Raw genomic sequence first — 43926 nt, 5'->3', positions numbered from 1 at the left:
CGCACGTCAAAATCGTAGCGATAGTAGTCTTTGTGTGAAACGCTGTTGTTCTCGTCATTTTCCAAATACAAGGAGTGAAAATGGAAATTGCCAGATGGATTTCGGTAGGGCCATACACGCTCTTGGTTGAGTGCGGTCTGTGCCGCCTCCACCAAATAGCGGAACTCATCCGCACTCTTGATGTGTCCCCACTCGTCAACGTGTGCGCCCTCAATTCGGACGGAGACAATCGCCTCAAGGCGATAGTCGAACTCCGTCCCGATTGGATCTCTGGCGACGTTTGCCGACCCTATCGTAATCGCATTGTTGTCGGTGAGGTCGTATGAAACACGGCGGTCGTTAAACTCTGATACCGACGCATCGTCTTGGTTAATGAGTTGCGGGAGAGAGGCATCATAGTCGCCGGGATATATATCCGTACTCCAGTTCCGTTCAAAGGCCTCTATCACCCACTTTGTTAACCGATAATTCATTTCTGTAACTCCCTACGTAGCCATTCCAACCCGAATCGGGTGTACCGAATCTCGTCGATGCCACTCACATGCACATTGCTGAAAAACACACGCCACCCAGACGAGAACTGCCCGCCCGAACTTCTCGCTTGGTCGAACTCCTCACGAACCCAACTCGGCGGGTCTTCCCACACGAACGAGAGAACGGGGTCACCGTCGATTCTGTGAAACGATGTACCGCGCTCGAAGTAGTCCGCGGCTTCGTGTGTCCAGCCCCATGTGATGGTGACTCGGTTGCCCTTTTCTTCGACAATCGGCTCAACGAGTGAGTCTTTGACCGAGTCGGTGTTGTAGTCCGACGCATCTAATTTTTCGTGGGACTGCTCGATGGCTTTGAGTACCGGGCCATTCGGCCCCATGAGTTCGGAAACGGCTTGCTCGCGGACTGCCGTCTCTAACTTGTCCTTAAAATCGGGTTCGAGAATGACCATTCGTCGTTACTCGTAGATTTCGAGGAGTTCATCGGCTTTCTCGCGCATTACTTCGGCCTTGGTGTCGATATTCGAGAGTCGGGAGTTGTCGGGGATTTGGATGGCCGCCTCTTCGACCATATCCGACCCGGCGCGGTTGGCAATTGCCCGCCGAACGTTGTGCGGGATGCCCTCTTTACCAAAGTCGAAATCGACGTAGACAGCGTCGGAAAATGAAGCGAGGTCATCGTCCATCGAATGCACGTTGAGGTACATATCGGACACACCGAGCGAGTTGATTCGCACCCAGTAGTCTTTGCCCCGGTGTTCGATTCCGACTCCACCCTCGTAGTCGTCGCTTGCGACCCAGTCATCAAACCCGCCGTCTTCGTTGACGACAAGCAGTTGATTTAGCGAATCGACATACGCCCGCGCCAGCGTAATCCGGCAGTAGGCCGGGACGCTGTCGTCAGTCGGGTAGTGGAGGTCGCCAAACGAGAGGCGAATCTCCTCTTTTTTGTGGCGGTCATGGCGTCGGCGGCGGTCATGGAGTGGCCCCGATTCGAGGAGGGCATCGCTATTTCGTCGGTAGCGATAGCGGTCGAACTCGCTGGCACCGTGGACGAACCCGCCATGGGTTGGGATGTCCTCTTCGTCGTCACGGGTGTTCGGCCCCGTGGGGATGATGCCCTCATCGTCCTCTGCTAACCCACCGGATTCGTACCAGTGATAGCCATATGTCTCATCAAACCATTCGGTCTGTGAGACAATCGCGTCAGTGAGGATTTGGGGGTCTTGTTGAGCGTCACCGGGGAGTGATGCCTCACGCAGTGCTCTGCGAACGTCGTCGTGGGTGCAGTAACCTGTGGCCATGTGTTATCGCTCCGATTCCGATTGGAAGACGACTTTCAGGCCCCCCGAATCGGGGGCGTTTTTCGGGCTTGCTTCAACGCGGAGAAATGACCACGGGTGTTCGGTACCCAACACAGCCGATTCACCAGCCGGGACAGAGACGCTTGTCGTCGATGGGTCGTTTTTCACGTCCTGTTCCATCCCGGCATCGTCGTATGTACTGCCGAAGAGCGTCACGGTAACGGCTTTATTCAGCGTGTTGACGACTTTTGCAATCGCACTCCGCTGTTTTGTCTGGAAGCCACCGCTGACTGCCGGGTCGGGAAAGCTATACGTACTGGTATCGCGCAGTTGTCCCGAAAAAACCCTATCAGAAGTCATTAGCTACCTCGGATTGTTCCGCGCTTCGGCGCTAATCGTCGTCCCGTTTGCGCTTGTTATCTGTACTGTCGGAGCTTGAGGTACGTTGACGACGTAACTCCCTGTTGCGGAGAGAGTTCGTGAATCGACTTCGTATGTGCCAGCATCGCCGACAATTTCAACGGAGAGGGTATCGTCTGCGTTTCCGCCCAAGTCTTCGAGTGCAACACAGATTGCGGGAGAATGGTAGTCACGGACTGCGGCAGTAACTGTCTGTCCCGCGGTCAATGCTTGCGAATCGGCGATGATGGCCGAATCATTCCATGCAGGCATGATTAGTTCTCCTCGCTATCGTGATACGGACACTCATCGGCGGGACGTGTGCATGTCTCGCCGTCGGACTTCTCGACACCGCAAATGTCTTCGCCGTCGTCCGACTTCGTTCCGCTCGTTTCGTTCGTGTCGAGCGTTCCATCGTCTTCAACAACCTCGAAATCCCCCCGCTCGTCGCAGAGGTACGTGGCCAGCCCGTCGCTGACATCGGCACGGTCGCCTTTCGAGAAATCTTGTTCAAGGGCAGGGAAGTAAACCTCGCCACCCCGTATTTTCTCGACGGTTGGCATGGTTATGCGTCCGCCGTGAATCCGATGGTGCCGAAGCTTGTGCCATCGTAACCACGCCACTCGCTGGTATCGCTTCGGAACCAGATTTCGCCGCCGTCGAGTTCGGATGCGTCGGGGTCGGCGCTAAGCACGCGGACGGCACGGTACTCCTTGAACGCGCTTCGCATTTCTGCGTTAGTTGTCGTCATTCAGAATCACCTTACGCCGTTGGGTCGGCAAGGCCGGTGACGAGTGCGCCAGCCTGCATTTCCTTGATTTGGAAGTCGAACTGTCCTTCCATCCAGTTCCGCGAGTGGAGGCGCTCTTCGTGAACCTTGTCCGTGTCCGTCGTCTGGTCGAGTTCCATGTTCTCAAACAGGCCGTAGGCGAGGTTGTCCGGGTCAACGAACATGGCGTACTCGGTCGGCCAGCCGTTGACGCCGACGATGTCGTAGCTGAATGGCGTCAAGTCGCTGTCGCCGAAGATGACAGCCGACCCGAGTGGGTCTTCGCGCTGGGTGAGATTCATCGCGTACTGCTGGACTTGGTCGGGGTTCATCAGGAACTTCGTCCGGTCGGTGTCACGGTACCGGCTGTCGAGTTTCGTGATGGTGTCGTTGAACACCGTGGTCGAAAGCGCCTGTGGGTTGCCACTGCCGTCGGTGTTATCGACGGTCGGCATGGTGTCCACTTCGCCCGCGTCCGTGTCTTCAAGGCCGATGCGGTCGCTGGCCGTGTCTGCACCTTCTGCGAGGGCGACCCAGCCGTTCCACGTCGAATCAAGGGACGCCGCGCCACCGATGGACTGGAGATTGCCGGACGCCGCGCCCGCGCGCATTCCGATGAGGGCGATGTCGTTGGCCCATCGCTGCACGAACTCGTCAACGATGTAGTTACCGAACTGGTCGGGGCCGTAGTGCGTGTTCTTGAGTGCGTCACGCTTCGGCTCGACCAAGATGTAGTAACTCTTGTCCGTCGCGTTGAATTTGACGTACCCGGATTCTGCCGCGGAGTTGTTGGTACGGGTTCCTTCTTCGGCGCGCGTGCTACCGGAGAGCTGTGGGACACCGAACTTTGGCACCTCTTGCTCAAGGCGCTCCATCGTCATCGTGTCAACCTGTCCGAGGAGGTTGATTTCCTTCTGCATTCGCGTCAGGAACTCTTGGGTAACGTCACTCGGAAGCTGGAAGCCGTCGAGTTCGGTTAGCCCGATGTCCTTCTGCGAGAGGCTGGCCTGCTGATTCTGCTGTCGAACTGCGTCGATAGTGTTAGAACTCATTGTGTATGAACCTCGTTAGGAGAGTGCCTTACCCAGACCGGAGAGTGGGTCATCTTCTTCGTCGCCGTCGCCAGTCGATTTGAGTTGGTCGCTGCCGAGTCCACTCTGCTGGCTGATGGTGTTGAGGCGGTCGTTCAGTGCTTTTACGTCAGACTGGAGGGATTCGAGGTCGGCGTCCGCCGCCTTCCCCTCATCCTCATCGTCGTCTTCGTCGTCCTCGTCTTCGTCGTCTTCTTTCGCTGCGAGTGCGTCCTCAACTTGGCTTTTGGGGACTTCTCGCGTTCCGTCTGCGAACTCAAGTTCCACCGTCTCCTCGCCACTACTGGCGGCAACGGTGTCGGTGAGGTTTTTCACCGCATCGGTGAGTTCACTAATCTGTGCTTGGTTTTCTTCGGCGAGTTCTTTCAACTCGCTCTTGTCACTTTCGCTCATGGTTGTCGTGTCATCCGACGTATCGCCGTCGGAGGCGTTTTTTCCGCTCTCTCCATCTTCTCCCTCGCCATCGCTGCTGCCGGTGATGGCATCCATGACGGCCTTCCCGACGCGAGTGAACATCGACGACTGCTTGCCGGGTTCTGACGACCCCTCAACATCAAGGGCGGCGTTAAGAACGTTCCACAGTCGTTCGGCTTCCTCTTCGGAGTGGCCGCGTTGGACGGCTTCCTCCATGAAGCCATCGCGGTTGCCAAGGTGGTCGCCGAGTCGCTTGTCGGCGTTCGCCTTGGTTTCGAGAATCATTGCATCAGGCACCGCGGGGATGTCCACCGCCGAGACTTCTTGAATTAGCCCCGAAGTGAGTTCCCAGATTTGGGCATCGTCGCCGAGTTTATCGGGGACAGTGACGTTGTCTACCTCGCCTTGCTCATATGGGCCGTTCCAATCGACTTGGATGGCACCGATAGAGTAGCCCTCAATAATGCTATCTTGGACTAACTCCCAGAGGTCGGCGTTGTTGACACGCCACTCTTGCACCCACGCGCCTGCGGGGGCTTCCGTCCCCCCGATTTCCTGTGCGGACTCAAGCACTTCGTTCCGTTCGAGTTCCATCCAGCCATCGGGCCAGACGGCGTGCATGATGCCTCCGCTGGCTTCGCCCGCCGCTTCGAACGTCTCGAATTGGTCGGCGAACTGCTTGATGGTGTCTTCGCGGACAAAGTCGTTTTGAAGGTCGGCCTTGTCCGGCACCATCACGATGCCAGCGGCAATCTGTTCGTCGTCGTCCTTGGTGACGAACTCTATATCCTTGCGGAACTGGGTACCGCCTGCTTTCGTTACCGGTGGCATGTATCAGCCCTCTTCATCATCGTCTTCGGTTTCGTCGGCGGCGTCAGCGTCGGCGTCCTTGGTCTTCCCGAGTTTGTCGGCTCGACCGGTCGAAAGGACGCCACGCTTTTCGCCGCGCTCTTGGTCTTTAGTTGGCATGGTCGAATTGCTGTAGCCCGGTCGAGCCTCGACGGGGGAGCCGGGTCGCTTCCCGCGTCATTGGCACCCAGACTTAGAGCGGCACGTCGCTTGGCATGTCCTCGCCCGACGGCATCGGGCCACTTGGCAGTCTGCTGTGGAAATTCGTGATTTCGACGTAGGGATACTCGAGTCGTATATTGGCGTAATGATATGACCCGTGCGAAGATGCGTTGGCGAGTGCCGACCACGTCGAAGTCGGGACGTTCACATACGCATACAACGAGGACGGCCCGTTCTCCCGCCGGAATGAGATATAGAGTTCGTTTGTCTCGAAGTCAAATAGCCCCTCTTTGAGATTCGACGAGGAAAACGTCATTTGCTCAAGCGGGTCTTTGGCGATTAGGTCTGGTTCGACATCGGCCCAGTCTCGCTCTCCGATTTTGTTGCCTTCGGGTGGAAAGTGATCCGGGCGTGATTGCTCCGTTTCATCACCCCCTTCGTTTCCTTCGTTCTGTTCGTTTCCTTCGTTTCCAGCACCGAACGGTGGTGCTCCGGGCGGTTGTCCCGGCGGGCCACCCCCACTATTGCCGATGTCTGCCACGAGCGTATCGCCATCTATCTCGTGGTCATCAGGCAGTGGGTCTTCGCCAATCATTTCGAGGGCGCGATTAATCGGGATGGCACCATTCACGGCTTGTATCTTCCGGCGAGCGACCTCCGCATCCTCCTTGGGCTGTTCGGCCCCTCGGAGTTCGTACTCTATTGTCCAATCCGTCACACCGAGCGCCTGCTGATGGATAATCTGGTAGAAGCGTCCGGCGAACTTGTTTTGCTCCGGAGCGATAACGTCAGTCGCAAACTCACGGACTTGTTCTTGTGAATTGGCCCGATTCGACGTTTCGGTAACGCCAATCAGGATGGGTGGGACTTCGTGGACTTTGGCGATTTCGTGTTCGTTCTTCTCGCGGAACTCCCGAAAGTCCATCTCCTCGCTGATGCCCTGTCCCAGTGGTTCCAATTCGATGTCTACGTCCTCGTCGAGTTGGGTCTGGAACTTCTCGACCTCAAGAACGACGGTTCGGTGGGACTCTTCGCGCAGGCCGTTAAGCATCTGGCGCAGGTCGCGCTTCGATTCCTCCGTTAGCTCGCCACCAAGCACCTTGATGACAAAGCGCGGGATGGTATCGTTATCGAAGAACTCGCGATTGTAGTCCTTCGCCGCTTCATCCGCGCTAATGGTGCGAATGGCAGACACCCAGTCCGGAACGCCGTAGTCTTGTTCAAGTGGCGATGGGTTGCGTATGAAAATGAGTTCGTTTGCAGGGCCATTCGGGAGATTCCCGGCGCTCCCTCCGACTACGTCGCCCGTCTCTTTATCAACGAAGAGCGGTTCCTCGTCGCCCGTCTGTGTGTAGGTGATGGTTGGTGCAGTGTCCTCGCCTCCGCCCGTGATGGTGGCCTCCATGCCACGGTAGCGGTCGCCTGCAACGCCGAAGAATCGTTTTCTACCATTTCGCTTTTGCACATAGCCACGGAAGTCCTTGGGGTCGCCGTCCTCCGAGGGCTTGCGAACACGTACCGTATTCGCCGGGACGTGTGCTAAGCCGACTGGCACACCCTCCGCGTTGGTGAGGATTTCGAGCGTACACCACCCGATACTGTGATAGTCCTGTCGAGCGAGTTCTTTGACCTCTTCTGGCGTGGTTGGTTCGGCTGATTCGTGGGGGCCTGTCTGCCAGTTCGAATCGCGTCCGTGCCAGAAGTTCTCGACAACCTGCTTTTCTGTTTCGTCGGCGTCGTCGGGGTCTACGTCGTCGTTCGGGACGATGTCGAAGCCGAAACCAACCTCATAGCGGGCTTTCTTCCGGACGGCAGTGGCGTGTGTCTCGTTGAGTTCGAGGAAGGCAGCCAGCCGGTCGGGATTGTATGGTGGTTGAACACCGAGATTGAGCGACCGGATTCGGCGCTCGGGGAGCTGGCCGCTTGTCTCTGCTTTTGAAAGGGCGTTACTCTTGCCGATGCCCGATACGTGGACTTTCGCGGCGGTGTCGTCGTTGTCACTCATATGTAGCTAACTCCGGAACCGCTGGAGGTGTTCGATTTCGGCATGTGTGTGAAAAGGGCGTAGCGGAGTGCGTCGAGTGCGTGGTCTTGGGCCATCGACTTCCCGACGTGTTCCTCTTTATAGCTCATGAACTCTTGAATGACCTCGGTGCAGGCGTCCGAAACGAGAAGTCCCGGCTTGCCGTCCTCGTCGCGTTCTAAGCGGGCGCGGACTGCGGGGATGCCTTCGTCTAAGTCCTTCTCTGCTTTGTTGGCGCTCCACCCCGCTTGGCGGAACTTGACGATGTGGCCCGGTTCATGCTCGCAGTACATGAGTCCCTGCGGTCGGCCTTCCAACCACTCGATAGCATCCGATGGCTGGGATTCGGACTGGTAGAAGCAATCGAGGACGACGTATTGGCCGTAATCAGTGCGTGCGATTTCGACAACAACGCGCGGGTCGTCCCAACCAGCGTCGTAGCCGTACATCCGCCACTTGTCGGTGAGTGCGTCGGCGCGTTCCTCGCTGATAACGTGGCGGTCGCGGGAGAACGACGAATAGACGAGTCCTTCGGCGGCGGCGAAACCACCTTCTAACCCCTGCTCTTCTTTCGATGTGCCTTCGAACTGCCGAATCAGCTTCTCTTTCTCCGGCAGGAATGGGTTATTCCGACTGTCTGCAACGACGTTCTCTATTCGCGTCGGGAGTGGTTCACCATCGGGTGTCTCTTGGCGCTCGACGAAGTCGTAAAACTGGTTGTAACCGTTGCCGGTGGATGTCCATAGCGTGACGTTCGGCCCCTGTTGGGTACGCTGTCGAGACAACAGCATCCGATTGAGGTCGTATAGATTGGTGTATTCGTAGTGAGCGACTTCGTCGCCCCATATGAAATTGAACTCGGAACCTGCATACCGATTCCATACGTCAGCGGAACCAAGGCGGATGACCGACCCGTTCGTAAGCGTGAGTCGTCGCTTTGTCCCGTGGTACTCTTGAACTATCGGGGAATTTTCGGGGTCGCCACCTTCGTCGGGGACGGTGTTCTCGCCGGGTAACTGCTTAAAGAATCCTTTGTACGTGGACGGGCCACCCTTCTGTGCGTCGGGTGCGAGAATGAGGTTGTCGCTCTTCGGTATCTTGAGCGCAAACTTCAGCGTGGCGCGTGCCCCGAGAACTGTCTTCCCCGACCCGTAGCCTGCGCGGAAGACGACAACGTCGTACTCTCCCGATTCGAGTTTGTTGAGGGTTTCAAGTTGCTTATCCCAAAAGCCCCAATTCAGTTGGAGGGTGTCGTCTGATGGGTTACTCGCCGACGAACTCATCTACATTCTCCTCCGTGACGCGAGTGGGTTTGATTTCAACAGTCAAATCGCTCAATGCGTCGGCCTTCTGACTCTCCGGGTCGTCGAGTAGGCCGTGTTTTTGCATTCGGCGGTAGATGGACTCGTTGTACTGCCGAATCTCACTCGCCCAAACGTTGACTTCATCACCCATCGGGACGCGACCCTCCATCGTACTCGCCCACTGGGTTTGTACCTCTCCTTTCTCGCGGAAGTAGCCGTTCGCGTGTGCAACCCGGTGGAAGTCGATGGCGATGTTTTTCAGCGCCTCTTTGTCGAACATGTCCGGCTCTTTGCCGTGGGACTTCCGAAGCCGGTCAAGGAGCGAGTTCGTGAAATCGAACACCCATTCCTGCTCGTCTTCGTCGAGATCGTGATAGTAGCCATCATGTTTCGAGAACAGGCCGTGGGTCTGTGCGTTCTGGTTGTTCTCGTGACTCTCGCCGTCGGGTGATGTCCCTCGGTGGTTTCGACATTTGCCAGATTCGAAGTCGGTTCCCCATCCGGCAGACCGACCGCAGGGGTTACCCTCTCGGTTTGACCCGCCGTGGTCGCCACATGTCTCGTTTGGTGTTCCACTCGGCATTATTCCTCCATGAAGTGTTTTCGTTTATCGGAGTCTTGCGCTACTATTCGGGTGACCGCACCGCACAGCACAGTGAATGAGTATGCATTCACCGTCTCGTCATGCGATTCTGGACTTCATTGGCCGCTTGATTCGGTATCGTCGTCTCCAAATCGTCCAATCGGGCCATCAAATCCTCGTTGGTAATGAGTTCTGTATCGGAAATCAGGCCAGACAGAAACGCACCGTATGAGAGATTGTCGGGTTTCTTGGCGTCTATCTCCTCTTTGACGGGCTGTGGGAGCGAAATGGTGGTTCTATCGGGCATGAATTCAAATGTATTCAGGTTAGTATGGTATGCTAACGATCGTTGTCGCAAACGTGGCAGTGGCCAGTCTGTTTTGCTCGAATACCGCGGAGCATTCGCCAGCAACTCATACAGCGGAGTCGGTCGTGTGTTGTGCTCATGAGTAGAGGTAGCGGAGAAGGGCGGCACCTGCGAGAAGCATCGCACCGAAGGTGATGAGGAACGCGGCGGGCTCAGCCATCAATAGCCCTCCCTAACGCGAGTGGGATGTCGTCCGGTGTTTCAAGGTATTCAAAAAACGTCTCGTCGTCTATCGTCTTGTCGTGGGTGCCTTCTCTCCGCTTCTCTCGAAGGGACGCAAGGATACCCCGAGCGCATTCACGCAGGAAAATAGACTGTGCTTCGGGGAAGGGTTTCGACAGCGTACAATTGCCACATGAGCCACAGACGGTTGGGAGTTCTTCGGCGTCTGCGAGTGGGGTTTTGTATTGATAGCCCCCGCCGTCTTCGAGGGATTTGGTGCTGTGGTAGCCCTGTATCTTAACGAGTTGGGCCTGTGTTGGTGGTTCGACGACTTTCAGTTTACTCCCACAATTGGCACACAGGCGATGGTCGTTCTCAAGATACGTGAGTAGGTTTTCGCCTCGGTGTTTGTCGTGGCATTCCTCCGAACAGAAGGAACCATTCACGCCCTCCTTTGTTCGCGGCCCGTTGCAGTATTCACAACTGTACGTGTGGCTATTGGATTGGTTTCGTATGCTCATGAATGAGAAGGGGCAGGCTGGTCGAATGTACCCGTGCTGTGAACACGGTTACAAGAACACTACGGAAAAGATGGCCTATAGGTCGCTTTGTTGGCCTATAGGTTGTTCTGTGGCTTTATAACTATTGCCCTTGTGAGACGTATAGATAATAAACCATGGGAAACTACCATTCAGTGGTATAGCAAAATGGTTGGGTGAAAGTAAAGTAATGAATGACTGTTGTGCTCTGAATGTGGCTCTGTGAACGCTGTTTTCACTTCCATTCCGGTGACGCAAAGACTTTACTACGTGAATATAATCTATTAAGACATGCACGGCGACAAAAAGACGGCCGAGTGTGGTAAAACCGGGAAGAGGGCGTGCGTGGCGTCTCCTAACGGCGCGACCTTGACACTATCGGACGAAGGTCTTGAACAGTTTTTACAAAACCATAATATCGTTCGGTCGTCTGGTGACGTATAGGTCGCTCCTACTGACGTATAGGTGTTTCATACCGGCATATAGATTGATTGTAGCGCCATGGACTAACTACCAGTTTTTTATTAGCCGCCAGAGTGGCCTATAGCATGGTACGAGACAGAAGGCCAAGCGAAATCGAACTGCTTGAGGATCTTATAGATGAAGATACGACCGACCCACAAAAGGAAGCCATAAGAGTAATTGACGAAAACCCGGAGATGGCATTCTCGAAGATGCCAGAGGTTGGGGCAAAAGAATACGGTACGAAAACATACACTGATAGCCACTACTCCGATGTTTACTACAAATTCTTTGGGCCTGTCGATGACCGTATGGGTCGGTCATTCCGTGAGATAAAAAACCGCTACGGGACGCTCAAGAACTACTATGAAAACAGGTACGACCTTGATGATATAGTAGAACAGAACTCGGAGGGAGAGAAGACCGAACAACTCTCTCTGGATGCGTCTGCATTGCTCTCGGGAGAGCGGACAGAACTCTCTGACAAAGAGTATGACCTTCTCAAAATGGGGATTAAAATCGGGTTTGAGCAAGGCGTCGAAAGAGGCGTCGAGCTGGAACGCGACCGGGCACGGAAAAACCGGAATTAGAGGCCGAAGAAGTTGAGAAGGCGGCGAAGGAGGCTCTCTTTCTCGCGCTCCAAGCCAGCGAACTCAAACAATTCCTCGGCATTCGTGCCTAACGAGATCGTCGAATCACTTCCATCGCCAAGCTGGAGGATGTCTGCCGCTTCGAAGGCAGGCAGGTGGGTTTGGACGAGTGCGGCATTCGTTCGCTTGCGTTGGGTGGTCGTCACGTCATCGTCGTCAACGTCATGCTCAAGTGCAGAGATGCGCGTGACGAACTCTGTCTTTGGCATGGGTGCTTCGTCGCATAGAACGCGGAGAATAATCATCCGTCGTTCTGTAGACTGCTCGGTGTTGCAGCCAAGGAGATGATTGGCTTCTGTGGCCGACAGTGCGCCTGCGCCGCGTGGTTCATCAACTAAACAACCGAAATCGTTAACCGGGTTTGCGTCTTGGATACTCATGCGGATTCACTTGTTCAGACCGTCTCGGTGCTGAAGACACCGGGACACTGTTTTCGTGTCCTTTACGGTCTTACTTAGGTATACAACCGGCCTATAGATAAATGTTATCCAAATGGAGTTGCCTATAAGACCATCCTATGTTCTATAGGTCGGTCTAAGCGTAATCTATAAGTCGCCGACACACAATAGTCATTAGCAAGGCAGACAACACGCGGAAAAGAACCGCATTCCCTACTGGTTCCTTCGCGTTCCGGCGGCATAAACGTACCGTTCGATGAGCCGCGGGACTGCCTATAGAGCAAGTCTATGAGCAAAGAACAGACCCAAACGCCGACCGTTGCACCGAACCCGACAATTGACTGTCGAAAGGCTATCTTCAACCGACTCGACGTGACGAATCTCCCGCGGGAGGTCTTGATTGAGTCAGTTGTCGGTGGCGAGAACTACGGACAGGACTTCGTCGAGCGGCAACTCAACGAACTCCGGAAAGTCGGTGAGATATACACCGTCCCGATGGATGGCGGCGAGTGGTTGGAGGTGCGCCGGACATGAGCACCGACAAAGAGGAGTACTGGGGTTGTGACGCATCGGAGAAAGAACTCGACGCGGTCTGGAGTGTCCTGAAAGACCACGTCGGAGAAGAGAACGCGATTACCTCGGGCGAAATATCGGACATCCTCGGAGGGATGGATGAACTGGATTCCACGCCACAAACGCGCAAGTGCGTGCGTGCGTTGATTCACAAGCGAAACATCCCGATTGGGTCGGGACATAACGGCTACTGGGTAATGGAATCGGAAGACGAGTTAGAGGATACCATTGCGCAGCTCACCCGACGAAAGCAGGGTATCACGGCGCGGCAGGAAAAACTCGTTGAGGGGTTTGCCTATTGGCAGGAGGGTGATGCCTGATGGCGGCGCATGTGACGATACAGACGTTTGACCCGTGTGACGGAGAGTATTGCTATCAGTGGGTTGGCGGACATTACGATGAGTGTCGCCACTGCCGTGAGGGAATCTAATGAGCCTCTCGACGAATCGGGATAATGGACGGCAGGACGTTGGACGTGACACGGGTAACTTTCTCACCAAGAATTGGCGGTCGCTGGTTGGAATTGTCGAGCAAGAGAATCCCGTCGAGTTGACGGACTTCGATAGCATAGATCGGGCGCTCTGGCTGAAAATGAGTCGGCACGGTATCATCAAGAAAACCGACGACTACGACCCTAAATCCCGGACGTGGAACGTATCGGAAAATGCCCGAAGTCGGTTGGAACACTACCGTGACGTGGAATCAAAGGAACCAGAGGGGACGCTCGTGTGTCCCTATTGCCACCAACGCGCGTTTGTCAACCTGCGTGGAGCCGGGTATCAATGCCAAAACCCCCAGTGTGAACGGGAGTTTGAGGAGTTCCACGAGGTAGGGTCGGATGACGTTCGGTAGTCAATCACGTAAGTTTAAGGCGCGCGGTTTCGAAGACGCAGAACAGAATACAAACGAAAACCCATCGCTGGTCGATTCGACGGCACCGGGATGTGGGGACATCCCGAACAGAAGGCCACTCACTTTCTGTTTCTGTGCCCGAGATAATATAGCTTGCCCTCTCCATGAGCGGCAAGTCTCGCCAGTGATGTCAAACCCAGACATCACCATGAACTCAAATGCATTCACGTCGGACGACAGTATTGGAATCGGAAACAACACCCTCGGAAACAACACTCGCGCGTGGGAGGTGGGACTATGAACGGCGAATTTGAGTTTCCGGACTTCGAGGAATATATCCACGGTGAATTTAACAAGCAGTACGCCGTTCGGGTGAACGAACGTGTTCACGACCGAGCCATGAGTAATACCAAACGTGGTGAGTTAGCCCGCGAAATCCGGAAAATAGAGTGGAAAGCAGCATTCGGTGATGCACGAGGCGAAGCCGAACAGATAGACCACGAAATAGAAACGCTGGAAGACGAGAAAGACGATCTCGATGCGAAGATACGAGAGTTGCAAGCAGAGCGCGAAGGTGTCGAGCGTCGTCTGACACGGCTTCGAGAGCGTCGTAAGAACGTCGATACATCCGAACAGAAGTTAGAAACGATAATGGAAACACTCGAAGACGATGTCTGGGACGGTCGCCCTGTCAACACCGAGCTGTCGAGTGTGAAGAAAGCCGCTCGTCTTGCACAAGTCGAACCGGACGACATTATCGACCGGCTTAAAGAACGGACGGGTGCGCCAGACCACGCCTTTGTACGCCCCGGAGAATCGCGGTTCAAGTGGTCGCCTGCCGAAGCTGCACGGATCAAAGCCGAACTCGACAACTAACTACCACGGCTTCTTTTGTTTCCGCTGTTTCGTACTACTACTACTACTGTAATAGAGTATAGTAGTAGTAGTTGTATAACGTTATAATCGAAATATAACGTTATAATGAGGGGGTGTCCACCCCCTCTTTCAGCTGTTCGTTTAATCCACCACCGAGATACAGCCCCGCTACCCGCGAAAATCAGTACATCACTGAATATAACGTCCGTGGTAATAAGCGTTGTTACCTTCGTATAACATCCGAGTTCCCCGCCCCTTCGAGCTTGTGTAACATTCGAACCCCGCCTTTCTGGTTAGTATGTCGTACTAACGAGAGACACCACTTTTCGAGTGAAACCCGCGTTCACTTTCACTCCGGTCGGTTCTTTTATCGACCTATAGAACGACCTAATAGCCATGTCTTCGACCGACGCACCGACTCGTATGCCACCCTCTCTCGAAGCGGCTCACGTCTTAGAGAGACTGCCCGAATACCTCCGTAACGCCCGGATTACGGGGATTAAAGACATAGATAGGGTACGGGCGCATGTCGCACACGAAAACCAGCGAGAGAACCCACGGGAAGATGTTTTAGAACGCTTGGCGGGTCAAGCCTCGGCTATCCGCGATAGAACAGAACATCCGACCTATAGGTAACGTATCACTGTTCTATAGATAGATTTATGGGCCTATAGAACCATGGTCTAACTGTAGATGAAACAAACAACGACGATTCACGTTTCAAAAGAATTCGCGGACACCATCCACGGCTACAAATGCCGCGGAGAGGACTACGAGGACGTTCTCCGACGCGAATTGCCTGACGATCTATTCACCGAGGAAGGACAATGAGCACCACAGAAACCACCCTGACCGACCTATTCGACGCACAGACTGACGACGAAGACGACGACTGCGACTGTGACGACCTCGGCGAACTGCCCTGCTGGAATTGCGTTCACACGGGCAAGAAGACGCTGGAGGCCTAAGACAATGGCAGAGTACCCAACCGTCATCCGACTGCCGAAACCCGGCCACGACGAAATCGGACGACCCGACGCCACCACATCCCGACGACCGCGTTTGAGTTCCAGAACGACGTGCGTTGATTGTCCGAACCGATCCGCAGGAAGTACCATGCGTGACGGCGAGCGCGTTCCAATCTGCGAGGGCTGTTCGGAGGGGTGGCGATGAACCCTGACCTACTGCAAACGCTGATCGGCCTGCCCGTGGCGTGGATTGGCCTCACGGTCGCTATCCACTTTTACCGACTGCTCGACGAGAAAGCCCCCGACACTGACGAAGTCGCCGAGAACGTGCGAGGGTTCGTGGCATGAGCGCAACGGACTACACGACGATGGACAGACAGCTCCCCGGTGGTCGGTTCCAAGTGTTCCTGAAGGGCATTGAGTTCTATTTCGAGAAGATAGACGGGAGCCGCGCCCGGCTGTTCGAAGCCGTCGATTCGGAAACGGGCGATGCAATCCCACTCGACGCTGTCGAAGTCCCCGACCGCGTTATTTCAACGCTCGAAATGTGGGGCTATGACTACGTCGAATTAGACGATGTCGAAAGCCTTGAGGAGGCGATGTAAATGTCGGGCCTTGAGATTGCACTCGTCGGTCTTGTCCTCGTGGCAATCGGCAATATCGGAGTCGAGAACATCGTGGGGTGGTTGGCATGAGCGCAACCAAATCACTCGCGCAGGCAGACCTCCGTGACGACTGCCTCGACGTGCGATACGACGCCGAACAGTCGGCGATGGTCGTTCAACCCGAGTTCGTTACATGGATGCAAGAGGCGGGCTACCCAGTCGAAAGCCTCGAAATGGAAGAGTCGGTATCGGTCAAACCCGGCGAAGACAACAGCGGCAATCTGCTGTTCGTCGTCGAAACCCTCTCCCGACCAGTCGATGAGGCCGACGCGGTCGCGGACAGCTTTACCTTCCTCGGATGTTCGTGTCCGGGCTTTGGGTATCATCGGTTCCCTGCACTCGACGACGGTGAGCCAATCACGGCAGTCGGGGAGTGCTCGCACGTCGAAGCATGGCGCAAGCGTCGGCGTGATGAACGTGACGACGGCCAGCAACCGCTACTCAAGGAGGTGCCACAACCATGAGTCTATCAGACCGATTCCGAGGTGACGACGACGAAGAAACGTACTTAGAAACTCCCGGTCGGGTCGAAGTGCCCGATAACCGACCGCCGATTTACGGCCACCAAACGAAGATTGACGGTCGCTGGATGTACTACCTCGAAGGGGAAAACTGCACCGAGCAGTGGCTTCGGATGCCTGCGCGGAATCTCGTTGAGGTGCGAGAATGAGCGTTGCGTGCCCGCCCGAAGGCCACTGTCGCAACTGCAACGAACCGCTCCGTATCGACGGGTTTCGGTGCTACAACTGCGGTGTGGAGCGTGTTGAGCCATGAGTAGTTCGAGTAAAAAAGGGAGCCGAGACGAGCGCGAACTCTCGGACTTGCTCGAAGACGAATACGGCTTTGCCGCCTACCGAGCGCCGGCAAGTGGTGGAGCGACCCAACGCGCCCGCCCGGACATCATCGCCACGCGAGACTGTGGCGAGTTTTCGATACTGTTGGCAGAGGGCTTCGCTATTGAGCACAAATCGCGCAAAGACGGGACGGTAACGTTCACGCGCGACGAGATTGATGCGCTTGTCGAGTTTGCAGACCGTGGTGGGTTGACGCCGCTCGTCACTGTCAAACCGGATATGCGAAGCCACGACCAGTGGTATTGTTTCGATGCGCGGTTGCTCAATCGGACGGCAAAGGGCTACTCGGTGCGCAAGCAAGACCACGAGCGCGCGAAGACGCTTGGTGAGGTGTTCGGGCAATGACGATAGAAGCACACACTCGGCATGGCACCCCTCGCTCGACAAGCATCGTGCTAACCGAGTGTCCGTGCGGATTCCGATTCGACGGCTCACGCTCGCGAGAAGCACATTTCGTTAACGACCACACACCAGACGACTTCGGGCTGTCGCCACTGGGGGGTGCTGACGAATGACTGTTCTCACGCTCCCGACGCGATTGAGTCAGTCCTACGTCTATCACACGCCAGACGCAGAGAACCCCGACGAACCACAGTGCTACACCACGTCGTGCTCGGATGGGCCATGGCACCGCAAGGAACTCGACGAGTTGGATAGCCGCTGGCGTCCGTGTAAGCGGTGTTCGGGTGAGGCAGAGGTTGTCCGTGCGACAGGGACGAAGTTAGCCTATCAGCTTGCGTCGAAGAACGTGTCTCCGGAGGACTGTGGCTTGTCGCCACTCGGCGAACGGAGGAAAGCATGAGCGTCACTGCCGAGCACTTCAACCCGACTCACGAGGAGAAATACCACGAGTTCCTGATTCCCGACCCGGACTATGGGTTTGACCCGATAGAGAAGATGATTGAGTTTCGGGAGACAATCGCAGAGTTTCCCCAGACGAAAGCGACGTTTAAGCAAAAGCACATTAGGGGTGATGGGTCGGTGAATATCCCGAATTACTTCTGGTGTCGTGCGGTTATCTTCGCGCGGTCGTGGCGTGTGTCGGACACGTTTACCAACGTCACGGGTGGCGCGACGAAGTACGTTAATCCAAACTATCCTCATAGACGCCGGTACGCTGACACGGCTGTTCTGTGTGATTGTGGCGAAATCATTACGAAATTCGACCAAAAGAATCCGGAAACGAAGGCGTGGGAGATTATCAGCAACAGCCATACTGATGAGTGCCGCAAGGAGTGGGAAATTCAGTCTCGTGCAACTTTGTGGAAAAACCGGCGGCAGATAATCAACCAAGGGGCGTGGTTTGGTCACTCATTCCGGGAGATGACTAACCGGATGGATATGTCTGAAATATCGTCTGCCAATGGCGTTACCGTAGAATTGGAGATGGATATGCAGTTATTGAAAGCCAAAGCGCTGGCGCGGATTGGACGGACGGTTGCTCTTCTCCGTGACCGATACACCGTTAAAAAAATAGCACGGGCGTATGGCATTTCCCGGCCATATGCATCCGAGCTATACAGAAAACACCCGACAGACGACACCTTAGAGGATGTAATCACCGCCCATCCATCGACGAAGTTCACGATTCCGGAGGCAAAGGCATGATTCTGCGCCGGTATTTCGTCCACTTCGGAACTCTGTGTATGGTCATGCTCCTCGTGGCCTACTTCGTCGGGGTGCTGATATGAGCGACTATTCGGCGCACTGCCAGCAGTGCATGTGGCACGTCGATGGCGAGGAGTCGGATGTTCGGGACATGGCGAAGAGCCACCGGCAAGGCGTCGGGCATGTGGTCGGTGTCTTCAACGGCCAACCGGGGAGTGGGAACTAATGTGCGCGTCCGGAAGGCCGGGAAAAGAGTTCGACTCTCTTTGCGCGCGTTTGGGACTCGTCCGCTCGTCCGTGGCGAGTTCCTGCGGTCGCTCTTACGAGCACTGTCCATACTTCCATCTTGTACGCAGTACGTCATCCGCCGAAAGACGAGTTACAGGTTACCATTGTGGATTCTTCAAAACCAGCGAGCGACCGGGCAAGGCCGGACACGGCCCTCTGTCCCCACGAAAAACGGACGACAAACAACAGGGACGGGCTACCGAATTGGTGGCCTGTCCCTGTCGATGCGGTCGTCAGTCGGTTCGAGTCCGACGGCGACTTTGTTACAATACAATACTAACCATGAGTTCAAAATCAGAATCAACAGAGAGACTGGTCTACCGAGCAGGGAGTTCGGGCGGTGCAAGCCGTCAACGGATTCACTCCCGAATGGATTGTCCCCGGCTTTCCTCGGCGAAGAGCGTGCTCGAAAAGCCGTTAGCGGTGTTCCCCAATCCGGAGTGGTGCAAGGAGTGTTCCCGTGATGAGTGAGCAGAAAATCCTCTGGGTTAAGGTCGAAGACGCAACCGACGAAGACCTCGAACACGTCCGGAACGAGTTGCAGAACGCGGAACTCGACGATTACGAGGCCCTCATCTCGGGCGAGCGACTCGACATCCCGACGAAAAAGGAAATCCGTGAAATGCTACTGGAGGACGGCGATGAGTGAGCAGTCCGTGGAACACACCAAGCAGTGTCAGAAATGCGGCGAGACAGAATGGGGCAAAGACCCGAGATTCGACAATTACGCCTGTGACGGTTGCGGGTGGATGCCCCGAGAAATACGCCAACAAGAACTCATAGAGGTACTCGGAGAATGAGTGACGACGAAGACCTACAACGAACGGTAGACGAAGCGGTCGGGGAGATGAACGAACGGGAGAATGTTATCGTCGGAGAGCCGATGACCGTCTCCGACTTCGCAGAGATGCTAAAGGAGGCAAAAGAGGACTACGATAACGGAGATTTGGAGTTCGAAGGTGATGGCGATGACTAAGGCAAGTAACACCGAGAAAACTTGCGAAGTATGCGGAGACCTCCGAGATGTGGCCTCTCGGCTGAACCTGTGCCGGAGTTGCCTTCGGCAGTGGCTCGTTCAGGCGAACGAGAAGCTACAGGAGGCGGTTAAAGTTGACCGCTGAATACGAGGCGGAGACTGTGCGTTACGCCTATCTTGGCGATGGAATCGTAGTTCGGGACTTCGAGACGATGCCCCGGAATCGAACACGCGAAGACGCGGCGTTAGAGCGTTTGGCCTACGGCGAGAGATAAGTGAGATCATCCACTGAAACCAGTACCATGAGTCAAAAACAGAAAACAACGACAGTCCACGGAGACGTGGAGTATGAAACGGTTGAATGCAGTTCCTGCGGTAACGAAGTAGCGAAATCGCAAGCGTGTTACTTCGTTATCGGCGAGAAAACGAACCACCTCCGAAGCAGGAACCGAGTGAACTTCAAGAACGGGTACATCACTGGATGGGCGTGTCAGTATTGTGCTGATGGGCCAGTCGGGTTCCCCGAAGCAGGATCGGTTCGGGAGCGAGTCATGAAGTGGTTTTACTCGCTGGATAACGACGAGAGGGGATTCATCCTCATGTTTGCAACAATGTCGCTATCCGTGCCGATTGCTGTAATATTAGAGAACATTTAGAGACCCATACACCAAGCTAAACCACCTTATCACTGAGATTAGTACCATGACAGAACTTACTCACGACCATTACGGCGACTACGATGAACAGCCTCACACCGAAATAGAGATGTATTTCAGCGAATGGCATAGTGGTGCTCAAGAAGCACTTGAGTACAAACTTGGGCCTGCAATTGCGTGGAAATATGACGATGGGAGTCTCTACCTTTGGGGAGAGAACTTAGACGAGAATACGCTCCGAAATATCTCCGACGCCTGCCATGAAGTTGAAGCAGACCACCGTGACATGGCAATTTATGATTCAGCGCAAGACGCTCGGAATGCGTCTTCGAAGATAATTGGGGCCGACATAGAACGATAAGAAGACTTATACACTGAAATTATGACGATAACCGCATTCGAACACGAACACGACTTAGAAGAGATAGACGGATACGAGCTTGAGGGGGTACTGTACTCCCCATTGAAATGCTCGTTCCTCTCACCGTCACACAAAGAGACGTATCCCGTCGTCTGTAAATCATGCGACTGGGAAACGACGGTCGGTGAACTTCCAAGAGACGGGAGAGCCTACGTACAGCCTCCACAGTGCCCTGCTTGTGAGAAACGCGGCGACTTGGGCTTTGTCCGAACGAAAGTGACAGATGCCAAACCAGCGCATTATGGTGGTGGTAGGAAGTAGGTTGTATTGAATACTACCAACTATGATTAGTAACACTTAAGTTGATGGCTAACCATGGTTAGTATGTAGAAGGAAAATGATAGCGAACATCACAGCAATCCACAGCGGCAATGAAGTCGAGAACCACAACGACGTTCCAGGTACCGACCTTGCAAGCCTCTTGCATTTCGGTGACAAAATCACGATTCACGAAGTTCACGACGAAGAACAACTCAACGGCTTCAAACGCCGATACCCTACCGAATGGGACGAGAAAGTCACGGAGGAAACAGCATGAGCAACGAAGAATGGCTTACCTACGGGCAACCCGCTGATGCCATCGGAGAATCCGACATGGTTTTCGCACGTCGTGGGGACGAGTTTGTTCTCATGCCCATCGAACTCCTCGGGGTTGACATCGTAGAAGAACACGAACACGTCCCTGGCGAGATATTCCTATCGGGTATCTCCGCCGACGAGGGATATTTCGAAATCACCGACGCTCTCGAATCCATCGACATTGACAAATTGTTTGACCAAGTTGAGGATGAATCAGTCTACTCCCGTCGAGAGGCGGAGGTTGCGGTACTCGGTGGACTGTTCGACCTTTCCCAAGACGAGATAGCGGCGATATTGGATTTGTCAAAGAACACCGTTCGGAATCATATCCAAGCAGCTCGTGACCGATGGGAGAAGGCACAGAAGACGAACAACTACACGAAACCATGACTTCCCCTTTCAACACTAAGCAGAAGTGATACGATGGAAAAACTCACCACCGACAACGTACAGCTCTGGGTTGACGATACGCTTTTTCAGTGCGACGAGTGCGAGACGTGGATCGACTTGGGACGTATCGTTAAAGACGGAGAGTGTTGGGAGTGTGGCGAGTCATACACCCTCTACATATCCAAAGACTAATAGAAACACTTAATACAGTAGCAACCTATGGTTTACATGTAGAAGAACAATGTCTGTTACCACCCAATCCAAGACCCAGAACAACACGATGAAAGCCGCTGGCGAGTGCCTGATTGTTGCAGGGAAGAACCTTGAACGCGCGGAAGGTGCAGAAGCTCACGCGAGCCGTAGCCTCCACCGTATGGCATTCGGTGCGGCCATTGATTACGCCATCGACGAACTCCAAGTTAGCGACCTCGATGCCGTCGAAGCCATCTTCGCGGAAGTCATCAACAACGTCACGATGGACGAAGACAAGAAGGGACAGGACGCGGCAGACGAAATCCGAACCCGTGGGGAAAATCTCGTCAAAATCGCATAGATGGACGAACTTGAGACGTTACTCCGTAGCGGTTTATCGGCGTCAGAAGCTCTCGACTATTGGGCCACGACCAAGAAAGGTTATTCCCAGTCGGAATGGGCCGATATTCGCGGGAAGAGTCGGCAGGCAGTGAATAAGAACGTGAAAAACGCGGAGAGGAAACTGTTAGAATGACAACGTTCTATTACGGCGATATGGAGAAGTAGAAAATGAGACTGGCAAAATGGGTAAGAGAAGGAATTGACGCTTCGTTTCTTACTGCCTTGGTAGTGATTACAGTTCTGATTTTCTACCCACCAAGCAGAACAAAAGATTGGCTCGCAATACTCCCGTTTGTCGTTGGGTGTATCGTTGCCACTGCCGCTTTTAGCCCAAAGGAGAAGTGAAATCATGGAAAGAGATCTTCGTGGTGAACCAGAACGACAAATATTGAAGGTAGCTATCCCAGGTAGTGGTGTTATCACTATGTCTGGAAAGGATATTGACGGAATAAAGGAGAAGTAGAACAATGCCACTCGGATACACAACAATCGAAATCCCGCTGTCGAGAAAGCAAGCAATCAGACAGTATGAACGCGATCCAGTGTTCAAACTGGTTGTTGAAAGAGCCGCGCAAGCAGCCGATGTTCCAGAGATGGATATAGTCGAAGGACGATACGCCCGAGAGATCCACGTTCCTGATAGGGCTGTAGGTATCGGTGAACGATGGGGGCGCCAAGGTTAGTATGCTGTACTAACCTGCGAGGTACACAATCGCTACTCAACAATGCTTGAACCAAGAACGACGATGGAGTGGAATTGGCTCGTACTAAAGGCGCTACTGGTACTGTATTGCATCTACGCCGTGACAGCCGTCATTGCGGTCTCGACGTGAAGTCTCTAACCCGCACTTCACGGAGAGATAAAAGATGTTATACCGCCCGATGGCACCCGCAGGTTAGTATGAGATACTAACACATGTATCCCAGTGTATTCTATAGCAAAATAGAAACCTTTAATACAGTGTATCCCTATGTATCACATGTAGAAGAACGATGACCCAGAACAACAACATCCCGACGGACGAAATCGAATCGACCTTCCAAGAAATCAAAAACATCGACGACGACACCCGTTTCCCGAGTCAGGTTACAGAAGGCTACGAGGGCACGCACGTCCACGACCCGCACTACGCCGTTACCAGCACGTACACGGTCGAACGGCACGACCATGGCGAAGAGTTCCTTAGCGTCTACAAGCGATACGACGTTGACGGCGAAGAAGTCCACGCCCACCATGACACCTTCGAACTTACCGACGATGGTGACCACGTCGAACACTCGGGCGAGTCCATCGAAGATTTCTCCCGGAGTAACCACTTCGCAGACCCACAGATCGAAATGGAACTCTGCGCAGACAACGCCAACTAAACAACCCTCTTAGAAAATCCATTTCGGAATCCATGCCACGACGAAACATCAAACTCCCCGCTGACGACTACGCGAAGCACAACGAACGACGCCAAGAGATGGGCCGAACATGGGCCGAATACATCGACGGCCAAGCTCCGGAGTTGGAGAACGTGCTTCGGGAGATCGTTCGGGAAGAGATAGAACGCGCGAACGAAGAACAGGTGCGAGAGATTGCTAACGAACTGCAATCCCGCTTCTGAATATCACAGAAATAGGAAGTAACCAACAATGACGACAACAATCCGCAACTACGAAGGAAATTACGAATCGGCTGACGGTGTTGAGTTCGAAGCGCGTTACTCGGAAGAACTTGAGTTGTTCTTCCTCTCGCGTAACGACAACCCTGGAGACATGAAGACGATAGACTCGGCTGCATTCGTCGAGACAGTCGAGACGGGGAGAGTGACGGCGCTGAACTAACCATGACGGAATACACCACTTGCCCGAGCTGCGAATCAGATGACACGGAAGTAGGCTTTATCGCAGACTTCGATGTCCGATGTAACGACTGTAAACGACTGTTCGACGTGAGAGACGGGGAGTTGATTATCTTGCCTGAATACGAGAACCGATACGACCACCCGCTACTCCACGGTTGCACGTCGAAAGACCACGATGTCCTGCTACTCGACGATCCAATTGACGGAGCACCATGCCCTATCGACGGGTGTGATGGTGAACTGGATGATCACACTGACGATTATGCGCCTAAAGAGAAGTAACCAACAATGACTGAAAACTCGACAAACCACTTCAGCGGATACGAGTGGGGAATGCAGTGTGGAGAGTGCGGCGATTACAACAACATGAGTGGGATGTTTGCAGCAGATCCCATCGTCAACGGAGAGGAAGTACTCAAAAGTGCACCACCAATCACTGACGATACTACGATAGAGTGCGGGAACTGTGGACACACAGTCACTGTCCGAATTGAAGACGTTGCTTGATACGCAGATGAGACTCAACATGAAACTACGATGCCTAATACTCGGACACAAATACGACTGCGAATATGAAAACCCCGACGGTTACGGGCCAGCATTCGTTGAACGGAAAACAGAGGAGTTCCTCGCTGACGACCTCTCAAATATGACCCCAGAACAAGCACGTAAGGCGGCAGAAATGACGGCGTCGATGGAAAGGCGGTTCGGTACTCGACGGATGACGTGGGACTGCCAGCGGTGTGGCCATGACACGACACTCCCGGTTGGAGTTCTCCCGTGAAATACGGAAGTGTGACTTACCGATGACTTGGATACACTTAGACGAGTTCGAAGCGACACTAACGAAAGAACAAATCGACGTAATCGGAGGGGCGAAAGTAATCGACGAACTGGACGATGATACCGAGATTAGATTGGAACTCGGTTGGGATTATGACGACGGTCGGGTTCTAATCGCCAAGTTCGACCGCTGAATACGCAGATGGTACTACGCGAGTCGATAAAATGAGATCAAAAACGTGGCCCGAGACAAGGAAGAAGCGGATTGAATTGGATGGTGGCGTGTGTATAAACTGTGGAGAGTCTGACCGCCTCCACGTTCATCACGTAGTCCCTCTTTCAAAAGGAGGAAAAGACGCTATGTCCAACTTGAGAACACTGTGCGATGGGTGTCACAACAATGCCCACACTGGAGTCCCAGTCCCCGACAAACTAACCGAGTCGGATACAAGGTGGTTGCCGACTATATCCGAAGTCCAAAGAACGTTAGACTCCACCGGACACCCACTGAAGCGTGCTGTGTTCATGCTGTTCGCAAAGATTGGTGTCGGAGTGAATGATTTACCCGACCTCAAAGTCACCGACCTCCGGATTAAGAAGAACCCTTTCCACGACGAAGACGCCCTCACATTAGATCCGAGGGATGGAGTCCCTGAGCATATCATCATTAGTGGACACGAATCGCCTGCACCACAAGGTGGTGGGAGGCTGTCGACGGCAAAAGTCCCCCTCGATAGAGAAACAGTTCATGAACTTAGGAGATGGCTGGCTATCCGCCCCGACTCACGAGGATGCGAATCGCTATTCCTTTCCACAAACAAATGGGGGGAACCACTGACTACAAAGGCGGCCCGAAGCATCGTGATTGGCATGGCCAAAGATGTAGGCCTATACGAGGAGGGCGGTGGGAAATACAATTTGACACCTTCTGTCCTCCGGATGTTCTTCGAGGACAGGTTCCAAGGACAACCAGCCGTCCGTGAGTACATCGTTGGGAAAAAGAAGTCACCACCGTTTTCATTCGACAGAATCGCAACCGACTACCGAGAAGGAATATACAAACTCGTACCATGAACGGCACACCAATCACCCCCGAGATACGCAACAACACAGAATATAGGACTACACAACAATGACAGACGCCTGCCCAAATTGTGGAGAATCGTTGGAAGACACCACCGTCTATGGCCCGGGCGGTGAACGAGCAACCCAAGGAATTTACGAACATCTAACTGTACGCAATGGGGCACTCATGCTGGAGTTCGGTATCAAGTGTGACTATTGTGATTGGGAAAATACCTATCTATTCGCTCCATACGAGAGACGTTGAATACTATATAAACCATATATCGCTGCATAAACTGATTCCTACACGAGAATAGACGACAACGTTAGTATAGCATACTAACCCACACCAAGCTATTTACCCAACCCTACTTAAACACATACCCATGGAATACCGAGATTGCACTATCGAAATAGACGATGAGGAAGTGAGAGCCATTCTGCACCCGAAATCAACGGGTGTTGGAATCTCACCACCCGAACGAGTGCCACTGACAGTGATCCCTCTGGGCGAGAATAGCGAACAAGAAGCAATCGAACAGGCGAAACAAGTAATCGACGACCGCAAAGATTAGCGGTGTCTCAATCGGAGGGTTCGGAACTGTTCTTCGAACTCGTGGAGAATGAAGAGCACCACGCTTAACGCCAGCAGAGCCGCTACGATGAACGCACTATAGCCGATAACCGCCGTAATCCCCGGTGGGATAAGGTTCGGGATGAGTCGCCCGTACTCGCTCACAAGACCGAATGAGAGCATGGTAAAGATGAGTATCACCCCATCTGGACATGGTTCGGGTGTGTCGGCAAACCAGTCCAAATAGAGTGCCACTGCAAGCCACGCAATCCCGGCGAGTAGCGACATTTCGGGCGGGGAGATTTGGAACAAGACCGAGATAAATGACAGCCCGAACGTGAGTCCTAACACGATTGCAACGAAGTACCCGGAACTAAACACCGACCGGTACAGAACCCAGTCGATGTATTCCTGAAGATAGTGTTTCACTTGCCGTCACCCTCCTCGTTTCGACTGGTCTTGCCACCAAGGGGGGATAATCCGACCATCCGGGCCATGACCTCCCCGCCATAGAGTAGCGCGCCGGTTCGGATAATAACGCGAAGTGTCGAGTCTGCTAAGACGACGTGGCCGGTTGCTTCGGCCACAGCCAGCGATACGCCAACGGCAAGCATTGCGCCACCCATTTTTTGGTTGTCCGTTAGGCTCATTTCTCCTCGCGTCTGTCTGTATCATAATTGTCATTCCGCGCCACGCGCCTGTCCTCCGACATTTCGGTTTTGGTTGCGACAATTCATCATATGATCAAAAGGACTATAACATGGCTCTGTGTTTTGCGGGGTGCTGTCTCGATTGAGGCAGCGAAAGCTCGGAGTGAGGGGGCACTTTCGCCCCCTGCTTCTGGGACTCTTTCGGGTAATCCTGTCCATGAGTGGGTTCTATTTCCGCAGGCGTCCAAGAGCCACGTCAACACCACCTGCCGCCAGCAACGCGAGTGCGACTGCCGGGAGCACTGTCTGGGGCATCCCAGCGAGTGATTGATACTCGAATGACCACACGCCGAGAAGCGCCACCCCGAGGATGACAAACAAAAACTTCGTTCCTAATTTTTCGATTTCGTCGTAGTCGTCGCGCTTTACTTTGACTTCTTGTTCTGATTTGTCACTCATAGGTTCCTCGTTGTCTTCGTTCCGTTCGTTCTGCTCGTTCCGTTCGGTACTATCGGCCCAATACGTGGTTTCGCTCATCGGTTGATTGCACCACGAAGATACTCGTTCCAGTCGTCAACGACCGTGTTCTCACAATCCTTGAAATTCAACGCGACTTCGTGAACGTCGAAGTGTGAATCTTCGACCTTGATTTTCTTCGAATCCTCGAAGTGAATCCCCCGACGTTTGTCCCCCTGCGTGGAGTATTCGACGTTTTTCAAGACGACGTTGTCGCGCTTAATCCGACTCGTGAAATAGTCGTTCTGGTCGCCGGGGTCGTCGTTGGTATCACGAACGGTGAGGCCATCGCACACCCACTTCCCACCGGGGAAATGCAGGTTGAGGATGTCGCCATCGCCTGCGTTGTCGATGGTGATGTTCTTGAACGATTCCGTGATGTTCCCCTGCGTGTCTCGAATCAGCTTGTTCTGGCCCGACTCACGTTTGATGTGGATGTTTTCGAACTTGCCCCCACCCTGCGACCAGAGGCCACAGGCACCGTCATAGGGCAAGTCATCCATGTCGATGAGGACATTCGAATCCTTGCACGTATCACCCGCGTCGATTCGGAAGGCCGTGAGGCCGTTGTTTCGGGAGATACAATTGCGGACGTGGACGTTCCCGCCGGTCGAATGTCTGTAAACGTAAAAACCGTTATTCGCGTGTTCGGCGATATACGAGTTCTTGATTCGAAGCAGGCCGTTGTGCTTTCCTTTGACGATATTCAGCCCGATTGCCTCATGGGTTTGGTCTTTCTTTCCCCGGTGTTCGGCACCAAACGGCATATCAAGCCGATTGATTTCTCCGCGTCCGGTTTCTCGGAGGATGCCGAAGATCGTACTCGACAGCGGAGAACCGTCGGCACTCCGTTCGCCGAAGACTCGGACGTTATGCACGTCGAGTCCGTATTTGGCGAGCGCCCAAAGTGGGGGTTGGCCGACGCCATCCTCCGTAATGTCGATATTAAAGCCTTCAAAGCGAAGGTGATTCCCCGGCTTTCGATTGCCAGAGGAGTATCCAAAGTTGAAGATTGGCTTATCGAATTGGTCTTCAATCACGAAGGTCGGTCTGCCCTCACCGACGAACTCTAACGACTCGCCCCAATCAAAGGCTTCGAAGGGTTCGGCGAGTCGGTAGCGTCCGGGTGGAAAGACGTACCGAGTCCTATCTCTGTGTTCGTGGTCGGTAAGCAGGTCATCTATTGGTTCGTGACCGCTCGTGTCCGCGCCTTTTGCACGGACATCTACTGTGGTTATGTTTTCTGGCATAATGTGTTAGCTCGGATGCTTCTGGGTGGTTGGATGTGCTCGCCGCTCTCGCGGGTCACTGCCTGCGGAAAAACAGCGGTTAGTATGCTATACTAACGAACTCAATAGACGTTTCGGAACTCGCCGCGCGTATTCAGATGCCACAGGGTGCCGTCGTCTGTGTTCTCGACAAAGCCACCCGTGAAATGTGGGTGCCACACATCAATCGACGGCTTGTTACCGACGCCTGCGGCCTCACGCCCGGTCGAGTTGACCATATTGACGTTCGCGCTCACCTGAATGCCGGAGTCTGCGACAATATTGCCCTGCGCCCATGCATAATCAGTTTCTTCGGCAACTAACAACCCATCCCGCTGGTTGTACTCAGGACTGCCGTGGTGTCTAACCACGTTGCCCTGCATCGTCACGAACCGGCAGCCCTTCTGTGAATCAAGCGGGCCGAAATAAAGGCCGTACTCGTCAGTGTGCTCGACAGTATTGCCGAGACACGTTATCTTGTCTGCTAACTCACCGACGATGCCACCGCGAGCGCCGTCGATGACATTGCCGATAAAGACGGCGTTAGTCGTATCCTCAAATCCGCCAGTCTGTTCAAGGATAATCGCGTGTTGGGATGTGTCGATGATGGTATTCCCAATCGCGTAGGTAGGGGTGCGTGCTGTCTCACCCGCTTCGCCGACGCCAATTCCCAAGCCGTTCGACCCGGTTTCTTCGCCCGGCGTCCCGCACTTCTCTAAGCGATTATGCAAATACCGATCGTTAGCGACCGAATCAAGGCCGATGCCTGTCGCTCGCGTATCGTAAATATAGCAGTTTTCTATCGTCCAATGTGCGCCCTTCTTGGTTCGAATCGCCTTGTGTGCCGCTCGGTAGGCGTGGTCTGTCCACCCATCCTCGCCATTGAAGACGAGGTCTTTGACGATAACGTGCGAGGCATTCGTCGATTTCCCACCTTTCCCAAGGCCGTCAACCATCGACTGATTGAGCTTCGGGCCAGCTTTGAGTATCGACCCCCACGCAGGCGAGCCTTTGAGCGTGACGTTTCCGGCAGTCACCTCTATCGGGTTGTTGAGGAAATACTCACCCGGCGACGGCGGGAAGTAGACCGTGCCACCGACTTCGCTGGCCGCGTCAACGGCTTTCTGGATGGCCGTGCTATCGTCCTGTGTTCCATCGCCCTGTGCGCCAAAGTCGTCGTGCGTGATGTCGAAATAGGGGTTTGTGTGGGTGTTTGTCCCGACCGTTGTTTCACACTCGGCTTGCGTTTGTGCCGGTGTGTCGAATCCGGACGTGGCGAGGAATGGCGTTCCCAATAATGCGCCAAGAACGCTTCGTCGAGAGGCATGTGTTGTCGATGAGTCTGTCACATGTCTCTTACTTCGTGGAGAGTGTATAAACCCATCATATCGTCGTTTCAACTAAAGAGGGTGTAGGGTGACCATATACCGTCTTAGAGGTTATCCGCAACAACGCCACCGCTTCCACTGTCGTAGAACGTGCCATCGGTATGATTACCGACAACGACTGCATTCGCAGAGTTGTTGGCAACGCCATTGCCCGAAAAGCTAATCGACAGATTCGAAGACACGTTACAGAGAACGCCAGTGCCGATGACGATCCCATTGATAGACGCGCCACCGGGCTGGGTTGCATTCGAATCACCACGGAGGGTATTGCCCGTCACGGTGATAGTCCCGGTGCCACCTGCGCCGGTTTGTGAGTTGAGGTATATCCCACCGCCAGAGCCATCGCCGCTTTCTGCACGGAGTGAGTTCTCCGAGATAACGCCCGACTGGCCACCCTCTTCGACGAGAATGCCCCAAAAGACACCAGATTCACTTGATGTGCGAGTCGCCCACGAGCCTTCAAACGTATTGTTGCTTATAACGAATCGCCGAACCTTATGGCCGCTATTTGTTATGGAGTCGATGAAAATGCAATCGCCCGAAAGCGTGCTGTGGAGTGGCTTGATGGTATTATCGGTGATATGAAAATTCGTTATATCGCCGTTCCGTGCTTCGACAGCGACCGCGCCCGTATCGAACTGTGCCCCACCACCAAAGGTGCAGTTCGTCACCCAGACATCGGAACTAAACCCGAACTCGACAGGTTTGCGCTCGCCGCAGTTCTGAATCGTGACGTTTTGCACGCGGATGTTTGCATACGGGCCAGACCCTTGCACGTCGCCAAGACCACGATAGCCAACCCCCGACTGCCCATCTACATTCGCGTCTATCGTCCCCCCACCATCAACGAGAATGTTAGTACCGTGTGTTCGAACGACAGTTCGGAACTCGGTGAGGTTCGACCCATCGGCCTGCCGGAGCGTGGCACCCGACTCAATCTGCAAGTGGTCATTATCACCCAACACCACGGGGTCGGAGACGTTGATTGTCGTCCCTGCGGGGATAATGAGGGTATTCCCCGCCCCAACCATCGCCTGCAATTGGCTTTCAGTCGTGACGTATTTGATGGTGCTATTCAGCGAAGGCGTCGAAACTGCCCCCGCATCAACCGAGTTCGGCGCAATATCTAAGCCATCTAACCACGTCGGGAGCGCCCCCGAATAGGTATTGCTCTGTGGGTCGGTAAACGAACTCCCGGCAGTGAGATTTGCAATCGACGCGGACGAACTCGAAATGGAGTTGGTCGACAGAGTATCAAAGGACTCGCTCTTTTCGACGTTGAACATCACCGCCTCTTGGTCGTTGAGTGTATCGACCTCGGCAATCTTCAACGCAGGCGTTCGGTTGGGTGAATCCGATGAATTGATTTCGACTGTGACATCATTATCGACGGTCGGGTCAATCGTCAGGAAAATGTAGTTCATCCCCGACTGGTTAGCGACCGAGGCACCCGTCAGACCGGGGTGTTCGATGGCATAGGCCCCTTCGCCCGTGTCGTCGGTGATGACTGCCGCGCCCTCATCAACGTCGATGTTATCATTGACGTGGTCGGCAGTGACTGTCAACCCCCGATGAATAAACCCATCGCCGTCGTGTTGGGTGAGTATTCGAAGGAGTTTCCTGAGGTTGTCCTCGTTGAGATCGTCGCCACTCTGGAACGTAACGTTCTTATCAGTAATTGTCATTGGTGTGAGTTATTGTTTTTCAACTGCGGTTTGCCACTCGCCACTGTCGAGATACTTCATGGCCCCCGTCCCCATGCCCGCCTTGCCGTGAACGGTTCCATCGGCAAGTGGGTTCCATTCGCCATTTTCGAGTAGCAGTGCCGGATTCGCTGTACTTGCCGTCTCTCCATCGACAGTGAGCGTGGCATTTCCAGTTTGTGAGAACGAACTCCCTTTGAGCGCACCGTCATGGATGTAATAGCGATGTGTGTCACCCGGTTCGACCGTCCCGCTGGCGGTGTGGATACGCCGCGCCGCCGATGAGCCACCCCATGCGATATTGATGTCTCGACCACCGACGCCCGAGGGGTGGATGGTTCCCGAATCAGGGCTGCTGGTACTCCCGACACCTTCGAATGAGTATTCAGAAGACTCACCACCGCCAGTATTATCCACCGTGACGATAGTGGCATTCGACATCGGTTGGCCCGACGGTGGTTCTGGCAGTGGTGGAGTGGTGTTGACGTTGTCGGGGTTGCCGGTTGTCATCCGACTGCGGACATAGGAGGAGTTCGAATACCGCCCGTTTTGCGCACTCCACACACCCGACACTTCGCCCCATTCGTTCGGCGTATCACCGACGAAAATACAGTATTGGTCACCCGGACAGTCGTTGTCGATATGCGTATTCTGGATTCGCCAGAACTCCGGTGGCCCTTCGACACTACCTCCGTTATAGACTGCGTTATGACTGCGGTCGCTTCGGTAATAGATTCGGCAGTTGATTATGGATGCCCGTTCTGGGGCTGACGTGCCGCCAATCGGCGCGCCACACGAATCAGGCTCACCAATCGGCGAGATGTAGTTATGATAAAAGTCGCAGCCTTGGACGACGTTCGTCCCGTTATATTGGTCGTAATCCGCGCCATCGACACCATCGGCTTCGTAGCCAACGCCGCGCTGGAGGGCGCTATCCGCCCAATTTTTAGGGTGTGGAGCGTCCTTAATCGACACACAGTTTCGAACCGTCGTATCACCGCCTGTTCGCGCACCGTTCTGCGTGTTCTTCCAATAGCTGTTGTAGATATTCAGGTGCCCGGCGATATTCTTGGCGTAAATCGTGTTCTCGCCCCACTGTTCGAACCAACAGCGATTAATCGTAATATCGCCCTGCCCGCCGTCGATGAGGATGGCCCGACGATTCGACCCCTGTGAGACGGATTGATTACTGCCGTCGTGGAAATAGCAGTCTTCGATGAGGCCATGCGCGCCGGACGTTGGCACCCACAGCGAAAACCATGACCGCGCAACATCCGAATTACTGGGCGCTTGGCCGTCCGTCTCGCAGTGTACCTGACCATTCGTGACGAGTCGGGTTAGCTCCCAGTTGTCGCCCTCTATGTCAACGACGCCCGGATTGCGTCCGTTAACGTCAATCTCGAACTGGTGCCATTCAAAGCCACTGCCCGCAACGAACACGAAGGGGTCGGTCGGATTCGACCCGCCCCAGTCTTTGGGGATGAGGGTTGCGCCGGGTTGGCCCTGTAGCGTGAAATTCGAGACAGTCGAGCCAACCGACAGCGAATTAAGGAGGTAATCACCGGGTGGGAAGACGAGTGTATTGCCTGACGCCACTTCGGGTTCGATGTCCGAATCAATCGCGGTACTACCCGTATCGTCCGCTCCGAGGTCGGTGACAACGTTATACGTGGCCATGATTAGTTTCCAGAGGTGTCAATCCACACGTCGCCATCATTCGCGCCAGCGGGTTCCGTATCACCGACATAGACCGTTGCCGCAGTCGTCCCTTCCTTAATCGTCTGCACCTCCTCGCCCAAAATCCGAGGACGAGTGGTGCCGTCAATCGGGAGGGCCATGATTTCCGTCCCCGTTGTTTGGTTTTCAACGACGATTTCGTTCGGATTCGTCCGAAAGCCGAGAAACCCGAAGTCCTCGCCCTCGTTATTCGCAAAGATGAATCCGTGCGGGCCGCCCTGACCCTCCTCACCGAGTTGGAGCTGCGAAGCAACGCCTGTGACGAGTGGGGTGCCGGTGAATATCGGTTGGCCGGAAATCGTCGGGGAATCGGATTCGGCATAATAGCCCGGTAGATTCCCGCCGAGGGTGGCCGCATCCAGCCCCTCCATGTCGAGCGGCGCGCCCCGATTGAGTTCGGTTGACGTATCGCCCGCCGTATCGACTTCGCCGACTTTCAGGGCGGGTTCTGTCGTGGGTGCATCACTGCTGTTTGCTTCGAATGACACCGCTGTTTCCGTTGTATCGGTGAAATCCGCGAGTAAGTAAATGTAGTTCACCCCTGACGTAACCGGGAGTGGCAGGCCTGTCTCGCCATCGGGATAGACGTGGCGGGCTTCGGTACTACTCCGGACAATCGCATGGCCGTTTCCTATGTCGAGTGTGTTGGCCTGAAAATCGGCATTGAAGCCGACGCCGCTCTCGACGTAGTCGCTTTGGTGCGCGAGTGCAAGGGCTTCCCCGAGGGTTGTTTCTGTAATGTCGTCACTGTCTTGTGGCCAGATTCTACCTGTCATAATTGAGTGGTTTAGCTATTTCTCGACACGCTACTGACGCGCGTTTCAATGTCCGAAATTATCTCGCCGATATTCCGACCGATTCCGAGCGTGAGGACAGTCTCACCGGGTCGTTGCTCAACATTGCGGATTTTGAGCGCCTGCCCGCCCGTCTCTAAGCCCTCAACGTGGAGGGCATCCGCCAGACTCCACGGAATGGTTTCCTGCGGAATCGTCATCTCGGCTTCGAACTGCGGGGTTTGCAGGTCATTGATGATGATACGCGCCGCTTGCGCACAGGCCGCATTTGACGCTAAGGACGCGATGTCCTGCGGTGGGTGCTGGCGCGGGTTCTGCACCCCAGAAACAGCGTAGTCGCCGTAGGTCTGGTATTGGTATTCGACTTCATACCAGCCATCGTCGTCCATCAGACCATCTGAAAGGGCGGTTATCCGCCCGTTTTCATAGTCGATTTCGTAATCTTCGTTGCGCTCATATCGCACGCCAGACCGTGGGTTGCGGACAGTATCGGAGAGTTCCTGTATCCGTGTATTTGGCAGGCCGACGGAGTTGCCGATGTCTGCCTGAAAGCGTGCGATATAGGACTGTGAGCCGCCATACACCGACACCGAATCAGCGACTTGGCTACTATCCTTCTCGACGGTGTAACTCACTTCGTCAACGTCGATTTCTGTCTCACGCTGGCCTGCTTGCGTCCATTCGATGGATTGCTCGCCGGTCTTCGGGTCGCGTCGGTATTCCCAGACGAAATCCCCGCGATTGGCTAAGTCTTTGAGGACGTTCCGCAGGCTGTCGTTGTACGACTGGTTGACGATAATCGGGAGTGTCGAGAGGTCTGCGGTGAGTTGATAGTCCTGCACTCGGTGGGGGCGAAAGCCCTCTGCCGGGATTTTCTGCCGGTCGGCATCATCACCCCAGCGTGAGAGTGCAAACCCGACTTTGAGACTACCGCCGGGGGTGTCGAGATTATCCCAGTCACCCGTTGATTCGGCATTCTCGTCGGCATTTGACGTGAGGTAAAAGCGCCCTTGGGTTTGGGAAAAGCCGATATGTGGAGTGCTATTATCGGTGGTTGTCGTCGTCGAATTGAGCGATGCATCAAGTCGTCCGCCGACAACTGCCTTCGTCAGTGGGATTTCACGCGAACTCACCCAGACACGATCGGGGTATTCTTCCGGGCCGTTAAGATACTGCCCCGTGCCGCCTGCGTAATTGTCCCACGTATAGTTGTATCGTGTGTCGTAAACAGCAATGCTATCGACGATATAGCTTGAACTCCCTTCGGCGACAATGCCGAGGAAGTGCGAGCGGTCGGGGTCGATGTCCTCGCCGATAACCGTCTGGTAGCCACCGCCCTGTGAATAGAGTGAGGATTTGCCGAGTTCGTGCCACGAAATCGTGACTTGGTCGGACGAGTTATGTGCGAATTCGGTCTGATTCCAGCGAAACGAAATATCCGAACTGCCTTGTGTTCGGTCACGGATTTTAACACCGACGTATTCGTTCGGAATCCGGTAGGGAAAGTCAATCTGGAACACAACGCGGTCGCCCTGTGACGTGAGTTCAACTGCATTCCCACCCGAATAGACATTTGAGGAAATGGTCGTGCCATCGTTCGCTATCGAATCATCGACGGCGTCACTCACCGCACAGGATTTGTGTAGCCCGATATAGCCATTGCCGATGTCAATCGGGTCAGTATCACGAATCTCGAACTCGTTAATGAAGTCCTCTTTTGTCGTGACAGACGTGATTTGAACATCCTCCTCGACATCGACGTTCGGCGCATCGACGTTGGCCGCATAGGGCGTGTGCTCTTCAATGAGGTCACGAGCGGCTTCGTGAATGGCGTCTTGGTCGTACTGCACTTCCACCGGGTCGAGGAGTTCAACACCGCCACGCCCGCGGAGCACCGTCTTGCCGTCCTGTATCTCGACCTTTTCGAGTCGGTCGATGGGTTGACGCTGGCCGCCACACCACACGCGCATGTCCGCTCGCTCGAATTGCGGGTCTAACCACTTCTCCGTTCGGCGGACAGGGATGGTGATTTCGGGCAGGTCGTTCGTTTTCGGCACTCGTTGGGGGTCGTCCAAGAGGTCGGGGGTGTGGGTATGCCCGTTCTCGCCGTCGATTTCAACGTGCCACCCCGACGATGGAACGTCTTGGCGACTGGTAGACATCTACCGCGACACCTCTCTGCGTGCCATGAGTGTCTGACTCTCTTGTGCCGACGTGGTCTGATAGCGTGCGATGGGTGCAACCCGCTGGGCTAACTCACTCGGAATATCGTAGTCGTCGTTTTTCGGAACGAGGAAGCGAGCGCGTTGGAAGCCCCGCTGGAGCACCATCTTGAGCGTCTGGAACTCGTTGCCGGATGTATCCTGAAACGTCACATCGGCCTTGAGTGTCGCCGGGCCAATCTCGGTTAAATCAAAGTCGAACAGTCGCCACGGAGAGGCACCGAGTTGCATGAGCGTATAGCGTTTGTCGGCGTAATCCCACCGATAGGCGCGCATGATGCCATTCGTCTCGTCGGGGATAATCCGCAGGCCACCACTCTCTACGACTGGTTTGCCGTAGAACTCATGGTCTGTCCGGAAGACGCGTTGCCACTGGGGCATTTTGACAGTCTTGCCTGCCCCAACCGTGGCCGTTCCGACGGTTGCACTCCCGACTTTCGACCCATCGCCGGGTGCCTCCTCGACGAGTTCTTTCGGCCTATCGAAGTCGTCCCACACCCGGCAGTCATATTTAAATTCGTGGTGATACGGCACATCATAGAGGAGTGTGGGTGCTTCGCCGGGTGCTTGTTTGGCGTCGAACACTTCCATCGTGCCGTTCTCGGCTTTGATTTGACGCTTTGGCGTGGCGGTTTCGAGCGTTCCTGTGGGTTCGTCGTACCACCGGGTCTTGGTTGCTATCTCGGGGATAGCGAACTCGGCACCCTGATTCCCGCCGTAGGGACTTCGGACGCCTGTGGGAGTGGTCTTAATCGCTCGCCAGTGGGAGGTTCGTGTCCCCTCTTTGGTCATCGACGCATTGATGCGAAACCCGTCGTTGGTCTGGGAGGCTAACGGTTCGATATTGATGCTTCCAAGGCCGTAATAGCCGTCTTCCTTGGTTGCATTCTCGGGGTTCGTTGCCGCGAAGGGGACGCTTTCGAATCCTGATGCATTGAATAGCTCCTCTAACGCGGCAACGGGAAGCTCGACCAGTACACCCGAGAAAATTGCATTTAGGCTATATTCGCCGGGTTGTGTCGAGACAGACGCGACTTGTCCCGAGTCTTGGCCCATCACCCCTTGGGTCATGAGATTCCGACGGCGGTCGGCACTGGTATCGCGTTGGGTCTGACTCGGGATGGCAACGCTGTATAGGTATTTGTTGGTCATGATTAGAAGGGTTGGCTGATGGCGTCCGAGAAGTCGATGTCTGTCAGGTCTGCGGCCTTGAGACAGGTGAGTGAGAACTCTGCGATTTGCCCTCGTTCGGCGTCCAATTGAACGGTCGGCTCTTCGATGACCACCGGAATTGGCCCATACTTTCCACCGCTCGAATATTCGCCGTACTCAAGGGTTGCTGTCCCTCGTGAGTCTATCTGTGTGGTTTCAATGGCGTGAACCAACTCGTCGGCTTGTGTCCACGGGTCGGCACCACCACTCCCGCCAAACGGGTTCGCATTACCCTCATACGAATGGGCTTCAATCTGCACCATCCTGACACCCCCGCCGAGGTCGATGAACATGCCCGACCGTTGTTCTCCACTCGCGTTGAGTGGGTTCCCGTCGTCCAAGAAACTCGTAACGACGGACATGAGCGTTGAACCAGAGCCACCGACGAGGAAGCCTGTCCTGACGCCTGTGGAAATGCTGATATTCTTTTCCAGATGGAACTCTTTCCCACCAATTGTCAGGACTGCCTTATGAAGCACCATTAGAATCCAACACTCCGTTCGATCTGCTTGCGAACGCGCTTGGCAATCCGGCCCATATTGTTGCTAATCGCGTTCCACACCGCTCGCTGGATGTTTTTCGCGTTAATGCCGAGCTTGATATTCAGGTCTGTGCCGAACTTGATGCGCCCATTCGTCAGGCGCTTGAGCCAGTTCGGAGCCTGAAGTTTCAGCGAAGGCATCTTGGGCCATTTGAATTTCGGCATTTTCGGCCACGAGAAGTTTGGCAGGGAGGGCCACGAGAACCGACTCATCATGCCCTTAACGGTCTTGCCGATAGGTCGGCCGACGTTCTTCGAAATCGACTTGAAGGCATTGCCGAAGGTTCGACCGAGGCCTTTCGTCGTACTCTTGAACGCCTTGCCTATCTTCCGACCGACTGGTCGGCCATCAGGCCACTTGATGTTAAAGTGCTTCGTGGCCATCTCACCGATTTTCCGGCCAATCTGGTCGCCTGCAATGCCACCGACGATTGCACCACCAAGACCACCGATAGCGGCACCGGCGGCAGTACCCGCGCCGGGGACGATACTGCCGATGGCACCACCTGCGACCGCGCCTGCTTTCGCACCGGCCCATGCGCCACCGACGCCGCCGAGGAAGCCGCCAGCAGTCCGGCCACGCTTTTTATTCGTGTCTTGGCCGAGATACTCGCCAGTATAAAGAGCGCCTTCGATGAACGGTATTTTCCGCCCAATAGAGCGGAGTCGCCCGCCCTTCGGTGCTAATTTCCCGATGGCGCTTTTTCCGCTCTTGAATAGGTCTTTCCCTCTCGACCCAAGCCTACCAATACCGGATTTTGTATTGTCGATAATCGACCGCGGACGGAAGCGGTTAGCCCGTTTGGCGACCTCATCGAACGAGGATTTGATGCTTTTAAACATCCCGCCCGCCGACTTGCGAAGGTTGGCGTTGTTCGCCCGCTTGACTACGTCGTCGAATACTGATTTCGACCGAGAGAATGCCCGGCCAGCGGCTCGACCAACGCGCGTGTTTTTGGCGCGTTTGAGTGCATCGTCATAGAGCGATTTGCCACGGTTGAAGGCACGCCCTGCGGCCCGTCCAATCCGCGACTTTTTCGCTCGTTTGACGACATCGTCCCAGACGCTTTTCGCTCGCTTGAAGGCATTCCGTGCTCCCTTGCGGAATCGTCCGCCGAGGTTCCGCATGCGCTTCCAGATTTTCCCGGCGGCACTTTTGAGCCGCTTTCCGGCGTTTTTCATCCGCTTCCACAGGCCACGGAGGGCTTTGCGAAGCCGTCCGGCAAGGGATTTGAGTGCCTTCGTCAGTCCGGCACCCAACCCTGCACCACCAAGACCGCCGAGCATCCCCAACGGGAGTAGCGGCAAGCCTCCTTGGTCGGAGGCCATCTTTTTGATGGTCTTGTGAATGTCGTTGAGTTGCTCAATCTGGATGGTGAGGAGCTTGTTCGTGGTGTTCGCTAAGCCACCTAATCGGGAGTTGCCGAAGCTACCACCGGCACGCATTCGACCGCCGTCTGTGCGGGTGCGTGAGCGACGTGAGCCACCACTTCCACCGATAGAGAGATTGCTCTCTATCTTGTTCTGTGCTTGTTTAAGACTCTTATCGCTGACACTAACGTCGAGAAGAGCCTTTGTCTTGAAATCGGGCATTAATTATGGTATGAATGAAAGTGAGTTCAGTCGTCCACGCCACCCGCGAACGGGTTCGTCAACGCCTGTATTGTCGGGAAGCAGTCCATGAACAGCCACACGTCCTTGATGGGATACTCGTCTATTGCACGGGGGTCATGGCCATGTGACATAAGGAGCATCCGAGCAAACTGGAGTTGTAAGAGGCCGTCGTCTAACTCTCCAGCTTCGCCTGCGCCCTTTCCAACCGCTCGCTGAAGTTTCCCGTATCCACGTTGGGAGTGGTGAGGTCGTCAACACGGGCCGAAAGCCACTCCTTGAACTGCGGTGCGGAGTTGCTGACGAGTTGCTGTTTCTCGAAAAACTCGGGGTCGTCTGAAAGGAAATCCGCGTCAACAAGGCCCTTCGCGGCTTGGAATATCGACCCGGCGGCTTCGACGGAAGGGTCGGAACCCCACCCAACCTTTTCGTTTCGCGCCGTATTGGTTCGGTCTTGTACGTCCGCGAACTCACCCGTCGTCAGACCACCGATGGTTAGCTCGACCGTGCCACCCACGGAGTCGTGATGCGGGCATGAGTCGGCAGGATTCTGGCAGGTGCCGCCGTCGTCTTTCTCGGCACCACAGCGGTTATCTCCCCATTCGTCGAGCGCCCAGTGGACGCCGACGAGTTCGCGCTCCAGTTGGTCTACTTTCTCGAAGCTTTCTTCTATTTCACCGACGAGTTCGGCGTTGGCGTCGTCCTCGTCGTCTTCGTCCGCCTCATCGTTGAGTCGGGCGACTTTCTCTGCAATCTCATCAAGCTCGGAGTCGATTCTGTCGGCCTCTTCGCGGAGGTCGATCGTTTCAGTATTACGTGGCATGGTATAGGAAAGCGTATTAGAAGGTCTATGCGGCGTCAGAAGCGGACGCAGTCACGGATGGTACGCGGAAGGTGACCGAGTCGGTAACGTCCGTCTCGGGGTCGGCCAGCGCACCCCACGAGTATTCCTCGGGGGTGACGTCCGAACAATTGAAGGTGAGGGTATTGCCACCCGGTGATTGGAAGTCGAGTGTAGCCGCTTGGCCGCCGATGTCCTGCTGTGGTGCGGAACTCCCACCGTATGCGGCTTCAAGCAGGCTGGTATCGGTGATTATCTTCTCGACCTCCAACGTCGATTCGACGCCACCGACAACGGCGTCCTGTCCGTGTCTGTCCCATCCTCGCTGGAGTCTCGCACCCGACGAGATTGAGAGGGTTCCAGATTGCATTTTCATCTGATTCGTGCCACCAACGGAGAAGTTCCCCGAGTGGAAAATCAGGGGTTCTTGGTCTGCGGCAGGGCTACCCGTGAGACTCGTGTTCTTTTGCTCATCGCCGTAGAAGCCCGTGGCACTGATTTCGACGGCTTCGCCTTGGTTGCACGTCACGGAGAGTTCACCGAAGACGACGCCTTTGAGTTCGCGCTCTGCGGTGCCGTCGAGATAATCGACGCCAGCGTAGACTCGACCGCTGTTCATCCGACCCTTGGTGAAATTGTAGGAACCGGAACCGCCACCGTTGAAGATGTATTGGAGGTATTCGTGATTCGTCGCTGTCCAAGAGGCGGAGAATGCACCCTCGAAGTTACCGGCGACCGTGTCTACCATCTCGGGGTCATCGGCCACCCGCATGTCGATGAGTGCATTCTGGATGCTGATGTCGTCGACACTGGGGTTTTTGCCGAATCGGTGATACGTGGGTGTTCCGGGATCGCCCATGTAGTCGCCTGCGGGTTCTGGAGTGTGCAGAAAGTGCCCTGCGCCACCGCCTGTCATTGCTGTTCACCGTGGTTGTGACTCTGTATTGTCATTGGTCTGTATGAATGGAAAACGGAGTGCTCGCCCGTGCGGGGTCACTGCCTGCTGGTTAGTATGCTATCCTAACGTCAGTATTACTGGTCAGTATTACTGGCCAGTGGTACTGATTGGTCTGACTGGTCAGTCTGACTGGTGGGACTGCTCAATTCGTCTCGCGTATCTAACGGATGTCTTCGTAGATCGTGAATGTCACATCTGCACCGCCAGCACCACTTGTTTCTTTGAAGAAGACTCGCGTGTCACCGCCTCCATAGCGGACTGAATACTCAATATCAACACCTGCATTTGGTGTGTTTGCAAATCCATAGTTAACCTCAAGCGGACGGGTTGCCCCCGTTGCGACAGTCACTAATTGCTCACCGCCAGACGGGACGGTTAGCGACCCATCTTTAATCAACTTCTTACCCCCTTCGAGCCACGCACCCTCGTTTGCCGCATAAAATTTCGGCTTCTCTATATCAAGGTCAAAACTTAGCCATCCATTCGCAGGCCCTCCTAAATCCCAAAGTGATGGGTCGCCATTTTGCTTCGGAATCCCCCACGCAGACGAATCTGATGTCTCGTCATGCACGTGACTTCCACGAGAGACGTTAAACGCTCGATTGACGTTCTCTAAGGTTATTGTCGAGAAGTCGGGCGTTTTTGTCGTGCATCCACGTTCCGCCCGACACGCAACCGACGCATTCGCATACGTCGTATTCAGACCCATCTTGCAGTCGGTCGAATCCACAACAAAAATGCAATTTGCAGACCCATTACCGTCAACTCTGCCACCATCAACGATGATAATATAACTGTTCTGTTTACCATAGACGGGGTCTTGTCCCCCACCAGTCCCGACGACTTCACCCTCAACTTTGCATGATGCACACCCCACCACAGTAAGGTTCCCAGCGGCATCCGACCGCATGGTGTTGTCGAGAAGAGAATTTGAATCAATGACGGCGCTACTTGTGTTCGTTATTTCTGCGACGAAGCGGCTCGAATCCGAGAGTTTGCTATTGACAAATTTATAAAATGTACCACCACGAGCGTATGCACACACTTGCGCCCCCGTGATATGACAATTCTCGACTGTGATACGACGCGGGCCTTCCGAAACGACTCCATACGTCTGACCAGATGCATCAAGGACGGTCGCAGGGTTGTTACTCCCATCAACCTCTCCTCGGAGATGGAGGTGTGGGATGGATGAGTCGCGGACTTCGACAATGTTCTCGTCGTCCGTGAACGTCCCTGCCTCTATATCAATGACAAGAGGAAGGCCAGCGTCTCCGTTGATTGGTGCGTTTCGGATGGCACTGTTGACAGTTGCCTTCGCGGAAGATGGTGATAGACCGTCATTGCTGTCACTGCCGTCTGTCCGAACATACATCGTGACAGCGTTGCTAAATACACGCTCCGTATCTACCGACTGCGTAGTGAGTGATTCGGCACTTACAACGTCCGTGTTGATTGGCTGTTTTACCCACTCGCCAGTGCTTGCATCGTATCGCCACTGCGCGCCGGGGTCGCCCGACGATGTTTCATCTTCGACGAAAACAGCCGTGTCCGGTGCCTCACTCGGTCGCTCCGAAATATCACCGAACTTGATGAGCCGCCGGTCGATATGATCCATATCGTTGCGGTAGTTGTCGCCTGTGCCATCCTCACCATCCACGGGTTTGTACAACTCGTGGTAGTCAGTCCTGTTGCCGGGTTCGTTTGCCATTATTGAATCACCTCAATGTCAGTCGTCAGTAATCGGTATCCTCGCCGAAGTCCGCACCAAAGCCGTCCGGACTCCCGAAGTCCTCGCCGAAGCTCGTCCCGAAGCCACCCGTTATCGGGACTTCTTCATAGCCGACGAGTCGCACGTCAAAATCGTAGCGATAGTAGTCTTTGTGTGAAACGCTGTTGTTCTCGTCATTTTCCAAATACAAGGAGTGAAAATGGAAATTGCCAGA

Annotated in this window: 66 protein-coding genes and 1 pseudogene; 34 read left to right on the top strand and 33 right to left on the bottom strand. The window is 54.6% G+C overall.

Annotated elements, in window-relative coordinates:
* From BW974_RS24085 to BW974_RS24020, 15 genes are all read right to left on the bottom strand, one after another.
* Positions 1-473, bottom strand: a 473-nt coding sequence (locus BW974_RS24085; protein WP_076433782.1) for a hypothetical protein, incomplete at its 3' end; no start/stop codon positions are given.
* Positions 470-943: a hypothetical protein gene (locus BW974_RS24080; protein ID WP_076433780.1), complete on the bottom strand. Its 474-nt coding sequence runs from the start codon at positions 941-943 to the stop codon at positions 470-472. The genes BW974_RS24080 and BW974_RS24085, both read right to left, overlap by 4 nt.
* A 6-nt stretch (positions 944-949) precedes the next feature.
* The gene (locus BW974_RS24075) at positions 950-1795 is read right to left on the bottom strand and encodes a hypothetical protein (protein ID WP_076433778.1); all 846 of its coding nucleotides are present in this window, start codon (positions 1793-1795) and stop codon (positions 950-952) included.
* A gap of 3 nt (positions 1796-1798) precedes the next feature.
* Entirely contained in the window at positions 1799-2155 is a 357-nt protein-coding gene (locus BW974_RS24070; protein WP_076433776.1) for a hypothetical protein, read from the bottom strand.
* A 3-nt stretch (positions 2156-2158) separates the two neighbouring features.
* Positions 2159-2467 (bottom strand): hypothetical protein, encoded by a 309-nt coding sequence (locus BW974_RS24065; protein WP_076433774.1) that lies wholly within the window; start codon positions 2465-2467, stop codon positions 2159-2161.
* 2 nt (positions 2468-2469) lie between these two features.
* Positions 2470-2757, bottom strand: coding sequence for a hypothetical protein (locus BW974_RS24060; RefSeq protein ID WP_076433772.1), 288 nt, complete (start codon positions 2755-2757; stop codon positions 2470-2472).
* A gap of 2 nt (positions 2758-2759) precedes the next feature.
* A complete protein-coding gene (locus tag BW974_RS24055) occupies positions 2760-2945 on the bottom strand; it encodes a hypothetical protein (protein WP_076433770.1) in 186 nt (61 codons plus the stop codon).
* A gap of 11 nt (positions 2946-2956) precedes the next feature.
* On the bottom strand, positions 2957-4015 hold the full coding sequence (locus tag BW974_RS24050) for a hypothetical protein (RefSeq protein WP_076433768.1): 1059 nt from the start codon (positions 4013-4015) through the stop codon (positions 2957-2959).
* A 15-nt stretch (positions 4016-4030) separates the two neighbouring features.
* Complete coding sequence (locus BW974_RS24045) at positions 4031-5299, bottom strand: XkdF-like putative serine protease domain-containing protein (protein WP_076433766.1); 1269 nt, start codon at positions 5297-5299, stop codon at positions 4031-4033.
* Between the two features lie 3 nt (positions 5300-5302).
* Positions 5303-5437, bottom strand: coding sequence for a hypothetical protein (locus tag BW974_RS27100; RefSeq protein ID WP_281247748.1), 135 nt, complete (start codon positions 5435-5437; stop codon positions 5303-5305).
* Between the two features lie 73 nt (positions 5438-5510).
* On the bottom strand, positions 5511-7484 hold the full coding sequence (locus BW974_RS24040; protein ID WP_076433764.1) for a phage portal protein: 1974 nt from the start codon (positions 7482-7484) through the stop codon (positions 5511-5513).
* A complete protein-coding gene (locus tag BW974_RS24035; protein ID WP_076433762.1) occupies positions 7481-8785 on the bottom strand; it encodes a terminase large subunit domain-containing protein in 1305 nt (434 codons plus the stop codon). The genes BW974_RS24040 and BW974_RS24035 overlap by 4 nt, the downstream gene beginning before the upstream one ends.
* Positions 8766-9389, bottom strand: coding sequence for a hypothetical protein (locus BW974_RS24030; protein WP_076433760.1), 624 nt, complete (start codon positions 9387-9389; stop codon positions 8766-8768). Before BW974_RS24030 ends, BW974_RS24035 begins: the two co-directional genes overlap by 20 nt.
* A gap of 88 nt (positions 9390-9477) precedes the next feature.
* Positions 9478-9696, bottom strand: coding sequence for a hypothetical protein (locus tag BW974_RS24025; RefSeq protein WP_076433758.1), 219 nt, complete (start codon positions 9694-9696; stop codon positions 9478-9480).
* Positions 9697-9908: 212 nt separating this feature from the next.
* On the bottom strand, positions 9909-10439 hold the full coding sequence (locus BW974_RS24020; RefSeq protein ID WP_076433756.1) for a hypothetical protein: 531 nt from the start codon (positions 10437-10439) through the stop codon (positions 9909-9911).
* A 566-nt stretch (positions 10440-11005) separates the two neighbouring features.
* On the opposite strand from BW974_RS24020, the gene BW974_RS24015 reads away from it, so the two are divergent.
* Complete coding sequence (locus tag BW974_RS24015; RefSeq protein WP_076433754.1) at positions 11006-11509, top strand: hypothetical protein; 504 nt, start codon at positions 11006-11008, stop codon at positions 11507-11509.
* Here the strand turns inward: BW974_RS24015 and BW974_RS26320 are convergent.
* Positions 11506-11949 (bottom strand): DUF7344 domain-containing protein, encoded by a 444-nt coding sequence (locus tag BW974_RS26320; RefSeq protein ID WP_217694413.1) that lies wholly within the window; start codon positions 11947-11949, stop codon positions 11506-11508. The two genes, BW974_RS24015 and BW974_RS26320, sit on opposite strands and share 4 nt — an antisense overlap.
* A gap of 306 nt (positions 11950-12255) precedes the next feature.
* On the opposite strand from BW974_RS26320, the gene BW974_RS24005 reads away from it, so the two are divergent.
* The 33 genes from BW974_RS24005 (at position 12256) to BW974_RS23885 (ending at position 26540) form a co-directional block, all read left to right on the top strand.
* A complete protein-coding gene (locus tag BW974_RS24005; RefSeq protein WP_076433750.1) occupies positions 12256-12501 on the top strand; it encodes a hypothetical protein in 246 nt (81 codons plus the stop codon).
* Positions 12498-12860: a hypothetical protein gene (locus tag BW974_RS24000; protein ID WP_076433748.1), complete on the top strand. Its 363-nt coding sequence runs from the start codon at positions 12498-12500 to the stop codon at positions 12858-12860. The genes BW974_RS24005 and BW974_RS24000 overlap by 4 nt, the downstream gene beginning before the upstream one ends.
* A 109-nt stretch (positions 12861-12969) precedes the next feature.
* On the top strand, positions 12970-13392 hold the full coding sequence (locus BW974_RS23995) for a hypothetical protein (protein WP_076433746.1): 423 nt from the start codon (positions 12970-12972) through the stop codon (positions 13390-13392).
* Between the two features lie 297 nt (positions 13393-13689).
* Positions 13690-14268 (top strand): hypothetical protein, encoded by a 579-nt coding sequence (locus BW974_RS23990; RefSeq protein WP_076433744.1) that lies wholly within the window; start codon positions 13690-13692, stop codon positions 14266-14268.
* A gap of 693 nt (positions 14269-14961) precedes the next feature.
* Complete coding sequence (locus tag BW974_RS26145; RefSeq protein ID WP_175609821.1) at positions 14962-15099, top strand: hypothetical protein; 138 nt, start codon at positions 14962-14964, stop codon at positions 15097-15099.
* Complete coding sequence (locus BW974_RS26140) at positions 15096-15236, top strand: hypothetical protein (protein ID WP_175609820.1); 141 nt, start codon at positions 15096-15098, stop codon at positions 15234-15236. Before BW974_RS26145 ends, BW974_RS26140 begins: the two co-directional genes overlap by 4 nt.
* A gap of 4 nt (positions 15237-15240) precedes the next feature.
* Complete coding sequence (locus BW974_RS23985; protein WP_076433742.1) at positions 15241-15441, top strand: hypothetical protein; 201 nt, start codon at positions 15241-15243, stop codon at positions 15439-15441.
* Complete coding sequence (locus BW974_RS26135; protein WP_175609819.1) at positions 15438-15584, top strand: hypothetical protein; 147 nt, start codon at positions 15438-15440, stop codon at positions 15582-15584. The genes BW974_RS23985 and BW974_RS26135 overlap by 4 nt, the downstream gene beginning before the upstream one ends.
* Positions 15581-15841 (top strand): hypothetical protein, encoded by a 261-nt coding sequence (locus BW974_RS23980; RefSeq protein ID WP_076433740.1) that lies wholly within the window; start codon positions 15581-15583, stop codon positions 15839-15841. Before BW974_RS26135 ends, BW974_RS23980 begins: the two co-directional genes overlap by 4 nt.
* Before the next feature lie 86 nt (positions 15842-15927).
* The gene (locus tag BW974_RS23975; RefSeq protein WP_076433738.1) at positions 15928-16365 is read left to right on the top strand and encodes a hypothetical protein; all 438 of its coding nucleotides are present in this window, start codon (positions 15928-15930) and stop codon (positions 16363-16365) included.
* Positions 16362-16571 (top strand): hypothetical protein, encoded by a 210-nt coding sequence (locus BW974_RS23970; protein WP_076433736.1) that lies wholly within the window; start codon positions 16362-16364, stop codon positions 16569-16571. Before BW974_RS23975 ends, BW974_RS23970 begins: the two co-directional genes overlap by 4 nt.
* Positions 16572-16671: 100 nt before the next feature.
* Positions 16672-17100: a hypothetical protein gene (locus tag BW974_RS23965; RefSeq protein WP_076433734.1), complete on the top strand. Its 429-nt coding sequence runs from the start codon at positions 16672-16674 to the stop codon at positions 17098-17100.
* A gap of 166 nt (positions 17101-17266) precedes the next feature.
* Positions 17267-17557, top strand: a complete 291-nt coding sequence (locus BW974_RS25230) for a hypothetical protein (protein ID WP_139329030.1) — start codon at positions 17267-17269, stop codon at positions 17555-17557.
* Entirely contained in the window at positions 17554-18363 is an 810-nt protein-coding gene (locus BW974_RS23960; protein ID WP_076433732.1) for a helix-turn-helix domain-containing protein, read from the top strand. Before BW974_RS25230 ends, BW974_RS23960 begins: the two co-directional genes overlap by 4 nt.
* 79 nt (positions 18364-18442) lie before the next feature.
* A complete protein-coding gene (locus tag BW974_RS26130; RefSeq protein ID WP_175609818.1) occupies positions 18443-18589 on the top strand; it encodes a hypothetical protein in 147 nt (48 codons plus the stop codon).
* Positions 18590-19114: 525 nt separating this feature from the next.
* Entirely contained in the window at positions 19115-19300 is a 186-nt protein-coding gene (locus BW974_RS23955) for a hypothetical protein (RefSeq protein ID WP_076433730.1), read from the top strand.
* Positions 19293-19451, top strand: coding sequence for a hypothetical protein (locus tag BW974_RS26125; RefSeq protein WP_175609817.1), 159 nt, complete (start codon positions 19293-19295; stop codon positions 19449-19451). Before BW974_RS23955 ends, BW974_RS26125 begins: the two co-directional genes overlap by 8 nt.
* Positions 19448-19627 (top strand): hypothetical protein, encoded by a 180-nt coding sequence (locus BW974_RS23950; protein ID WP_076433728.1) that lies wholly within the window; start codon positions 19448-19450, stop codon positions 19625-19627. The genes BW974_RS26125 and BW974_RS23950 overlap by 4 nt, the downstream gene beginning before the upstream one ends.
* A 134-nt stretch (positions 19628-19761) precedes the next feature.
* Positions 19762-19902, top strand: coding sequence for a hypothetical protein (locus tag BW974_RS26120; protein WP_175609815.1), 141 nt, complete (start codon positions 19762-19764; stop codon positions 19900-19902).
* Positions 19903-19929: 27 nt separating this feature from the next.
* The gene (locus BW974_RS23945; RefSeq protein ID WP_076433726.1) at positions 19930-20283 is read left to right on the top strand and encodes a hypothetical protein; all 354 of its coding nucleotides are present in this window, start codon (positions 19930-19932) and stop codon (positions 20281-20283) included.
* Positions 20284-20329: 46 nt separating this feature from the next.
* Positions 20330-20644 carry a hypothetical protein gene (locus tag BW974_RS23940; protein ID WP_076433724.1) on the top strand — a complete coding sequence of 105 codons (315 nt, stop codon included), beginning with the start codon at positions 20330-20332 and terminating at the stop codon, positions 20642-20644.
* A 397-nt stretch (positions 20645-21041) separates the two neighbouring features.
* Positions 21042-21242, top strand: a complete 201-nt coding sequence (locus BW974_RS23935; protein WP_076433722.1) for a hypothetical protein — start codon at positions 21042-21044, stop codon at positions 21240-21242.
* Positions 21239-21673: a helix-turn-helix transcriptional regulator gene (locus tag BW974_RS23930; RefSeq protein ID WP_076433720.1), complete on the top strand. Its 435-nt coding sequence runs from the start codon at positions 21239-21241 to the stop codon at positions 21671-21673. The genes BW974_RS23935 and BW974_RS23930 overlap by 4 nt, the downstream gene beginning before the upstream one ends.
* A gap of 241 nt (positions 21674-21914) precedes the next feature.
* Positions 21915-22226, top strand: coding sequence for a hypothetical protein (locus BW974_RS23925; protein WP_076433718.1), 312 nt, complete (start codon positions 21915-21917; stop codon positions 22224-22226).
* A gap of 508 nt (positions 22227-22734) precedes the next feature.
* Positions 22735-22950 carry a hypothetical protein gene (locus BW974_RS23920; RefSeq protein WP_076433716.1) on the top strand — a complete coding sequence of 72 codons (216 nt, stop codon included), beginning with the start codon at positions 22735-22737 and terminating at the stop codon, positions 22948-22950.
* Between the two features lie 310 nt (positions 22951-23260).
* Positions 23261-23635: a hypothetical protein gene (locus BW974_RS23915; RefSeq protein WP_076433714.1), complete on the top strand. Its 375-nt coding sequence runs from the start codon at positions 23261-23263 to the stop codon at positions 23633-23635.
* Positions 23636-23667: 32 nt separating this feature from the next.
* Positions 23668-23877, top strand: coding sequence for a hypothetical protein (locus BW974_RS23910; protein ID WP_076433712.1), 210 nt, complete (start codon positions 23668-23670; stop codon positions 23875-23877).
* A gap of 28 nt (positions 23878-23905) precedes the next feature.
* Positions 23906-24097 carry a hypothetical protein gene (locus BW974_RS23905; protein WP_076433710.1) on the top strand — a complete coding sequence of 64 codons (192 nt, stop codon included), beginning with the start codon at positions 23906-23908 and terminating at the stop codon, positions 24095-24097.
* A gap of 2 nt (positions 24098-24099) precedes the next feature.
* Positions 24100-24399, top strand: coding sequence for a hypothetical protein (locus tag BW974_RS23900; protein ID WP_076433708.1), 300 nt, complete (start codon positions 24100-24102; stop codon positions 24397-24399).
* A 6-nt stretch (positions 24400-24405) separates the two neighbouring features.
* Positions 24406-24624, top strand: coding sequence for a hypothetical protein (locus tag BW974_RS23895; protein ID WP_076433706.1), 219 nt, complete (start codon positions 24406-24408; stop codon positions 24622-24624).
* Between the two features lie 299 nt (positions 24625-24923).
* On the top strand, positions 24924-25094 hold the full coding sequence (locus tag BW974_RS26115) for a hypothetical protein (protein WP_175609814.1): 171 nt from the start codon (positions 24924-24926) through the stop codon (positions 25092-25094).
* Between the two features lie 31 nt (positions 25095-25125).
* Positions 25126-25974 carry an HNH endonuclease gene (locus tag BW974_RS23890; protein WP_076433704.1) on the top strand — a complete coding sequence of 283 codons (849 nt, stop codon included), beginning with the start codon at positions 25126-25128 and terminating at the stop codon, positions 25972-25974.
* Positions 25975-26351: 377 nt separating this feature from the next.
* Positions 26352-26540 carry a hypothetical protein gene (locus tag BW974_RS23885; protein ID WP_076433702.1) on the top strand — a complete coding sequence of 63 codons (189 nt, stop codon included), beginning with the start codon at positions 26352-26354 and terminating at the stop codon, positions 26538-26540.
* Here the strand turns inward: BW974_RS23885 and BW974_RS23880 are convergent.
* From BW974_RS23880 to BW974_RS23805, 17 genes and pseudogenes are all read right to left on the bottom strand, one after another.
* Positions 26537-26968 carry a hypothetical protein gene (locus BW974_RS23880; protein ID WP_076433700.1) on the bottom strand — a complete coding sequence of 144 codons (432 nt, stop codon included), beginning with the start codon at positions 26966-26968 and terminating at the stop codon, positions 26537-26539. The two genes, BW974_RS23885 and BW974_RS23880, sit on opposite strands and share 4 nt — an antisense overlap.
* Complete coding sequence (locus BW974_RS23875) at positions 26965-27189, bottom strand: hypothetical protein (protein WP_076433698.1); 225 nt, start codon at positions 27187-27189, stop codon at positions 26965-26967. The genes BW974_RS23880 and BW974_RS23875 overlap by 4 nt, the downstream gene beginning before the upstream one ends.
* Before the next feature lie 228 nt (positions 27190-27417).
* On the bottom strand, positions 27418-27648 hold the full coding sequence (locus tag BW974_RS23870; RefSeq protein WP_139329027.1) for a hypothetical protein: 231 nt from the start codon (positions 27646-27648) through the stop codon (positions 27418-27420).
* A 74-nt stretch (positions 27649-27722) separates the two neighbouring features.
* Complete coding sequence (locus BW974_RS23865) at positions 27723-28955, bottom strand: hypothetical protein (RefSeq protein ID WP_076433694.1); 1233 nt, start codon at positions 28953-28955, stop codon at positions 27723-27725.
* A gap of 101 nt (positions 28956-29056) precedes the next feature.
* Positions 29057-30322 (bottom strand): right-handed parallel beta-helix repeat-containing protein, encoded by a 1266-nt coding sequence (locus tag BW974_RS23860; protein ID WP_217694412.1) that lies wholly within the window; start codon positions 30320-30322, stop codon positions 29057-29059.
* Positions 30323-30405: 83 nt separating this feature from the next.
* Positions 30406-32046 (bottom strand): hypothetical protein, encoded by a 1641-nt coding sequence (locus tag BW974_RS23855; RefSeq protein ID WP_076433690.1) that lies wholly within the window; start codon positions 32044-32046, stop codon positions 30406-30408.
* 9 nt (positions 32047-32055) lie between these two features.
* Complete coding sequence (locus tag BW974_RS23850) at positions 32056-33741, bottom strand: hypothetical protein (protein WP_076433688.1); 1686 nt, start codon at positions 33739-33741, stop codon at positions 32056-32058.
* A gap of 2 nt (positions 33742-33743) precedes the next feature.
* On the bottom strand, positions 33744-34577 hold the full coding sequence (locus tag BW974_RS23845; RefSeq protein ID WP_076433686.1) for a hypothetical protein: 834 nt from the start codon (positions 34575-34577) through the stop codon (positions 33744-33746).
* 11 nt (positions 34578-34588) lie between these two features.
* A complete protein-coding gene (locus tag BW974_RS23840; RefSeq protein ID WP_076433684.1) occupies positions 34589-36757 on the bottom strand; it encodes a hypothetical protein in 2169 nt (722 codons plus the stop codon).
* A complete protein-coding gene (locus BW974_RS23835; RefSeq protein ID WP_076433682.1) occupies positions 36758-37969 on the bottom strand; it encodes a hypothetical protein in 1212 nt (403 codons plus the stop codon).
* Positions 37970-37971: 2 nt separating this feature from the next.
* A complete protein-coding gene (locus tag BW974_RS23830) occupies positions 37972-38511 on the bottom strand; it encodes a hypothetical protein (RefSeq protein WP_076433680.1) in 540 nt (179 codons plus the stop codon).
* A complete protein-coding gene (locus BW974_RS23825) occupies positions 38511-40163 on the bottom strand; it encodes a hypothetical protein (RefSeq protein ID WP_076433678.1) in 1653 nt (550 codons plus the stop codon). Before BW974_RS23825 ends, BW974_RS23830 begins: the two co-directional genes overlap by 1 nt.
* Positions 40164-40189: 26 nt before the next feature.
* Positions 40190-40315, bottom strand: coding sequence for a hypothetical protein (locus BW974_RS27095; RefSeq protein ID WP_281247747.1), 126 nt, complete (start codon positions 40313-40315; stop codon positions 40190-40192).
* A 41-nt stretch (positions 40316-40356) separates the two neighbouring features.
* A complete protein-coding gene (locus BW974_RS23820; RefSeq protein ID WP_076433676.1) occupies positions 40357-41004 on the bottom strand; it encodes a hypothetical protein in 648 nt (215 codons plus the stop codon).
* A 25-nt stretch (positions 41005-41029) separates the two neighbouring features.
* Positions 41030-41938: a phage tail tube protein gene (locus BW974_RS23815; protein ID WP_076433674.1), complete on the bottom strand. Its 909-nt coding sequence runs from the start codon at positions 41936-41938 to the stop codon at positions 41030-41032.
* Between the two features lie 202 nt (positions 41939-42140).
* Positions 42141-43691 (bottom strand): hypothetical protein, encoded by a 1551-nt coding sequence (locus BW974_RS23810; protein WP_076433672.1) that lies wholly within the window; start codon positions 43689-43691, stop codon positions 42141-42143.
* 25 nt (positions 43692-43716) lie between these two features.
* A pseudogene (locus BW974_RS23805) lies at positions 43717-43926 on the bottom strand (hypothetical protein); the annotation flags it as partial.

Source organism: Haladaptatus litoreus (genome assembly GCF_900156425.1).
Classification (GTDB): domain Archaea; phylum Halobacteriota; class Halobacteria; order Halobacteriales; family Haladaptataceae; genus Haladaptatus; species Haladaptatus litoreus.
Note: the sequence above shows the minus strand (reverse complement) of the source record. Positions and strands in the feature narration are given on the sequence as shown.

Bases quoted from the DNA above. Each gene is read 5' to 3' on its own strand.
- BW974_RS24020 (WP_076433756.1), bottom strand. From the start codon at position 10,439: ATGAGCATACGAAACCAATCCAATAGCCACACGTACAGTTGTGAATAC.
- BW974_RS24060 (WP_076433772.1), bottom strand. From the start codon at position 2,757: ATGCCAACCGTCGAGAAAATACGGGGTGGCGAGGTTTACTTCCCTGCC.
- BW974_RS23955 (WP_076433730.1), top strand. From the start codon at position 19,115: ATGAGTGAGCAGAAAATCCTCTGGGTTAAGGTCGAAGACGCAACCGAC.
- BW974_RS27095 (WP_281247747.1), bottom strand. From the start codon at position 40,315: ATGTCACATGGCCATGACCCCCGTGCAATAGACGAGTATCCCATCAAG.
- BW974_RS23870 (WP_139329027.1), bottom strand. From the start codon at position 27,648: ATGAGTGACAAATCAGAACAAGAAGTCAAAGTAAAGCGCGACGACTAC.
- BW974_RS23935 (WP_076433722.1), top strand. From the start codon at position 21,042: ATGATAGCGAACATCACAGCAATCCACAGCGGCAATGAAGTCGAGAAC.
- BW974_RS23855 (WP_076433690.1), bottom strand. From the start codon at position 32,046: ATGACAATTACTGATAAGAACGTTACGTTCCAGAGTGGCGACGATCTC.
- BW974_RS23845 (WP_076433686.1), bottom strand. From the start codon at position 34,577: ATGACAGGTAGAATCTGGCCACAAGACAGTGACGACATTACAGAAACA.
- BW974_RS23900 (WP_076433708.1), top strand. From the start codon at position 24,100: ATGACGGAATACACCACTTGCCCGAGCTGCGAATCAGATGACACGGAA.
- BW974_RS24050 (WP_076433768.1), bottom strand. From the start codon at position 4,015: ATGAGTTCTAACACTATCGACGCAGTTCGACAGCAGAATCAGCAGGCC.
- BW974_RS24005 (WP_076433750.1), top strand. From the start codon at position 12,256: ATGAGCAAAGAACAGACCCAAACGCCGACCGTTGCACCGAACCCGACA.
- BW974_RS23920 (WP_076433716.1), top strand. From the start codon at position 22,735: ATGCCACTCGGATACACAACAATCGAAATCCCGCTGTCGAGAAAGCAA.
- BW974_RS24030 (WP_076433760.1), bottom strand. From the start codon at position 9,389: ATGCCGAGTGGAACACCAAACGAGACATGTGGCGACCACGGCGGGTCA.
- BW974_RS23825 (WP_076433678.1), bottom strand. From the start codon at position 40,163: ATGCCCGATTTCAAGACAAAGGCTCTTCTCGACGTTAGTGTCAGCGAT.
- BW974_RS26125 (WP_175609817.1), top strand. From the start codon at position 19,293: ATGAGTGAGCAGTCCGTGGAACACACCAAGCAGTGTCAGAAATGCGGC.
- BW974_RS26145 (WP_175609821.1), top strand. From the start codon at position 14,962: ATGAAACAAACAACGACGATTCACGTTTCAAAAGAATTCGCGGACACC.
- BW974_RS23975 (WP_076433738.1), top strand. From the start codon at position 15,928: ATGAGCGCAACCAAATCACTCGCGCAGGCAGACCTCCGTGACGACTGC.
- BW974_RS23850 (WP_076433688.1), bottom strand. From the start codon at position 33,741: ATGGCCACGTATAACGTTGTCACCGACCTCGGAGCGGACGATACGGGT.
- BW974_RS23950 (WP_076433728.1), top strand. From the start codon at position 19,448: ATGAGTGACGACGAAGACCTACAACGAACGGTAGACGAAGCGGTCGGG.
- BW974_RS23890 (WP_076433704.1), top strand. From the start codon at position 25,126: ATGAGATCAAAAACGTGGCCCGAGACAAGGAAGAAGCGGATTGAATTG.
- BW974_RS24040 (WP_076433764.1), bottom strand. From the start codon at position 7,484: ATGAGTGACAACGACGACACCGCCGCGAAAGTCCACGTATCGGGCATC.
- BW974_RS23865 (WP_076433694.1), bottom strand. From the start codon at position 28,955: ATGCCAGAAAACATAACCACAGTAGATGTCCGTGCAAAAGGCGCGGAC.
- BW974_RS24045 (WP_076433766.1), bottom strand. From the start codon at position 5,299: ATGCCACCGGTAACGAAAGCAGGCGGTACCCAGTTCCGCAAGGATATA.
- BW974_RS23905 (WP_076433710.1), top strand. From the start codon at position 23,906: ATGACGACAACAATCCGCAACTACGAAGGAAATTACGAATCGGCTGAC.
- BW974_RS23970 (WP_076433736.1), top strand. From the start codon at position 16,362: ATGAGTCTATCAGACCGATTCCGAGGTGACGACGACGAAGAAACGTAC.
- BW974_RS24055 (WP_076433770.1), bottom strand. From the start codon at position 2,945: ATGACGACAACTAACGCAGAAATGCGAAGCGCGTTCAAGGAGTACCGT.
- BW974_RS23840 (WP_076433684.1), bottom strand. From the start codon at position 36,757: ATGTCTACCAGTCGCCAAGACGTTCCATCGTCGGGGTGGCACGTTGAA.
- BW974_RS26140 (WP_175609820.1), top strand. From the start codon at position 15,096: ATGAGCACCACAGAAACCACCCTGACCGACCTATTCGACGCACAGACT.
- BW974_RS23960 (WP_076433732.1), top strand. From the start codon at position 17,554: ATGAGCGTCACTGCCGAGCACTTCAACCCGACTCACGAGGAGAAATAC.
- BW974_RS27100 (WP_281247748.1), bottom strand. From the start codon at position 5,437: ATGCCAACTAAAGACCAAGAGCGCGGCGAAAAGCGTGGCGTCCTTTCG.
- BW974_RS23830 (WP_076433680.1), bottom strand. From the start codon at position 38,511: ATGGTGCTTCATAAGGCAGTCCTGACAATTGGTGGGAAAGAGTTCCAT.
- BW974_RS24035 (WP_076433762.1), bottom strand. From the start codon at position 8,785: ATGAGTTCGTCGGCGAGTAACCCATCAGACGACACCCTCCAACTGAAT.
- BW974_RS23985 (WP_076433742.1), top strand. From the start codon at position 15,241: ATGGCAGAGTACCCAACCGTCATCCGACTGCCGAAACCCGGCCACGAC.
- BW974_RS23965 (WP_076433734.1), top strand. From the start codon at position 16,672: ATGAGTAGTTCGAGTAAAAAAGGGAGCCGAGACGAGCGCGAACTCTCG.
- BW974_RS24025 (WP_076433758.1), bottom strand. From the start codon at position 9,696: ATGCCCGATAGAACCACCATTTCGCTCCCACAGCCCGTCAAAGAGGAG.
- BW974_RS23910 (WP_076433712.1), top strand. From the start codon at position 23,668: ATGCCACGACGAAACATCAAACTCCCCGCTGACGACTACGCGAAGCAC.
- BW974_RS23915 (WP_076433714.1), top strand. From the start codon at position 23,261: ATGACCCAGAACAACAACATCCCGACGGACGAAATCGAATCGACCTTC.
- BW974_RS23885 (WP_076433702.1), top strand. From the start codon at position 26,352: ATGGAATACCGAGATTGCACTATCGAAATAGACGATGAGGAAGTGAGA.
- BW974_RS26320 (WP_217694413.1), bottom strand. From the start codon at position 11,949: ATGAGTATCCAAGACGCAAACCCGGTTAACGATTTCGGTTGTTTAGTT.
- BW974_RS23925 (WP_076433718.1), top strand. From the start codon at position 21,915: ATGTCTGTTACCACCCAATCCAAGACCCAGAACAACACGATGAAAGCC.
- BW974_RS23945 (WP_076433726.1), top strand. From the start codon at position 19,930: ATGAGTCAAAAACAGAAAACAACGACAGTCCACGGAGACGTGGAGTAT.
- BW974_RS24080 (WP_076433780.1), bottom strand. From the start codon at position 943: ATGGTCATTCTCGAACCCGATTTTAAGGACAAGTTAGAGACGGCAGTC.
- BW974_RS26130 (WP_175609818.1), top strand. From the start codon at position 18,443: ATGAGCGACTATTCGGCGCACTGCCAGCAGTGCATGTGGCACGTCGAT.
- BW974_RS23875 (WP_076433698.1), bottom strand. From the start codon at position 27,189: ATGAGCCTAACGGACAACCAAAAAATGGGTGGCGCAATGCTTGCCGTT.
- BW974_RS26135 (WP_175609819.1), top strand. From the start codon at position 15,438: ATGAACCCTGACCTACTGCAAACGCTGATCGGCCTGCCCGTGGCGTGG.
- BW974_RS23820 (WP_076433676.1), bottom strand. From the start codon at position 41,004: ATGCCACGTAATACTGAAACGATCGACCTCCGCGAAGAGGCCGACAGA.
- BW974_RS24065 (WP_076433774.1), bottom strand. From the start codon at position 2,467: ATGCCTGCATGGAATGATTCGGCCATCATCGCCGATTCGCAAGCATTG.
- BW974_RS26115 (WP_175609814.1), top strand. From the start codon at position 24,924: ATGACTTGGATACACTTAGACGAGTTCGAAGCGACACTAACGAAAGAA.
- BW974_RS24000 (WP_076433748.1), top strand. From the start codon at position 12,498: ATGAGCACCGACAAAGAGGAGTACTGGGGTTGTGACGCATCGGAGAAA.
- BW974_RS23895 (WP_076433706.1), top strand. From the start codon at position 24,406: ATGACTGAAAACTCGACAAACCACTTCAGCGGATACGAGTGGGGAATG.
- BW974_RS24075 (WP_076433778.1), bottom strand. From the start codon at position 1,795: ATGGCCACAGGTTACTGCACCCACGACGACGTTCGCAGAGCACTGCGT.
- BW974_RS23810 (WP_076433672.1), bottom strand. From the start codon at position 43,691: ATGGCAAACGAACCCGGCAACAGGACTGACTACCACGAGTTGTACAAA.
- BW974_RS23995 (WP_076433746.1), top strand. From the start codon at position 12,970: ATGAGCCTCTCGACGAATCGGGATAATGGACGGCAGGACGTTGGACGT.
- BW974_RS25230 (WP_139329030.1), top strand. From the start codon at position 17,267: ATGACTGTTCTCACGCTCCCGACGCGATTGAGTCAGTCCTACGTCTAT.
- BW974_RS23940 (WP_076433724.1), top strand. From the start codon at position 20,330: ATGACAGAACTTACTCACGACCATTACGGCGACTACGATGAACAGCCT.
- BW974_RS23990 (WP_076433744.1), top strand. From the start codon at position 13,690: ATGAACGGCGAATTTGAGTTTCCGGACTTCGAGGAATATATCCACGGT.
- BW974_RS23930 (WP_076433720.1), top strand. From the start codon at position 21,239: ATGAGCAACGAAGAATGGCTTACCTACGGGCAACCCGCTGATGCCATC.
- BW974_RS23815 (WP_076433674.1), bottom strand. From the start codon at position 41,938: ATGACAGGCGGTGGCGCAGGGCACTTTCTGCACACTCCAGAACCCGCA.
- BW974_RS24070 (WP_076433776.1), bottom strand. From the start codon at position 2,155: ATGACTTCTGATAGGGTTTTTTCGGGACAACTGCGCGATACCAGTACG.
- BW974_RS23980 (WP_076433740.1), top strand. From the start codon at position 15,581: ATGAGCGCAACGGACTACACGACGATGGACAGACAGCTCCCCGGTGGT.
- BW974_RS24015 (WP_076433754.1), top strand. From the start codon at position 11,006: ATGGTACGAGACAGAAGGCCAAGCGAAATCGAACTGCTTGAGGATCTT.
- BW974_RS23835 (WP_076433682.1), bottom strand. From the start codon at position 37,969: ATGACCAACAAATACCTATACAGCGTTGCCATCCCGAGTCAGACCCAA.